Below are 40889 nucleotides of genomic sequence, written 5' to 3'. Positions count from 1 at the left end.
CCGTCCCTTCCTTGGGGAGGACTCTAGTCGCAGATGGAGGAAAAATCCCGTGGCAGGTCACGGTCGCTGCGCGTTCTTATTTGCGGTCAAAGGCTTAGGCGCGGGTTTGCTGGCCTGCCGTTATTCGTGGTTTTGGCGGAGCATGGGGCGTTCGTTGGCAGAAGTGCCCCAATCGCTGCCGCAAGTGCGGGTGGCGGGGTGGGCAATGCTGCGGCCGCGTGATCATGGCGGGGCTGCTTAGTCGGGTCGGATATCTTTCTGCAACGCAGCGGAACCGGGCGCGGTGGGGCGCGTTTGATGATCGCATTATTCACAAAGGACACCACCGCCATGCTGGATCAGCCGAAGCAGATTGCCGCGTTCGATATGTCTGCCGGGCGCAGTGACACGCTTGGCGCGGTTGCCGATGCGCAGGGCACAAATTTCGCGCTGTTTTCGGAACATGCGACGCGGGTAGAGCTTTGCCTTTACGATGCCTCAGGTCAGGTGGAGATCCAGCGGCTTGACCTTCCCAAGATGGAGGGCGGCATTTGGTATGGCTATCTGCCGGGCATCGGGCCGGGACAAGCTTATGGCTACCGTGTGCATGGCCCTTTCGCGCCAGAGCAGGGTCACCGCTTTAACCCCGCCAAATTGGTGCTGGACCCCTATGCAAATGAACTGACCGGCGATCTGGTTTGGGACGATGCGCTGTTCGGCTATCCGGTTGGCGGGTCAGATACCCAGTTGGACGATCGCGACTCGGCGCCTTTCATGCCAAAATGCGTGGTGGCAGACCCGAGCTTTGATTGGGATGCCGAAAAGGCACTGAACCATGCTTGGGAAGATACGGTGGTTTATGAGGCGCATGTCAAAGGTCTGACACAACTGCATCCCGAGGTGCCCGAGGCCGATCGTGGCACCTTTGCCGGGCTGGCCAGCGACGCGGTGATCGCGCATCTGCACCGGATTGGCGCTACAGCGATAGAATTGCTGCCGATCCACGGCTTTGTGCAGGACCGTCATCTGGTGGAGAAGGGCCTGTCAAACTATTGGGGTTACAACACGATTTCCTTCTTTGCCCCGAACCGGCCCTATCTGAAATCCGGTTATATCCGCGAGGTAAAGCAGGCGATCCGCCGCTTTCACGCCGCAGGCATCGAGGTTATTCTGGATGTGGTCTACAATCACACCGCCGAAGGCAACGAGCTTGGGCCGACACTGTCGTTCCGCGGCATTGACAACGCCAGCTATTATCTGCTGTCGCCGGAAAATCCACGCCACGGCTTTGACACCACGGGCACCGGGAACACGCTGAACATCGCGCATCCGATGGTGCTGCGCATGGTGCTCGACAGCCTGCGCTATTGGGTGGAGGCGATGCATGTCGATGGTTTCCGCTTTGATCTCGCCTCGACGCTTGGGCGCGAGCCGTCAGGCTTTGAACGCGAAGGCGCGTTCTTTAATGCGATCCGGCAAGACCCGGTGCTGTCAAAGGTGAAACTGATCGCCGAGCCGTGGGATATTGGCGAGGGTGGCTATCAGGTGGGCGGTTTTCCGTGGCCGTTCCGCGAATGGAACGACAAGGCGCGCGACGATATGCGGGCGTTCTGGCGGCGCGACAGCGGGATGGCACCGCAAATCTCGCAACGCTTGCTGGGGTCACCCACGCAGTTCAATCATTCGAACCGCCCTGCGACATCCTCGGTGAACTTTCTGGCGGCCCATGACGGTTTCACACTGGCGGACACTGTGGCCTATGACGACAAGCACAATGCGGCGAATGGCGAAAATGGCGCGGATGGCCATTCCAACAACCTGTCGCACAACCTGGGTGCAGAGGGGCCGACCGAGGATGCGGGCATCCTAGAGGCGCGTCGCCGCCGGGTGCGTGGGATGTTGGCCACTCTGGCGCTGTCGCAGGGCGTGCCGATGATCCTTGCGGGCGATGAATTTGGCCAGACGCAGGGCGGCAACAACAACGCCTATTGTCAGGATAACGAGACGACATGGCTTGGCTGGGAAAAGGCAGATCAGGATCTGATCACGGCGGTCAGCGACCTGCTGGCGTTCCGCAAAGAGATCGGACTGTCGCGGGCAGCCTTTGCACTGGGCGATGGTGCAGCGCAGGATGCGATGGTTGCAGAGTGGCTGCATCCGCGTGGTGGCGCGATGACCGAACAAGATTGGCAGGCGGAAGGCGCGTCCTGCGTCATGCTGCGGCTGGCGCGCCCCGAGCAACCTGATCTGCTGATCTGCCTTAACGCCGCCGACCGAATTATCATAACGCTGCCAGAAGGCGGATGGACCAAGCGGATCGACACCACGCAAACTCCGGTGGGTATGGATGAGGTCGTGGAAACCGCGGTAGAGGTGGATTGGCAGTCGGTGACGGTCTTTGAACGCAGTAACCGTCCCGCGTGATCGCCTGAAGGGCCTGCGTCTTGGCGCGGACATACTCGGACAATGCTGATCCTCAGCCGCTATTCCTTGGTGCTGCTGATCTATGCCTGAACGCGACCAGATGCGTGTTTCTCGCGAGACGGTGTGCTTTTCGCACTCATTGAAATCCGATCATAGCCACCGGACCGCAGCTCTTTCAGGCGTCACCCACAGTGCAAGACTGCGCAGGAGAACACACAGCAGTGCTGAGACCATGCCGCGCGATGCTGCTGCGGGAGCAATTCATATTTCCACACGAACATGGGATCTAAAACTGCCATAATTGGCTTTTTAGCTAAAAGAAATATTCGATTTTTGGACGGAAAATCAAAGATACTTTAATATATCATCGTTCCACGTATATTATGCTGATCTTTGATCCATAATAATTGCTCTTCTGAATAAAATATGACTGCCATGAGCTTGGGGCCACATTGGCGTGGCCCCAAGGATTTTTTTAACACCGATCCGATGTGCTTAGAAACCCATCGGTGGATCAAGTGGCCGGGTAGCGCGCAAACGGATCTGGCGTTCTTCCTCGGTTTCTTCCGAGCGCCAGCCTTCAGCCTCATACCCGATACGACGATCTTCAAGCGAGCGCGTCGGGGTGTTGTCCAGCGCCGTTACAACGGCGTTGCGATGCTCTTCCGGGAAGCGGACGCTGACGGCCACGCCACCCCGACGAATGGCCTCGGAAAACACCGGAGCATCTTCCTCGGACAGGCCCAGATCGACAATCGCACCAACAGCGCCACCCGCCAGCGCGCCACCGATGGCACCCACTGCGGTCGCAGCCAGCCAGCCCGCCGCAACCACCGGGCCCACGCCCGGAATGGCAAGCAAGCCCAGACCGGCAAGCAGACCGCCGCTGCCGCCAATCACGGCCCCAATGCCCGCACCGGTCGCGGTGCCCGAGGCATCGGCATCGGTGTTGACAGTTACGACACGACCAGTCACCGCATCACGCTGAATCAGGCCCTGATCGTAATCACGAAAGCCTTCGTCACCGATCAGCGACACGTCAACGCCCGGCAGGCCAAGCGCATTTACATTCGACATCGCAGCTTGTGCGGTGGCGTAGTCGTCATAGACTTTTGTTGTTACAGCCATAATTTTCTCCAATTCTGATGTTTATTGCGCGCGCTTAGGCTTTCGGCGTGGTGACGACGTTGCCTTTGTAGTCCACGGCAACTGAGACTTCGGCGCCGTCCACCTTGCCGATGCCGCGCCAGATGCCTTTGTCGTCCAGCGTCAAGGCCGAGACTTCGGTGACGTTCCAAGCCACCGCACGGTCACGCGCCTGCTCTTCGGTAAAGCTGTTGGCACCTTCAAAGGGTGCGCCTTCTTCCGGGGTGTTCTGCGCCCAGTTTTCCGAGCCGCACATCTCGAGGAAGGCGGCTTTGCTGATGCCGCTGGCTTCCGGGGTCATCGCGTCAACGCGCGCACGGGCGAATTCGCGCGGCGCTTCGGCATCGGTCAGGTAGCCGTTTGCATCAGCATCCAAAGCGGTGAATTGCGCATCGCAATCTGCCGTAGGCGCCGTGGCGGGTGCCACTGTTTCGGTCTGTGCAAATGCGGTGCCGCCCAGTGTGACGACAAAGGCCGCGCTCAGCATACTTGCTTGAAATCCACGCATGATGTTCCTCCTTGGAATGATTGGCGCAATGATGAATTGCGACTGCTCAGGTGATAGGAAAACACAGTGGCGGTGATTAAGTTCCGGGCGATTGCCTAGTTATACAACCGAAGATAATATATAGCGGATTATTGCCTATTACGATGCAAAGTTCAGGCAGATAAATTTCGTTTGTGCGTCAGTTTCAAGACCATAAATAAAATATGCCGGGGCATGCAGATCAACTGATCTGAACACCACCGGCACATATGCTTTATCGACCGGTTGCTTTATCAACCAATTATCGCGCCCTGCTCTAGACCGAAGCAGGGCGCGCAGGTTCAGGCCAGATCGCGGATCGTCGCCTCGCGCGCCCAGTAGCGGTGCTTGGCGGTTTCGGGCAGTTTGCTGTAATGGCCAACGCCCGCATCTGGTTCGATACCAGCCCGCGCCAGAATTACCTTCGATCCGTTGCAATGCCCGATCGCCTTCAGGTGGACGAAAGCCTCGTTGACAAAGCCCACGGCTGCAGAATCCTTGGCCAGCTTCTCAGCCACATCGGGTGCCAGGATCATCGCGATCGCATCAAACAGCATCGAAGGCGAGCCTGCCAGTTGGCCGTCGGCCTTCATCTCTCCGCCTTTCAGCTTCAGCATTCCCACTTTGGGTGCCACAGTGAAAACGCTGCCACCTTCGGCCTTGATCGCCGCGATCAGCTTGTCAATCTCGGCCTTGTCCGAGCCTTCGCCAAACAGCAGGCCGATCTTGCGGCCTTGCAGCGTCGGCTTCCAGTTCTTCTGGATCGAAAGCGCATCCGATGGTGCAAGTTCTACGGGTGCACGGAACGGTTTCGCTGCTGCGGGCAAATCCATCCCGATGCCATCCGCAACCCGCTGCGCAAGCCCCGGATCGACGTTTTGCAGATTGGCCAGAACGCGGCTGCGAATATGGTCCAACCCGACCTTCGACAACTCGAACACAAAAGCCGAAGCGATATGGGCTTGCTCGTTTTCGGTTTGCGAGTGCCAGAACATGCGCGGCTGGCTGTAGTGATCGCCAAAGGTTTCGGCGCGGATGCGCAGCTTTTCTCCGGCAACCTCTTGCGGTGCGGTCATAAAGCCCGAGGCACTGGCGCGTGGGCCGGGATCTTCAGCGGCAAGGTCCAGACTGTTCGGCTCGTAATTCGCGCGCCCCTTTGGCACGGCGGTCTGCATCAGACCATCGCGCATCATGTTGGCGTAGGGGCATTTCGGCGCGTTGATCGGGATCTGATGGAAATTGGTCGTCCCCAGCCGGGATTTCTGCGTGTCGAGATAGGAAAACAGCCGCCCTTGCAGCAGCGGATCATCGGAAAAGTCGATGCCCGGCACAATGTTAGAGGGCAGAAACGCAGCTTGCTCATTCTCGGCAAAGTGGTTGTCGGGGTTGCGATCCAGCACCATGCGACCAATCACCCGCAGCGGCACGATCTCTTCTGGGATGATCTTGGTGGGGTCGAGCACATCATAGGGCAGGCTGTCAGCCAGTGCCTGATCGAACACCTGCACCGCGAAATCCCATTCCGGGAAATCACCTGCAGCGATGGCCTCGTGCAGGTCGCGACGGTGGTAGTCGTTGTCGGCGCCTTGCAGCTTGGCGCTTTCATCCCAGACAAGGGATTGCGTGCCCAAACGCGGGCGCCAGTGGAATTTCACAAAGCTTGCAGCGCCTTTGGCATTCACCAGCTTGAACGTATGCACGCCAAAGCCTTCCATCATCCGCAGCGAGCGCGGGATGGCACGGTCAGACATCGCCCACATCACGGTGTGCATGGTTTCTGGCATCAGCGAGACAAAATCCCAGAACGTGTCATGCGCCGAACCGGCTTGCGGATAGCCTTTGTCGGCCTCCATCTTGACCGAGTGGATCAGGTCTGGGAATTTGATCGCGTCTTGGATGAAGAACACCGGGATGTTGTTGCCGACCAGATCCCAATTGCCTTCCTCGGTGTAGAATTTGACCGCAAAGCCACGCACGTCGCGGGGGGTGTCAACCGACCCTGCCCCGCCAGCCACGGTTGAAAACCGCGTGAACAGCGGTGTCTTCTTACCTTTTTCGGCAAACAGCGCAGCTCGACTCAGTTCTGGGATCGGATCAGTACATTCAAAATAGCCATGCGCTGCCGAGCCGCGGGCGTGCACGATACGCTCGGGGATGCGTTCGTGGTCAAAGTGGAAAATCTTTTCCCGCAGGATGAAATCTTCCAACAGGGTCGGGCCGCGGTGACCCGCACGCAGGCTGTTCTGGTTGTCAGAAATCGGCATGCCGCTGTTGGTCGTCAAAGCTTCCCCGCCCTTTTGCTGGGTTTCGCCTGCATTTCCGATTTCGGTATTGTACATAGGACGCGCCATTTTGCTGCCTTTCTGACTGGGTGCTGAGCCGCGACAAGCCGCAAGAATTGGCATTGAAGATGAGACGCGGGTAACGAGCAAGGTTGGATCACAATGCGGCTACGTCTGAAAACGATGTCAGAGGGAATTGGTTCCTGATCATCGAACTCGAGCAAATCGAGAATAGCGAGATTCGGCCAAAATCAGGAATATGGGGCCAAATAACGTGACAAAGGTGGTTGTCCTGCGCCATCAGCTTTTCAGAAGTGATAGTTAATAGAGCGGCAATGCATCGCCTGCCTTCTGCACGAACTTCACCGTCAGTCTTGCGCGGATCGGGGATTGACCTCTCGGCATCTGCCCTCGAAGCGCGCAGCCTGTCCGCCATTTCAGCCCGAAAGCGAGCCTGCGCCTCTTTGTGCCGCAGGGAGGCTTTATGATCAGCAGTTGGCAGGGCGGAAGGGCAGAAAGCCTATCGGTTTCGGCCAGCTTCGGCACTTGTTGCAAAACAAAGAAAAAGCCCATGTTTCCATGGGCTTTTCTGCGGTTCCCGAAGGTCGGACCCAAGGCATAGTCAGCCGATTTGCGCTAACTATGCCCCAATTTACAGACAGTTTCTTACAAACTCAGCTGCACCCGCTCGTGCCGCCGCAAGTGTTGCACTTCATGCAGGTGCCGTTTCGCACCAGCGTGTAGTTGCCACATTCGCCGCAGGGATCGCCCTCGTAGCCTTGCATTTTCGCTTTCACCCGCGCGTCCATTGTCACGGTGCCGCTGGCAAGGGCTGTCGCCCCAGCGCCGCTCAGGGAGCGTGCGGTTTCAGGGATCAGCATGTTCAGCGCCGACACCGGATCGGTGCCATTCGCCAAAGCCATCGCCCCCATGCCGCCTTGCAGCGCCACCAGTTCCGACGGCAGGCGCTTGCGCAGATAGCCGGTGGACGAGATTTGCTTCAGCACTTCCAGCCCGCGCGTGGCGGCTTGGTCCGAAAGCTCGGAGATGTTGCGCTTGCCCTCGTCTTCGCCGCGACCCAGATCGTCAAACGACGCCCCGGTGGGTTTGACATGGGCGAGATCGGTACGATCCAGATAGGAAATCGCCAGCTCGCGGAAGATGTAGTCCAGAATAGAGGTGGCGTTTTTCACAGAATCATTGCCCTGCACCATGCCCGCAGGCTCGAATTTGGTGAAGGTGAAGGCCTCGACAAACTCTTCCAGAGGCACGCCGTATTGCAGACCAACCGAGACCGCGATGGCGAAGTTGTTCATCATGGCGCGGAAGCCTGCGCCTTCCTTGTGCATGTCGATGAAAATCTCGCCCAAGGTGCCGTCGCTGTATTCGCCGGTGCGCAGATAGACCTTATGGCCGCCGACGATGGCTTTTTGGGTGTAGCCCTTGCGGCGCTCCGGCAGCTTGTCGCGGTTGGTGCGGATGATATCTTTGTAGATGATTTTCTCGACGATCTTCTCGGCCAGCACGGCAGCTTTTTCTTGCGCCGAACCGGTGGCGAGAATTTCTTCTGCCTCTTCATCATCTTCCACCAAAGCCGAAGCCAAGGGTTGCGACAGTTTCGAGCCATCGCGGTAAAGTGCGTTTGCTTTGATCCCCAGCGAATGGCTGAGTTCATAGGCTGCCAAAGTCTCGGCAATGGTGGCCGAATTCGGCATGTTGATGGTCTTGGAGATTGCGCCTGAGATGAACGACTGCGCGGCGGCCATCATGTGAATATGGCTTTCCACCGACAGATAGCGCTTGCCGGTTTTACCGCAAGGATTGGCGCAATCGAACACAGAATAATGCGCGGGCTTCAGGAACGGAGCGCCTTCCAGCGTCATCGTGCCGCAAACATGGTCGTTCGCGGCATCAATCTGCGCCTTGGTAAAGCCCAGATGGCGCAGCAGATCAAAGCTGGGGTCCACCAGTTTTTCCGCCGGGATGCCGAGGGTTTTCTTGCAGAAATCTTCGCCAATCGTCCACTGATTGAACACAAAGCGGATGTCGAAAGCCGAAGGCAACGCGGCTTCGATCTTTTCCAACTCGCGCGCGCCAAAGCCGTGGCCGACCAAAGCGGTGGTGTTGATGCCGGGGCAATTGCCGATCGAGCCATGACCGACCGCATAAGCCACGATTTCAGCGGCCTGAGAGGTGGAATAGCCCAGCTTTTCCAAAGCGGCTGGCACCGATTGGTTGATGATCTTGAAATAGCCGCCGCCCGCCAGTTTCTTGAACTTGACCAGTGCAAAGTCAGGCTCGATGCCGGTGGTGTCGCAATCCATCACCAGACCGATGGTGCCGGTGGGGGCAATCACGGTGGTCTGTGCGTTGCGGAACCCATGGGCTTGGCCCAAGGTCAGCGCCTCGTCCCACGCCGATTTCGCCAGTGTCACCAGCGTCTGATCCGGACAGTTGGCGGCATCCAAGGCCACAGGATTGACGTTTACCGCCTCGTAGCCCGATGTTTTGCCGTAAGCCGCCGCGCGGTGATTGCGGATCACCCGAAGCATATGCTGAGCGTTGCGGGCATAGCCGCTGAAGGCGCCCAGTTCGCCCGCCATTTCCGCCGAGGTTGCATAGGAAACCCCGGTCATCAGCGCGGTCAAAGCGCCACAGAAAGCGCGGCCCTCGGTGGAGTCATATCCCAGACCCATGTTCATCAAAAGCCCGCCGATATTGGCATAGCCCAGACCCAAGGTGCGGAAATCATAGGACAATTGCGCGATCTCTTTCGAGGGAAACTGCGCCATCGTGACCGAGATTTCCAGTGTCAGCGTCCAAAGGCGCGTCGCGTGGATATAGGCGTCGGCGTCGAATTTTCCATCCTTGAAGAAGGTCAGAAGGTTCATCGAGGCCAAGTTACAGGCGGTGTCGTCAAGAAACATGTATTCCGAGCACGGGTTCGAGCCGCGAATGGCACCGTCTTCCGGGCAGGTATGCCAAGCGTTCACAGTGTCATGGAACTGGATGCCCGGATCGGCGCAGGCCCAAGCGGCATGGCCAACCTGATCCCAAAGATCACGGGCTTTCAAGGTCTTGGCGGTTTTGCCGTCGGTGCGGCGGATCAGCGCCCAATCGGCATCGTCCTTCACAGCGGTCAGGAAAGCATCGGTGACGCGGACCGAGTTGTTCGAGTTTTGACCGGAGACGGTGATGTAAGCCTCGGAATCCCAATCCACGTCATAGGTGGGGAATTCGATGGATGTGAAACCTTGGCGCGCATATTGCAGGATGCGGTTGGTGTAAGTGTCAGGGATCATGGCCTTTTTGGCCGAACGGATCGCAGCTTTCAGGGCCGGATTCTTGACCGGATCAACCGAATCCTCGGCCGAGCCATCCCATTGGCGGATCGCGGTGAAAATCTCGTTCAGTTTCAGCTCATGCGCCTTGGAGCCTGCGACGAGGCTTGCAACCTTTTGTTCCTCAATGACTTTCCAGTTCACAAAGGCTTCGACATCGGGGTGATCCATGTCGCAGATCACCATTTTGGCCGCGCGCCGCGTGGTGCCGCCCGATTTGATCGCCCCTGCCGCACGGTCGCCGATCTTCAAAAAGCCCATCAGGCCCGAAGATTTACCACCACCCGACAACTTTTCGCCTTCACCGCGCAAGCTGGAAAAGTTGGTGCCAGTGCCAGAGCCATATTTGAACAGCCGCGCCTCACGCACCCACAGATCCATGATGCCGCCGTCGCCGACCAGATCATCCTTTACCGATTGGATGAAGCAAGCATGCGGCTGGGGATGCTCGTAAGCGCTACTAGATTTAGTAAGCTCGCCCGTGACGTGATCAACATAGTAGTGGCCTTGGCTTGGCCCATCAATGCCGTAAGCCCAGTGCAGCCCGGTGTTGAACCATTGCGGGCTGTTGGGCGCCGCCATCTGCCGCGCCAGCATAAAGCGCATCTCATCATAATAGGCCTTTGCATCGCCTTCGGTCGTGAAATAGCCGCCCTTCCAGCCCCAATAGACCCATGCACCAGCCAAGCGGTCGAACACTTGTTTGGCCGAGGTTTCGCCAACCAGACGCTGCTCGGGCGGCAGTTTGGCCAAAGCATCCTCGTCAGGAACCGAACGCCACAGGAATTTGGGAATATCACGTTCTCTCACACGCTTAAGCGCCGCCGGGATACCTGCTTTGCGGAAGTATTTCTGCGCCAGAACGTCCGATGCCACCTGGCTCCAGCCCTGAGGCACCTCTACGGCTTCGTTGCGAAACACCACGGTGCCATCCGGATTGCGGATTTCCGACACCGTCGTCGAGAACGCCATCGCGCCGTATGCACCGGTTGCTTCGGTGGTAAACTTCCGCTCGATTTTCATCTGCCTGTCCCATGTTTCGGCGCGGATTCTGCTGAGCCGCGTCCTTGTCAAAGTCTTTCGCCTTGGCTTTTTCCATCTCACCGCAGCCGAAGTTTGGCTGTGCATCCCTATATTTCGGGGCGCGACGGTGAGCTTTGGAAATACACTGGCACACTACATCTTGTGGCCAGTAACGGCGCGTCATCAACTTGTCGTAAATCCGAACAGGCATCAACGGATTTATTGCACCTACCCACAAGATTTTGTGCTTGACCTAAACCCAATGTCTAGCCGTGCCATCACGCCGATGTGAGAAGATGTGTCAGAGCGCATGCGCCTTGTGCTTCATGTGAAATCTTAACAGCCGCAAAAACCCAAGCCGTGCTGCACCTTTGCGCGGTTTGGTTCAGATCGTGTTGCAGCGGGATGATTCCTCCACAGGCTGCAAAGCCAGCGCAAGCCTAGCGTCGATTGATCAGAATGATTCCCGCAGCAACAAAACCGGCCGCCATCATGAGGCCAAAAGACAACGCTTCGTCAAAAATGAAGTAGCCCAAAATTATCGCAAACAGCGGTGTCAGAAACGAAAAGCTTGCGACGGTCGAGGTTGGATAAACCGACAACAGCCACAGCCAAGTGATGAATACACCCGCCACCACCACGCCCGCCTGCAGCACCAGCCAGACCCAATGCATCGCTTGCACATCGCGGATCAGCGGGCCGAAGAGCGGGCTGGCCGCCAACAAGATTGGCCCTGAAATCAACACCATCCAGAACAATTGCGCCTCTGGTCCGGCCTCGCGTAGCCGGGTTTTGCGCGCCAAAAACGCGGTGCCTGCCCAGCCCCAAGCGCCAACCAACGCCAAGATATCGCCTGCAACACTGGCATGGCCTGATGGACTTTTCGACAGAATCGCCCAAGCCGTGCCGATGAAGGCAAGGCCCAGCCCAAACCCACGCTTGGGGGTGATCCGCTCGTTCGGCAGCCAGAAATGTGCGGCAACCGCCAGCCAAAGCGGCATCGAGTAAAAGATAACCGAGGCACGGCCAACAGCTGTCAGATCCAAAGCCATGAAAAGGCAAAGAAACTCGGCCGCGAACACCGCACCGATCGCAAGGCCGGGTCCAAGATCTGCCCAGCGAACCCGATGCCACAAGCCACGGTATTGCAGCCATGCAAACACGAACGCCACCGCCAAAGCCGAGCGTGCGCCAGCGAAAAACACGGGTTGAAGGCCGCGATTGACCTCTTTCACCACGATCTGATTGACCGCCAGCAGCAAAGTCACCGCAATCAGGGCCGCAAGCCCTACCCTGTCCAGTCGCTCTTTGCGCATCTTGATCCTCGTTTTGGCGTCAACCTCTGGCGCACCCGCTGCGAAGTCAAGCCACGCAAAATCGCTGGCAGCACCGCGCGCTTTCCCTTACACGCGGGCCTATTCAGAGGGAGAGCTTTGCCATGACCGACCTGATCTCGCGCGGCGTCGCAAAAGGCTTGCGGATGACCGATCAGCGCCGCGTTGTTGCACGGGTGATTGCAGTGGCCGACGATCACCCGGATGTCGAAGAACTTTACGCGCGTGCCGTGCAGGTTGATCCGAAAATCTCGCTGGCGACGGTTTATCGCACCGTCAAGATATTCGAGGAAGCGGGCCTGCTGGAGCGGCTGGAATTCGGCGATGGCCGTGCGCGCTATGAAGATGCAGAGCGCGACCATCACGACCATCTGATTGATGTGAATACGGGCCAAGTCATTGAATTTGTGGATCCCGAGATTGAGGCTTTGCAAGAGCGGATCGCGGCGCGGCTGGGCTATCGGCTGATCGGGCATCGGCTGGAATTGCTTGGCGTACCGGTCAAGAAGGGATAGATTTTGGCCTCTGATAACCTGCGCGGCATCCTGTTCATGGTGGTGTCGATGGCCCTGTTCGGGCTTGAAGATATGTTTCTGAAAATGGCGGCTGAAAGCCTGCCGATTGGCGAGATCATCTTTATCTCGGGCGTGTTTGGCGTGGTGATCTTCGCGCTGATGGCCTGGCATGAAGGTCGGCCGGTGTTCAATCGTGCTGCGTTGCATCCGGCTGTTTTGGCGCGTGGCTTGGGTGAAATGGTCGGCACATTTGCCTATATCACAGCCCTTGCGACCGTGCCGTTGTCGACGGTGTCGGCTGTGCTGCAAGCCTTGCCTTTGGCGGTGACGATGGCTGCGGCGCTGTTCATGCAGGAAAAAGTCGGCTGGCGGCGCTGGGTGGCAATTGCGGTGGGATTTGCTGGGGTGATTTTGGTGATCAGGCCCGGCTTGGATGGCTTTCGCCCAGAGGCGCTTTGGGTGCTGATCACGGTGATTGGTCTGACCCTGCGCGATTTGATGGCACGCAAAATCCCCGCAGACACTTCAACCGCACAAATCTCGACCTGGGGGCTGATGTCGGTGGCCTTGCTTGGCGCGCTGATGATGGCAGGTTCGGGTGAGGTTGCTGTGCCAACGCTTTGGGAAAGCTATGCTTTGATCGGGGCGCTGGTGTTTGGCACTGCGGGCTATTGGGCGATCATCGGGGCGACCCGGATCGGCGAAGTCTCGGTCGTAGCCCCCTTCCGCTATGTGCGGCTGGTGTTTGCGGTGCTGATCGGGGCGCTGGTTTTCGCCGAATATCCCGATGTCATAACATTGTGCGGCTCGGCGCTTATCGTGGCCTCGGGGCTTTATTCCTTTGCACGCGAGCGCGCCCGCAAACGCGCGCTTTCCTTGAACGCACCCTTGGGCTAAGACGCCCAAGAGAGCACCATTTCCGCCCATTCGGAGGCCAGACATGAGCACGATCATTGATATCCACGCCCGCGAGATTCTCGACAGCCGCGGCAACCCCACTGTAGAAGTTGATGTGCTGCTGGAAAGCGGCGCGATGGGCCGCGCGGCGGTGCCATCGGGTGCCTCGACCGGCGCGCACGAGGCGAATGAGCGCCGCGATGGCGACAAATCGCGCTACATGGGCAAGGGTGTGCTGGAGGCTGTGGCCGCCGTCAACGGCGAGTTGGCCGAAGAAATTGTCGGCTTTGATGCAACCGAGCAAGTCGGCATCGACCGCACCATGATCGAATTGGACGGCACGCCGAACAAATCGCGTCTGGGCGCAAATGCCATTCTTGGCGTGTCTTTGGCTGTGGCCAAGGCAGCGGCAGAATTCACCGGCCAGCCGCTGTTCCGCTATGTCGGCGGCACCTCGGCGCGGATGCTGCCAGTGCCAATGATGAACATCATCAACGGCGGCGAACATGCTGATAACCCGATTGATATTCAAGAATTCATGATCATGCCGGTTGGGGCTGCGAACGTGAAAGAGGCCATTCGGATGGGCTCGGAAGTGTTCCACACCCTGAAGAAAGAGCTGTCTGCGGCGGGCCATAACACCAACGTGGGTGATGAGGGTGGCTTTGCGCCCGGTCTGAGCTCGGCGCGTGACGCTTTGGATTTCATCCTGAAGTCGATTGAGAAGGCCGGCTACAAACCCGGCGAGGATATGTTCCTTGCGCTGGATTGCGCGGCCACCGAATACTTCAAGGGTGGGCGTTATGAGATGAAGGGCGAAGGCAAATCGCTGTCCATCGAAGAAAACGTCGATTTTCTGGCTGGTCTGGCGGCGGATTATCCGATCATCTCGATCGAAGACGGCTGTTCCGAGGATGACTGGGCGGGCTGGAAGCTGCTGACCGACAAATTGGGCAGCAAGATCCAACTGGTGGGCGACGATCTGTTCGTGACCAACCCGCGCCGTCTGGCCGAGGGCATCAAGCAGGGTGTGGCCAACTCGATGCTGGTGAAGGTCAACCAGATCGGCACTTTGACCGAGACGCTGCAAGCCGTCGATATGGCGCACCGTGCGCGCTATACCAATGTGATGTCGCACCGCTCGGGCGAGACCGAAGACAACACCATCGCCGATCTGGCAGTGGCGACCAACTGCGGCCAGATCAAAACCGGGTCGCTGTCGCGCTCGGACCGGATGGCGAAGTATAACCAACTGATCCGGATTGAGGAAATGCTGGGCGAAACCGCTGAGTTTGCGGGACGTTCAATCCTGCGCGGCTAAGGTTTTTCGCTGATCTTTCAGGCCACGCAGGGCGATGCTTTGCGTGGCTTTTTCATGCGCTGCCACAGTCCCCAAGCCGCCCCGGACTTGATCCGGGGCCTCATGGTGTAAGGTGAGGCCCCGGATCAAGTCCGGGGCGGCGGGGAGAGCGCGCGGGCGGGCGCTAGATTGTGCGCAGCAAACGGTTGGGGCGGAAATCGCCAAGCAGGGGGTGATCGCCCTGCCCTGTGATCTCGGCGGCCAAAGCCTCACCCGCCAAGGCCGAAAGCGTCACACCCGAGTGCATCACGGCTAAACTCAGCCCCGGCAACACGGCCCCGATCAGTGGCAGGCCGTCGGCGGGCACCGGGCGGAAGCCAAGGGTGAAACGGTCCAATTCCAGATCGGGCGCGTTAAAGCGGGCGCGCAGGCGGTGCAGCGTGGCGTCTGCCATGGCCTGCGGGTTGGCGATGGATTCGGATGCATCGGCTTGGTGGTTGACGATGCCGGGGGCAAGGATGGCACCGCTGGCGTCTTGGCGGATTTCCTGATCCGGCGTCACCAGAATGTGGTTGATGCGCCATGTGACGGGTTTGGTGTAGACCATGATGCCGGGGCGGGTCAGCATCGGCAGATCAAGGCCAAGCGGCGCCAAGAGTGCGGGCGACGCCACGCCCGCGGCAAGAACGGTATGGTCAGCGGTGAACGGGCCAATTGCTGTGCGCGCGCCTTTGATCTGGCCTGCGGCCTCGATCAGCGATTTCGCGGCGATGCCACTCAGAACCTTTGCGCCAGACGCTGCGAGCAAGGCGCGGGTCAGCGCTGCGGGGTCAACCGAACCTTCGGCGGCGATGTGCAAGGCTTGCGCAGGGGGATTGGCGACACGAGGCTCTAACGTGGCGATTTCGGCTTGGGTCACGGCTTTGGCTGCATAGCCGAGCGCGGCAAGTTCGGCGGCTTTGGTCTCAAAATCCGCGCCTTGCTGCTCAAACCACAGGGTGCCTTGCCAGTTTGGCGCGGCATCGGGCAGCAGATGGGCAAGGCGGTGATGCGCGGCCATTGCGGCCACCCGCAAGTGATGATGCGCCGGGTTCTCGTAAAAACTCGCATTGATCCAGCCAAAGCTGCGGCCAGAGGCGGCGCTGGCGGGGGTTGCGGCGTCAAGCACCGTCACTTGCGCGCCGTGGCGGGCAAGGTGAAAGGCAAGGCTGGCACCGATGATGCCTGCGCCAATGATCAGGACGGATTGTGCCATCTGGCCCCCCTTTGGTGGCAAATTGGCACGGCGCTGGGGCGGGGGAAAGGGGCTTGCATGGGCAATGGCGCTGCGACAGATTGCAGGTATGAATCACAAGAGCTTTGTTTCTAATCTTGCGCCCGAGGTGAAGGCGCGTCTGCAGATGCGGTCAGATCGGGCGGGTTTGCGGCATTTGGCGGGGCATCTGGGCGCTATTCTGGGGGTTGGCGCGCTGATTTCTTCGGGTGTGCCGGGTTGGTGGCTTTTGCTTCCCGTTCAAGGCGTGTTGATCGTGTTTCTGTTCACGCTGGAGCATGAGGCGACGCATAAGACGCCGTTTGCGTCCGAGCGGTTGAATGAGGTCGTCGGGCATCTGTGCGGGTTTCTGCTGCTTTTGCCGTTTCAGTGGTTTCGCTATTTTCATCTGGCGCATCACCGCTGGACCAATCAACCGGGCAAAGACCCCGAACTTGCGGGCGAAAAGCCGAACCGGATTGCGGCTTGGCTCTGGCATGTCTCGGGTCTGCCCTACTGGAGTGCCGAGGTGCGGCTGCTGATTGATCTGGCGCGCGGGCGGGCCGGGGGCGCATATCTGCCCGCCAGCGCCCTGCCCCGGATTGTGGCCGAGGCGCGCTGGATGCTGGCGGGGTATGCGCTGGTTTTGGCGTCATTGCTGATAAGCCCGCTGCTGTTCTGGGTCTGGCTGTTGCCGGTGCTTTTGGGCCAACCTGCGCTGCGGCTGTATCTGCTGGCCGAGCATGGCGACTGCCCGCAGGTGACGAATATGTTCGAGAACACCCGTACCACCTTTACAACCGCCGCGATGCGGTTTCTGGCGTGGAACATGCCCTATCATACCGAGCATCACGTCTATCCGGCGGTGCCGTTCCACCAATTGCCCGCGTTGCACCAGATCATGCAGGATGAATTGCGGGTGACGAGCCAAGGCTATGCGGCGTTCACCAAGGCTTATCTGACGCGGCGAATGTAACCCACACAAGTTAGCCGTGGCGCGGGGCTTGGCGTGAAGGTAGCAAAGGCGCATGGAAAACGTGCCCCCCAAGAATGAAGACTCGCTGCGTGGCTTTGGCTTTGCGCTGACTGCTTATCTTTTGTGGGGGTTTTTGCCGATCTTCATGAAGGCGGTGGCGCATATCTCACCGGCTGAGGTGATCGCGCATCGGGTGATTTGGTCGATCCCGATTGCTGGTGCAGTTTTGTGGGCGACGGGGCGGACGGCGGATCTGTGGCGGGCGTTGCGCACGCCCAAAATGCTGCTGATGGGATTCGCGACTGCGGCGCTGATCTCGGTCAACTGGGGGATTTATGTCTGGTCGATTGGCGCAGGGCATGCGCTGGACGCGGCTTTGGGCTATTACATCAACCCGCTGTTTTCGGTGTTTCTGGGGGCAATGTTGTTGGGCGAACGCCTGAGTGCGGCGCAGAAATGGGCGATTGCGCTGGCGGCTTTGGCGGTGGTGGTGTTGACGATCGAGGCGGGCAGATTGCCGGTCGTGGCCTTGGGGCTCACGGTCACTTGGGGCATTTATGCTTACCTGAAGAAGTCGCTGCCGATTGGGCCGAATCAAGGGTTCTTTCTTGAGGTTCTGATTCTGCTGCCCTTCGCGATTGGCTATGTGATCTGGGCCGAGGTGACGGGAAGCAGCCATTTCATGGCGGGGGTAACCTCGGACACCGTGTTGCTGCTGGCCTGTGGATTGGTGACGGCGGTGCCGCTGATGATCTATGCCAATGGCGCGAAACTGCTGCGGCTGTCCACCATCGGCATCATGCAATACATTGCGCCCACGATGATCTTTCTGACGGCAGTGTTCGTGTTTGGCGAGCCATTTGGCCGTGGCAAGATGATCGCCTTTCCCATGATCTGGCTGGCTTTGGTGATCTATACGACCTCTTTGGTGCAGCAAGCGCGGGCGGCGGGCAAGTAAATCGCGGCTCTTTTGGCGGCTGATCGCGGCTGATTTTGTCCCAGCTGGGACAAATCTCTGTAGGTTGCGATTTTGAAAAGGAGACCCACTAAATATGGGGCAAGGTTACGGTCGGCTGATCTGACCACCACCGACGGCTGCGGGAACGCCCGTCGTGCTGGGGCAAGATGTTGGCAGGCCGTAGGCGACGCGGGCGGCAAGATAGGCGAAGGCTTGCGCCTCTAGCATATCGCCGTTCAGGCCTGCGGCCTCAATCGGCTCTACCCTGCACGGCATCCGTTGGGCCAGCTGCGCCATCATCGCGGCATTGTGGCGACCACCGCCCGCGACCAGCAAACGGGTGATCGGTTGCGGAAAATGCTCGGCGGCGCGGGCGACAGAGGCTGCGGCAATCCCGGTCATTGTGGCTGCGGCATCGGCGTTTGAGAGTTTATGGGTTTTCTTAAAGAAGGCGTGGAAGTCATTGCGATCCAAGGATTTTGGCGGGATCTTGTGAAAATAAGCCTGCGCGAGAAAGGCTTTCACCAAGGCCTCATCAACCCGCCCATGCGCAGCCAAGGCACCGCCCGCGTCCTGCGCCAGACCAAGGCGCACCTGCATCAGATCATTGATCGGCGCATTGGCGGGGCCGGTGTCAAACGCCAGCAACGCGCCGGGGGAGTCCGGGCTGGGCTGGCTGGGGTCGATCCAGGTGACATTGCCGACGCCGCCAAGGTTCAGGATCGCCAGCGGTTCGGTGGCCTGTATCCATTTGGCACAGGCAAAGTGAAAGAACGGCGCCAAAGGCGCGCCCTGCCCGCCCATCTGCACATCGTTCGAGCGGAAATCCCACACCACCGGCAGGTTCAGCGTTTGCGCCAGAAGTGCGCCGTTTCCAGCCTGATGCGTGCGGCCATGCGCCGGATCATGCGCCAGTGTCTGGCCATGAAAGCCGATCATCTCGGCACCTGTAAAACGGCTGAGCACCTCGGCATGGGCGGTTTCCACCACTTCGGCGGCGGCGGCCACGGCCAGATCCCCCGGCCATTGCCCCAAAGCTTTGCGGATCGTTGTTTGCTCGGCGGTTGAATAGGGGCGGTAGGCGTCGGGGCCGAACTCGACAATCACATGACCGTCGGTGCGCAGCATGGCGGCATCCACACCGTCCAGCGAAGTGCCCGACATTGTGCCAAGCACCCAGATCGCCCCGTGTTTCGCCATCTTCCCCTTGGCCCCCTCGCCCGCTATACCCTGCGAACCTTAAAGCATGAGTGTGCCATGACCTACCATCCGAAATCTGATTTCATGCGTGTGATGTTCGAGCGCGGCTTCGTTGCCGATTGCACGGATTATCAGTCGCTTGACGAGGCTTTGATCAAAGGCGTGGTGCCTGCTTATATCGGCTATGACGCGACGGCAGCCAGTCTGCATGTCGGGCATCTGATGAATATCATGGTGCTGCGCTGGCTGCAAAAGACCGGGCACAAGCCGATCACGCTGATGGGCGGCGGCACCACCAAGGTCGGTGATCCGTCTTTCCGCGCAGAAGAGCGCCCGTTGCTGACGCCCGCCAAGATCGACGAGAATATCGCCGGGCTGAAAAAGGTTTTTGCGAAATACCTGTCCTACGGCGACGGGGCCAGCGATGCGGTGATGCTGAACAATGCCGAATGGCTGGACCATCTGAATTACCTTGATTTCTTGCGCGACATCGGGCGGCATTTCAGCGTCAACCGCATGTTGTCGTTTGAATCGGTGAAATCCCGGCTGGACCGCGAGCAGTCGCTGTCTTTCCTTGAATTCAACTACATGATCTTGCAAGCCTATGATTTTCTTGAAATAAACCGCCGATATGGCTGCATCTTGCAGATGGGTGGATCGGATCAATGGGGCAATATCATCAACGGTATTGATCTGACCCGCCGCGTGCTGGACCATGAAATTTACGGGCTGACCACGCCGCTTTTGACGACGTCGGATGGGCGCAAGATGGGCAAATCGGCCAGTGGTGCTGTCTGGTTGAACGGCGATATGCTGTCGCCCTACGAGTTCTGGCAGTTCTGGCGCAACACCACCGATGCCGATGTCGGCAAATTCCTGAAGATCTTCACCGAGCTTCCGGTAGAGGAATGTGACCGTCTGGGCAGCCTGTCGGGGTCCGAGATCAACGAGGGCAAGATCATCCTCGCTAACCTTGCCACCACGCTTTTGCATGGTGCCGAGGCGGCAGCGGCCGCAGAAGCCACCGCGCGCGAAGTGTTTGAAAAGGGTGGCGTGGGCGATGATTTGCCAACATTGCGGGTCACGGCGTCCGAGTTGACCGAGGGGCTTGGCATCGTGCAGTTGTTCGTGCGCGCCGGACTGGCCGCCACCGGCAAAGACGCCAAGCGCCTTATTCAGGAAGGTGGCGCGCGGATGAATGACGAGGTCGTCACCGATGCCGGCCTGCGCGTGGGCGCCGGCATGTTGGCAGAGCCGCTGAAGCTGACGGCGGGCAAAAAGCGGCATGCCTTGGTCTTGCTTGACTAAACCACCCCTGCGGCCTTGACCTCGCGGGTCTTGGCCAAATCAGGGCTCTGCGGCTCCAGCTTTTTGGGGCTCCAGGTTTCTGGGGCGGCGATGATTTCACAATGGTAAAAATATTCCCGCCGGAGGCTCCTGTCGTTACCGCGGATGCCTCCGGCGGGAATATTTAGGCCAATGTGAAACTGCGCAGAGACAGGCTTGGCAGGTTTCAGACAAGAAAAAGGGGGCCGGACTGGCCCCCTTTTGCGTTTATCTGGCAATGATCACGCCGAGCTTATTCCTGCACGGTGACTTTGGTCATCACGTCCGGGGTCGATGGCGGTTCGCCGCGTTGGATCGCATCGACGACATCCATGCCTTTGATCACTTTGCCAACCACAGTGTATTGGCCGTTCAGGAAATCACCCGGCGCGAACATGATGAAGAACTGGCTGTTGGCAGAATCGGGGTCAGAGGACCGCGCCATGCCAACCGTGCCACGCGCAAACGGCACATCGGAAAATTCGGCCGGAATGTTGGCCATATCCGAACCACCCGTGCCCGCCATCGCCGTGTCGCCACCCGCTTTGCCAAATTGCACATCGCCGGTCTGCGCCATGAAGCCGTCGATCACGCGGTGAAACACCACGCCATCATATGCGCCTTTTTGCGCCAAAGCGACGATCTGAGCCACATGCTTCGGCGCGTCTTTGGTATCAAGATCAATCACGATCTCGCCCTTGGCCGCACCCGAAACCTCGATCACCAGATTCGGACCCGGGCCGTCGCCTTCGGCAAAAGCCGGGGCGGCGGTCAGCAGCAAAGCCGCAAGGATGTTACGCAACATCAGCAGCCACCCGCACGGTGATCATACGGTCGGGGTTTGCTGGCGGCTCGCCCTTGGTGATTTTGTCGACATGCTCCATGCCTTTGATCACGCGGCCATAAACCGTGTATTGGCGGTTCAGGAAGTGGTTGTCGGAAAAGTTGATGAAGAACTGGCTGTTGGCCGAATTCGGGCTGGACGAGCGTGCCGCACCGATGGTGCCACGGTCATGCGGGATGCCAGAAAATTCTGCCGGAAGATCAGGATGCTCTGACCCGCCGGTGCCTGCGCGGCGCAGGTTGAAATCGCTTTCCATATTGCCATTGGCGACATCGCCGGTCTGCGCCATGAAGCCGTCAATCACGCGGTGAAAGCAGACGTTGTCATAGGCTTTCGCACGGGCAAGGGTTTTCATCCGCTCGACATGTTTCGGCGCGATCTCGGGCAGCATTTCCAGCACGACCTCGCCATCTTTCAGGGTGATGATGATGGTGTTTTCCGGGTCTTTGATCTCGGCCATAGGGCGCATCCTTCTTTTGATCTGGGGCGGAAAGTAACCATCCATGGGCAGAAGGGGAAGGGCTTTAGGTTGACGAATGTGTCAGATCGGCGGAAACAGTTGCAAACAGTTATGGAGGCATCAATGGCCTGGAAGACTATCGACGATATGGCGCTGGCGGGAAAGGTCGTTTTGACCCGTGTGGATATCAACGTGCCGATGGAAAACGGTCAGGTCAGCGATGCGACGCGGATCGAGAAGATCGCTCCCACGGTCGAGGATTTGATCGCGCGCGGCGCGAAGGTGGTGCTGCTGGCGCATTTTGATCGGCCCAAGGGCAAGGTCGTGCCAGAGATGAGCCTGATCCATGTGAAACCCGCGTTGGAGGCGGCTTTGGGTCGTCGCGTGGTGTTTGCCAGCGATTGCATCGGCGATGCCGCGAAGGCCGCGATTGCCGAGGCGGCGCAGGGCGATGTGGTGTTGTTGGAGAACACCCGCTTTCACGGTGGTGAAGAAAAGAACGATTCAAAACTGGCGGCAGAGATGGCGGCTTTGGGCGATATGTTCGTCAATGATGCCTTCTCGGCGGCACACCGCGCGCATGCGTCGACCGCTGGGATTGCGGCCTTGCTGCCCTCGGCTGCGGGGCGGTTGATGGAGGCCGAGTTGAAGGCGCTTGAGGCCGCTTTGGGCGATCCGGTGCGGCCTGTTGTGGCTGTTGTTGGGGGGGCGAAGGTCTCTACCAAGCTGGAACTGCTGGGCAATCTGGTCGGCAAGGTTGATCATCTGGTGATCGGTGGCGGTATGGCCAATACGTTTTTGGTCGCCCAAGGCATTGAGGTCGGCAAATCCTTGGCCGAGCGGGATATGGCCGCGACGGCGCTTGAGATCATTGAGAAGGCCAAGGCTTCGGGCTGTGTGATCCATCTGCCCGTTGATGTGGTGGTGGCGCGGGAATTCAAGGCGGGGGCTGCAAATGAGACGGTTGGCGTCAAGGATTGCCCCAGTGATGCGATGATTTTGGATGCGGGGCCGAAGACTGTCGCGGCGCTTACTAAGGTTTTTGAGGGCTGCAAGACCCTGATCTGGAACGGGCCGCTTGGGGCGTTTGAGATTGAGCCGTTCAATATGGCCACCAATGCGGCGGCGATGGCTGCGGCACGGCTGACGCGCGAGGGGAAATTGGTTTCGGTCGCGGGCGGCGGTGATACGGTTGCTGCGTTAAATCAGGCCGGGGCTGCGGCGGATTTCACCTTTATCTCGACCGCCGGCGGCGCGTTTCTGGAGTGGATGGAGGGCAAGACTTTGCCGGGGGTTGCAGCGCTGGGCTAGCTGTCCACGCGCGGACACAGGCCGCGTTTATGACAAATCAACGGGTTAGCATGGGGTCATTCATATCCTGTTAACCCATTGATTGGCAGCCCTGCGCCCTGCCCTTGCGCGTGCGATGCCGCCTGGCCCTTGCGCGCACCATCTGCGGCACCCGCGGGGGGCCAGATGCCATTTGGCGCGCGGTTTCAGAGTGGGCGCTGAAAGTTCTGGCTTATCTGACCGCCGCTTTGCATGATCAGGCCAAGTTTGTGGGAGTGGTTTATGGCGATCTGGGCTTTGGTGACGGGGGCCTCGGAGGGCCTGGGGCGGGAGTTTGCGACGCTCGCGGCCAAGGATGGCTTTGATGTCATTCTGACCGCACGTTCGGTCGAAAAACTGGAAGCCCATGCCACCAGCCTGCGCCGCGCCTATAATGTTGCAGTTGAGGTCATCCCCGCCGATCTGACCGATCCTGTCGCGGTGGAACGGCTGTGGGATCAGGCGAGCGCGGGCCGCCAGATCGGGATTTTGGTGAACAATGCCGGACTGGGCCGCAATGGCGATCTGGCCGAGGCCGAGGGCTGGCCGCGCGAGGCCGATAGTATCGCGGTGAATATCATTGCCGCGACGATCCTTTTGAAACGGGCGGCGGCGCATATGAAGGCGCATAACTCGGGCGGGATATTGAATGTGGCCTCAACTGCCGGGTTCATGCCGGGGCCGCATATGGCGGTGTATCACGCCAGCAAAGCCTATCTTCTTAGCCTATCAGAAGCGGTGTCTGAAGAATTGCGCGGCACGGCTGTGACGGTGACAGCGCTGTGTCCCGGCCCGACCGCGACGCAGTTTTTCGCGTCCGACGGGGCAGAGAAGAAAACCCTGATCACTCGGTTGCCGATGCCCTCCGCCGCAAGTGTCGCACAGGCGGGCTGGGCTGCGATGGTCAAAGGTCGGCGGGTGAAAGTGGTGGGGATCAGCAACAAGATCTTTGCGTTTTTCCCGCGCCTTGCCCCCCGCCGTCTGGTGGCCTTTTCAGCGGGAGTTTTCCTGAAACGCCGCTGGTAAGCCTCTGTTAGCGCAACCAATATTGCGCCACGCCCCGAACCTTTCTACCACGAAGCTAACCTTTCCCGGATGGAGTATAAGATGCGCGCGACCAAAGCTGTTCAGAAGATCCTTGCCAATTACGAAGGCGAAACCCCCGGCGTGAAGGCCAATCTGTGCCGGATGCTGATGGAGGGTAAACTGGGCGGCACCGGCAAGATGATCATTCTGCCAGTCGATCAGGGCTTTGAGCATGGGCCTGCGCGCAATTTCGCGGTCAATCCGGCGGGTTATGATCCGCATTACCACTACCAGCTGGCGATTGACGCGGGCTTGAACGCTTTTGCCTCACCCTTGGGGATGCTGGAAGCGGGCGCGGACACCTTTGCCGGGCAAATCCCGACGATTTTGAAGGTGAACTCGGCCAACAGCCTGATGAGCGATACGGCGGGCAAGAATCAGGCGGTGACGGCAAGCGTCGATGATGCGTTGCGGTTGGGCTGTGCGGCGATTGGCTTTACGATCTATCCGGGGTCGGACATGCAGCTGGATATGTATGAAGAAATCGTCGCCATGCGCAAAGAGGCTGCGGCCAAGGGTGTGGCGACGGTGATTTGGTCGTATCCGCGCGGTGAGGCGATCACCAAAGACGGCGAAACCGCGATTGATGTGGCCGCTTATGCGGCGCAGATCGCGGCGCTGCTGGGCGCGCATATCATCAAGATCAAGCTTTCGACCGATCATCTGATGCTGCCAGAGGCGAAGAAGGTCTATGAAGCACAGAAGATCGACGTGGCAACCCAAGCCGCGCGGGTGAAGCATTGCATGGATGCAAGCTTTGCGGGCCGTCGGATTGTGGTGTTCTCGGGTGGCGCTGCCAAGGGTGAGGATGCGGTGTATGACGATGCCCGCGCGATCCGCGATGGCGGCGGCAATGGATCTATCATCGGGCGGAACAGCTTCCAGCGTAAGCGCGAGGATGCTTTGGCGATGCTGTCGAAGCTGGTCGATATCTACAAGGGCAAAGCCTGATGCGTTTGGCCCCTGCGCTTGCGGTTCTGCTGTGGGTTGCGGGGGCCGCTGCCGCCCAAGAGACCGAGGCCCTGCCACCGGGCTATCCGCCGAAATTGGGCGGTGCTGCGGGGCAACTCGGTGATACATCGGTCGCTTGGGAGTTTTTCGATTTCTCAATCGGGGCGTTTGATGCCTCGGCCTGGGTGGACCGCGATTACAACAGCGGCACGGTGCGGCTTCATTTGATGGGCTATGCGCCGGGCAAACCCGATGACACCCGCAACCGGCTGTTGGCGCAGGGCGATTTCGGCAAGGCGTTTCATACTGGTGCTGCAGAGATGCCGCTGGTCGAGGTGTTGCAGGGGTCTGACGTGGATGGGCCAAAGCTGACCTCGAAGGGGCAACGGGCCGAGATTGTGGTCGAAAGCATTGGTCCACTGCCCGAAAACAGCTATCTGCGGCATGTGACGGGACGGCTGACGGCGCGGGTCTGTCCGCAGGATTGGCCGCTCAAATCATGCCAGACGATTGCGCTGCAGTTTGAGACCGATGTGCAGATGGGCAGCGCTGTTGCGGTAACGCCTTAGGCTGTGCGCCGTTGCGTTTTTTCATTTCATCGCTGCAGGTTATGTGGCAAGATGGCCAAACGAATTGCCCCCGATCAGAGGGGCGAACGTTGAGGCGAGACAGATGATCCAGACCCAATCCCGGCCAGCCTTTGGCGGCATGTTGTTTTTGATGGCAACCTTCACCTTGGGCAGTTATTTCGCCTTCGCGGCGATCCAAGGCGATTACGGCGTGTTCCGCCGGGTGCAGATCAACGCGGAAGCGGCGGATTTGCGGGCCGAGCGGGATCAGTTGGCGGCAGAGCTGTCGCGCACCCGCAACCTGACCAAGCGGCTGTCGGACGATTATCTGGACGTTGACTTGTTGGACGAGCAGTTGCGCGATGTTTTGGGCTATTTGCGCGCCGATGAGGTTGTTATTCGGTAAGACATGGTGCGGGATATCACGCACCCTACGGCTGTTGGGCTGGTGAAGCCTCCGGCGGGGATATTTTAGCAGAGAGGATGACCTGAGCGCGCGCCTGTATGAGGCGGTGCGCTATTGTTTGCAGGGGTTCTCTGCGGCATTCGTTTTTCGTTTTGCGTTGTTTCTCCGATGCGGTATATATGGTTTAACACTAAACTATATTTGCAACGTTACGGGAGGACGCCGCTTTGGCAACGAAGAAAGCCCCTGAGAAATCAAACGTCTCGAAGGAGGAACTGCTGAAGTTCTACCGCGAGATGCTGCTGATCCGCCGATTCGAGGAAAAGGCCGGCCAGCTTTATGGCATGGGTCTGATCGGTGGTTTTTGCCATTTGTATATCGGCCAGGAAGCCGTGGTTGTGGGGCTAGAGGCCTGCACCAAGGAAGGTGACAAGCGGATCACCTCGTATCGCGATCACGGCCATATGCTGGCTTGCGGGATGGACGCCAATGGCGTGATGGCCGAATTGACCGGACGTGAGGGCGGCTATTCGCGCGGCAAGGGCGGCAGTATGCATATGTTCAGCCGCGAAAAGCATTTCTACGGCGGGCATGGCATTGTGGGCGCTCAGGTGCCTCTGGGCGCGGGGCTTGCGTTTGCCGATAAGTACAAGGGCAATGACAATGTGACCTTTACCTATTTCGGCGATGGTGCGGCGAACCAAGGTCAGGTTTATGAGACCTACAACATGGCAGAGCTTTGGGCGCTGCCGGTGATTTTTGTGATTGAAAACAACCACTACGCAATGGGGACTTCGCAGGCTCGGTCTACGAAATCCGAGACTTTGTTTGGCCGTGGTCTGGCTTACGGTATCCCCGGCGAGCAGGTTGACGGCATGGATGTGCTGGCGGTCAAGGAAGCGGGCGAGAAGGCCGTGGCGCATTGCCGGGCTGGCAAGGGGCCGTATATTCTTGAAATGATGACCTATCGCTATCGTGGCCATTCGATGTCGGATCCGGCGAAATATCGCACCCGCGAAGAGGTTGAAAAGATGAAATCCGAGAAGGATGCCATCGAACATGTGCGCGATCTGCTGTTGAACGCTGGGCTTTCGTCGGATGAAGAGCTGAAGGCGATTGATAAGTCGATCAAGGAAGTTGTGAATGCCTCGGCTGAATTCGCCAAGGCCAGCCCGGAGCCCGCGTTGAGCGAGCTTTGGACCGATATTTACGCCTGAGGGGAGAGAACCATGGCAGTAGACGTATTGATGCCGGCGCTTTCTCCGACGATGGAGGAAGGCACCTTGGCCAAGTGGTTGGTCAAGGAAGGCGATGTGGTGAAATCCGGGCAGATCATTGCCGAGATTGAAACCGACAAGGCGACGATGGAGTTTGAGGCGGTGGATGAGGGCATTGTGGGCCGGATTCTGATCGCGGAAGGCACTTCGGGCGTGAAGGTCAACACAGCAATCATGGTGTTGGTTGAGGCGGGCGAGTCGGCGGATGCGGCGCCTGCCCCTGCGGCGGCACCGGTCGTGGCGGCGGCACCTGTTGCTGCTGCGGCGGCGCCTGTTGCGGCTGCTGCAGCGGCGGCCCCGGTGGCTGTGGTGTCGAAAGCCAGCGCGGATTGGCCGGAAGGCACCCCGATGAAGACCATGACCGTGCGCGAGGCTTTGCGCGAGGCGATGGCAGAAGAAATGCGCGCCAATCCGGCTGTGATGCTGATGGGCGAGGAAGTTGGCGAGTATCAGGGCGCTTACAAGATTTCCCAAGGCTTGCTGGACGAATTCGGGCCTAAGCGCGTGGTGGATACGCCGATCACCGAGATGGGCTTTACCGGCATTGCAGTGGGCGCGGCTTGGGGCGGTTTGAACCCGATTGTGGAGTTCATGACGTTTAACTTTGCGCTGCAAGCCATTGATCATCTGCTCAATTCTGCCGCCAAGACCAATTATATGTCGGGTGGTCAGTTGGGTTGCCCGATCGTGTTCCGGGGTGCCAATGGTGCGGCGGCACGGGTTGGCGCGCAGCACAGTCAGGATTTCACCGCTTGGTATGCGGCAATTCCGGGCCTGAAAGTGGTGTCGCCCTATTCGGCGGCGGATGCCAAGGGCTTGTTGAAGCAGGCTATTCGGGATCGTAACCCGGTGATCTTCCTTGAAAATGAGATCATGTATGGTCAGTCTTTCGAAGTGCCCGATCTGCCGGATTTCACCATCCCATTCGGCAAGGCACGCATCTGGCGTGAGGGCACGGATGTGACCATCGTGTCGTTCAGCATTGGCATGAAGTATGCGCTGGAAGCCGCTGATTTGCTTGCGAAAGAAGGCATCTCGGCCGAGGTGATTGATCTGCGCACCCTGCGCCCGATTGATTACGATACCGTGCTGGCTTCGGTGCAGAAAACCAATCGCTGTGTGACGGTGGAAGAAGGCTTCCCGGTTGGGTCCATCGGCGACCATCTGGCCAGCACGATCATGCAGCGGGCGTTTGATTATCTGGATGCGCCGGTAATCACCTGCACGGGCAAGGATGTGCCGATGCCTTATGCGGCCAACCTTGAAAAGCTGGCTTTGGTGACGACTGCGGAAGTGGTCGCTGCCGTCAAATCTGTTTGCTACCGTTAAGGAGGGGATGATGGCGATTGAAATTCTGATGCCCGCGCTTTCTCCGACGATGGAGGAAGGCACCCTTGCCAAATGGTTGGTGAAGGAAGGCGATGTGGTGAAATCGGGTCAGATTCTGGCCGAGATTGAAACCGACAAGGCGACGATGGAGTTCGAGGCGGTGGATGAAGGCACGATTGGCCGGATTCTGGTGGCGGAGGGCACTGCGGGCGTCAAGGTGAACACGGCGATTGCGGTGTTGCTTGAGGATGGCGAGTCTGCGGATGCGACGCCTGCCCCGGCCAAGGCTGCGGCCCCGGCTGCTGCGGCGGCGGCTCCGGCAGCGGTGGCTGCGCCGAAAGCGGCGGGGGCTGCGCGCGTGTTTGCGTCACCTTTGGCGCGGCGTATTGCGGCGGAAAAAGGCTTGGATTTGGCCTCGGTTCAGGGATCTGGCCCGCACGGCCGGATCGTGCGCGCCGATGTTGAGGCGGCGAAGGCGGGTGCTGCGGCGCCGGTTGCGGCTGTCGCGGCCCCTGTGGCAGAGGCGAAGGCGGCTGTTGCCCCGGCGATGGCCTCTGGTCCGTCGACGGAAGTGGTGCTGAAAACCTATGCAGACCGCCCGTTTACCGAAGTGAAGCTGGACGGGATGCGCAAGACCATTGCCGCGCGTCTCACTGAGGCCAAGCAGACCGTGCCGCATTTCTACCTGCGCCGCGATATCGAGCTGGATGCGCTGATGGCGTTCCGGGCCGAGTTGAACGCCAAGCTGGAAGGCCGGGGTGTCAAGCTGTCGGTCAATGATTTCGTGATCAAGGCCTGTGCTTTGGCGTTGCAGCAGGTGCCCGCGGCCAATGCGGTTTGGGCTGGCGACCGGGTGTTGCAGTTCAAGAAGTCTGACGTGGCCGTGGCTGTGGCGATTGAGGGCGGCTTGTTCACCCCAGTGCTGCGCGATGCCGAGGCGAAATCCTTGTCGGCACTGTCCGCCGAGATGAAGGATCTGGCCAAGCGCGCGCGGGATCGGAAATTGGCCCCGGCAGAATATCAGGGCGGCAGTTTTGCGATCTCGAACCTTGGCATGTTCGGCATTGATAACTTTGATGCGATCATCAACCCGCCGCATGCCGCGATTTTGGCGGTAGGGGCCGGGGTTGCCAAGGCGATTGTCAAGAATGGCGCTGTGGTGGTTGGCACGGTGATGTCGGTGACATTGTCGGTGGATCACCGGGTGATTGACGGGGCTTTGGGGGCGACTTTGGTCAATGCGATCAAGGACAATCTGGAGAATCCGCTGGCAATGCTGGCGTGATCTGAGGCACAGAAAAGCCCGCCGAGCGTGATCTCGGCGGGCTTTTTCTATCAAGCGTTGTTTTGCGCGGGAATGCCGCGCGGGGGTTTCACACCCCCGAACCCCCGTGGGATATTTCCAAACAGATGAAATAAATTTTAGATAAGTTTTACGCGGTTTTAAGGCGTTAAATTTCGCCCGCGATCAACTGATCCATCGTAACCGAGGGCTGCGCGCAGCCGGCCTCGCCCACAACGCGGGCGGGCACGCCTGCGACCGTGGTGTTATGCGGCACATCATGCAGCACGACCGAGCCTGCCGCGATGCGCGAGCAGTGGCCGACGTGGATATTGCCAAGGACCTTGGCCCCTGCCCCAATCATCACGCCATCGCCGATCTTCGGGTGGCGGTCGCCATCTTCTTTGCCGGTGCCGCCAAGCGTGACAGAATGCAGCATCGACACGTTATCGCCGACCACAGCGGTTTCACCAATGACGATGGAATGGGCGTGGTCGATCATGATGCCGCGACCGATGCGGGCATTGGGGTGAATATCGACGCCAAACACCTCGGACACCCGCATTTGTACGAAATACGACATATCCTTGCGGCCATTTTGCCAAAGCCAATGGCCGATACGATAGGCTTGGATGGCCTGATAGCCTTTGAAGAACAGGATTGGCTGGATGAAGCGCAGGCAGGCCGGGTCACGATCAAACACCGCTGTCACATCGGCGCGGGCGGCTTGGCCAAGGTCCGGGTCCGAGGCATAAGCCTCATCCGCGATTTCGCGCAGGATCTGTTCAGACATCTCACCGCTGGCAAGTTTCAGCGAAAATCGATAGGCCAAAGCGCGTTCGAGGCTGGAATGGTGCAGCAGCGAAGAGTGGATCAGGCCACCCAGCAGCGGTTCTGCCCGCAGCATATCGAACGCCTCTTCGCGCACACGGCGCCAGACAGGATCAAGAGAGCTGATTTTTGCGCTGGTTTCGGCCATGTTAAATCTCCTGCTGCCAGAGATATTAGCATATGGCGCGCGTCTGCAACAGTGCCAAGGGGGGATTTTGCTATTTCGCGCAGGCAGCCTGTTTGCGTGCGGCAAGGCTGCTTGCGACCAGCGCCAAGGCCTGCAGGAAACCGGCGGAGCCTTGATTGCTGCAGCGCGGACCAGTCTCGGCAAGTGCGCGCGCCATAAGGCTGCCGTTGCCCCAGACGGGATGCGCGCGGCCAAAACGCTTGGCATAGCGGTGTGCGGCATCGGCTTGGCAGGTCAGGCGGGCGATAAGCCCGGTTCGCCTCGGTCGGCGCATGCGTCATCACGGTTGAGGGGTTGCGCAGAATGTCCTTCAACACGCCCACATTCTGCGGCGTCGTCGTCACCACCTGCCGCGGGTTCTCGCCCAGCCGCAACGCAAACTGCAACTGATCCCAAGCAGCTTCGGCTTTCGGCCATTTCGCCAGCTCGTCCACCCAAGCCGCATCAAACTGCGGCCCGCGCAAGGAATTCGGATCATGCGCGGAAAACACCTGCGCAATCGCGCCATTTGGCCAGACCAGCTGCTTTTTCGTCGCCTGCCAGTCCGGGCGCCGGTCAGGCGGTGTGCAGGCAAGGATGCCGCTTTGACCCTCGATCATCACCGCGATCACCTGATCCACAGTCTCGCCCACCAAGGCCACGCGGCGCGAGCGCCCAAGATCCAGCGGCCCCGCACCCTCAACCTCGGCCCGCACCCATTCCGAGCCGGCACGGGTTTTCCCCGCGCCGCGCCCTCCCATGATCACCCATGTTTTCCACGCCCCCGCGGGGGGCAACTGATGCGGCAATGCCCAAAACTCGAACAACCATGGCAGCGACAACAGCGCGTTCTCGCTCAGGTCATCCAGAAACGCATCAACTTCAGCTTGCGTCGCGCAAGCGAGCCAATCTGCCCCCGATCTCATCGCGTGCGGCGTGTAGGTCGAGGATGCCGGTTCCGACAGACCCGGCAAGTTGTTTGCGAAGTTTTTCAAGACGTCCCCTTTCAGTATGGATCAGATCCATCGCCAACCGCACATCGCGCACCGTTTGCGGCAGCGCTTTGGTGTTGTCGAACAGGCCCGCTTTCACCGCATTGACGGCGTTCAAAAGATCGCTCAGCGCGGTTTCATAATGTTGCTCTGCTGCCGCCAGCAGATCATCTGGCGGCTGATACTCTCCGATGGAGAAATTGACTGTCATGCTCGTTTTGCCCGCCTTCTCATGCCGCCCCCGCACAAGTGAAATGAAAGAACGACGCAAAGGGACACACCTTTGGCCGTTCGCCCACCTCATCCAGCATTAGACATCAATAGATCAAACTGCGTGAAAAGTCAATAAATCCGTTTAATATCAGATAGTTGCAGGCCTATCTGTTTACGATCCGTTAACTTTTGCGCGCAATCACGGCCGCTGTCGCGGTCACTTCCACCTCCGGCAGCGCGCGCCAAAGCCGGGACAAAACGGCTGAATTCATGCGGTGCGAAAAACTGCCCTTCAGCGTCAAACCACAACATATGGTGCATTGCTGTGGGTTTTCTGCGGCAAAACCACTCTGTCCCCGCGGGGACAACGCAGAACACGCGCAAATGTTGGGGCAAATGCGCCTGGTCTCATCGCCCAAAAGCCGATTCTACCTTACGGTTTTGTCCCCGCGGGGACAGCATCTGCCGCTGCAGGTCAGATGCGCAAATCTGATCGCGCCCCTATGGCTGCATCGGCAATTGTAGCGCGAAAACTTCGCTGCTGATGATGCGCTGATGTTCGATCAACCAGCTGAACGGCAGCGACCACACGATCTCATCCCCGGCTTTGATCTGGTTTGCGGCAACCGCCGGGTCCAGCGCGGCATAGCCCAGCGAAAACACAATGGATTGCACATTGGCCACCGCAGCCATGGGTGGCGCGCCCCCATAAGGCAAATCCTGATCCAGCCGCCCCGGCAACAGCACCTTGCCCTCTAGCACGCCCCCCGCCGCCAACGGGCGCGCATAGGCGACCTCGGGGCTTTCCACCTTCATGCCAGCTGGCACCTGCGGCACAAATTTCGCCACCCGAAACACCCCATCCGCCTCAAGCCAATGCCAGGCATAGTCGGGGTCAACCGTGCGAAACCCGGTCACCGAAGTCCGATACAGCCGATCAAACACATAGACCGCCGCCTTGCCGCCATTCTGCACCCGGTAAAGCCCGACCACCCCAGAAGGTGCAGCCTCCCACGTCACGCTGACACTGACATCGCTTCGCTCAGCCATCGTTTGCTCCTGTGCCTCGGCACTCATTGTCATCAATCCAAAGGCCAAAGCCAGCCCGCGCATCTAGTAAGCGGTGCGCGGCGGTTGGCCGAGTTCCGAGCGGATTTTGTTCTCGGTATGCGGGTTGTTCTGATAGGGCGGCAGACCCACAGCAGCCAGCTCGTCATTCTCGACCCCGCCGGTCTTGTTGCCGCTCCAGGTGCCGTTCTGCGCCTGCTCGCAATGCACCAATTCGTGCCCAAGCCCCACCGCCGGCGGTCGGGTCATATAGGGCTGAGATCCATCGCCGATCTGGGTTTTATCCGGGTTGTAGTTCAGCGTGCTGCCAGACCCCGGCCCCGCCGTCCCGTCAGGCCGCAAATTCGCGCCCGGCCCGGTGCCGTTGACGCTGTTCCCGTCCGCCGAGGCCACGATCTTCACCGGCCCCTTGCCCGGCGCGTTCAGGCTGCTGATCAGATCATGCCCGGTCGGGGTGGAGTCCAGCCGCTTGAGATCCAGCACCACTGCGTCGCGGTAAGCTTTGGTGCCGACGATCGTGATATTCGGGCCAACATGGGTGACGGTGGTGCCATCAGGCAGCACCTCCTCCCAGATATTCAGCGCCCCCGGTTCCCCCGGCGCCGGGGTGGCGACGATGCCGATCAGAACCGTCGGCAAGCCCAACATGATCGCCCCGCCCTTCACCGTCGGATCGAACTGGCGGGCGGCGGGAAGACCGCCGATCAACACCGTGGGCGAGCCAAAGATGATCGCGTCGACAGGCACCGGGATCGGGGCGATGCAGGCGCACAGATCGGTCATGCGCGCGGCAGGAAGAGAGCCCACCAGAACCGTCACCATCGCAGGCGGAATGATCGGCAACAGCGCCCCCATACACATCGGGCAGGTGTGCATATCCGTCACACGGGCTGCAGGAAATCCGACCATGACAAAGCCTTTGAGCATACAATGAGAGGAAGGCTAGGCTTGGGGGGGCCTTCTGTCAAGAAATCGCTGGGGCCAGGAGGGGTTCCGGGGCCGGTCCCAAGTCGGGACCTCTTTTATGTTTGTGATATCAAGGGGAGGGTGTGGTGGATCCAAGGGTGTGTTAAAGCTTGGCCCTGCCTGCGCCACGCAATTCGACAGGTGGCGGTCGCATCACCCGCCAGAGTGCGGGGCGGTGCGACGGGCAATCACAGCAAGCGCGTAAGCGACAAGATAATCATTCAGCGCAAGTGACGCTGCGCGCGCGGCATCCGCATTGCCCGCAGCTACGGCCAGCAACATCTGGCGGTGCAGCGCCCCACCGCGCCTGATCTCGTCCGCCTCATCGCGGATGTAGGTGATCCAGAACCGCCGCGACAGCGCCTGAAGCGGCAACATCGCCGCACTCAGATACGGATTTTGCGATGCGTCGATGATCATTGCGTGGGTTTTGCGCACGGTGTCGGTATATTCGCGCAGCGCAAAAGGGCCATCCAGCACGCCCGCCAAATCTTGCATGGCAGCCCGTTGAGACACAGTGGCGCGGGCAGACGCCAGTTCCACCGACAGCACCTCTATCGGGCGGCGCAGTTCCAGCGCGCTGAGTTGATCTTCCACCGATATGGCGGGGATCTCGAGCCCCTTGCTGGGATGCACCCGGATCATGCGGCTGGAGGCAAGCCGTTGAATCGCTTCACGGATCGGCGTGCGGCCCAGCCCCATGATCTCGACCAGTTGGCTTTCCGACACCATCGAGCCGGGTTTCAGATCGCCATGTTCGATCATGCGCTGCAACTGGTCGATGGCTTGATCGGTCTTGGTCATATCCCGCCCTGTCTGGCTTTTCGGTGCCAATCTTACAAACATTCCGCTTGACACACCACCGATATATTGGCCGTATATCTTATACCCCCCCCCGTGATAAGGCCCCACCAATGAAATACGCACCGCATCTTGAACCCTGTCCGCTGCCGTTCTCGCCGTTCAAAAGCTGCACCGTTCCGCGCCCGATTGGCTGGCTTTCCAGCGTCAGTGCGACTGGAGTTGAAAATATCGCGCCATACAGCCAGTGGCAGAACCTGACCTTCGATCCGCCAATGGTGATGTTCGCCGCCAACCGCTACCCGGATGGGCGGCGCAAGGATACGGTGCTGAACGCTGAAGAAACCGGCTGGTTTGTCTGGAACATGGCAACCTACGCGCTGCGCGAAGCAGTGAACCTAAGCGCGATGGCGCTGCCACCAGACGAAAGCGAATTTGATCATCTGCAAGTGACCCGCGAATACGCCGACAATTACCGCGTGCCGATGGTGGCAGAAAGCCCCTGCAAATTTGAGTGCCGCTATTTGAACACCCACACGCAGCGCGGAGCGTCGGCTGTAGGCACGGTGGATATTGTGTTCGCGCAGGTAGAGCTGATCCATATTAACGATCAGGTAATCCGTCCTGATGGCAGGTTGGACATAGCTCAGATCGCCCCCATCGCCCGCATGGGCTATTTCGACTATGCAGTCATCCGCGACACATTCGAGATGCGGGTTCCGGGGGCTGATACTGACGCGCAGGCCGGGCTGGAGGGGCGCAGTTGAGCTGAGCGGGTTTGAAATTGAGCGCGACGGCGCAGGGTTGTTGCCCGATATGTTCCAAACAAATCGGGGCGCGCCTGACTGCCCCCGGCAGGCGCGAATTGCGCCAGCCCAGTCAGGCGGGACCCGATTTCTGATGCGTTGGGTTGTGGCACGGCGCCCCTTGCGCGACGGCGTGCCGCCTTATGCGCAATGAACCGGAAAACTCTGCCCCGCAGAGTTTTCTTTCGGTTCTGGGAAAGATGGCAAAGGGTGGATCAGGGGCTCGCCCGTTTTCTTTCGGTTTGGAACTAAAAAAGCGTGGTTATTCTTGCACCCCAACCGCCGCTTCTTCACCCTTCGCCGCCTCAATCGCCCGCCATTTGACCACATTTTCATTGTGCTGTGCCAAAGTCTCGGCAAACGCATGTCCCCCTGACCCATCCGCGACGAAATACAGGAACGGCGTCGTATCCGGGTTGAGCGCCGCCTCAATACTCAGGCGGCCGGGGTTGGCGATGGGGGTCGGCGGCAGGCCGTTGATGACATAGGTGTTCCACGGGGTTTCGCGTTTTAGCTCAGACTGACGCAGGCCGCGGCCCAAGACGCCCTCGCCTTTGGTGACGCCGTAGATCACCGTCGGGTCGGTTTGCAGCTTCATGCCCTTGGCGAGACGGTTGATGAACACCGATGCGACCTGTTTACGCTCGGTCGGGATGCCGGTTTCCTTCTCGACAATCGAGGCCATCACGAGGGCTTCTTTCGGGGTCGCATAGGGCAGCCCCTCGGCGCGGGTGGCCCAAAGTTCGGCCAAGGTTTTGGCTTGGCGGGCTTCCATATCGGCGATCAGGGTCGGACGGTCAAAGCCCTTTTCGACCTCATAACTGTCCGGCGACAGCGTGCCTTCGGCGGGCAGCTTGTCGATGTTACCGGCCAGGAAATCAGCGCGTTTCAGCGAATCGACAACTTGCCACGAGGTCACACCTTCGGCCAAAGTGATGCGCCAGCGGATGTCGGACGCCTGTGCAGCATCAAGATAGGCGGTGGGGGCGGCGTCTTTGGCGGGGTCGAATTTCACCACCTCGACATAGCGGTTGGTGGCCGGGTCAAGCTCGCGCAGCACCACTTCGGCGGTGGCAACCGAGATGCGGAAGTTCACTTCGCGGCCACAGGTGGATTGGCCGCCCGCGGTCAGCGCCGCCAGCACATCGCCCATCGAGCTTTGCGGTTGGATCAGATAAGAGCCGAATTTCAAGCTGTTACCGACTTGGGAATAATCGGCACCGATGCGGAAGATGCGGGCATCGCTGACAGCACCCTCTGCCTCCAGCCCCCGGCTGACTTGCGACAGGCTGGCGCCCTTATCGACCTTGAAGCAGATCGCTTGCGTGAGCGGCCCCGGCCCGGTGAAGGCTTGCCGCCCCCAAGCGATCAGCCCAAAGGCGAGGATCAGCACCACGATGAACAAGGTCAGCGCGTTGGAGGCGATAGAGCGCCACATCAGTTGGCGACCTTGCCCAGCACCAAGCTGGCGTTGGTGCCGCCAAAGCCGAACGAGTTCGACAGCGCAATGTCAATCTTGCGTTTGACCGCTTTGTTTGGCGCAAGGTCAAGTTTCGGGGCGATGGCGGGGTTATCAAGGTTGATGGTCGGCGGTGCGATCTGGTCGCGGATCGCCAGCACACAGAAAATCGCCTCTACCGAGCCGGCTGCCCCCAAAAGATGGCCGATCGAGGATTTGGTCGACGACATCGTGGCATTGGCGGCGGCATCGCCCATCATGCGCTCCACCGCACCAAGTTCGATGGTGTCGGCCATGGTCGAGGTGCCGTGGGCGTTGATATAGTCGATGGACGCGGGTTCCAGATTGGCGCGTTTCAGGGCCATTTTCATCGAGCGATAGCCGCCGTCGCCATCTTCCGCCGGGGCGGTGATGTGGTGGGCGTCGCCGGTGAGGCCATAGCCGAGGACTTCGGCATAGATTTTCGCACCGCGGGCCTTGGCGTGTTCGTATTCCTCCAGCACCACCACGCCAGCACCTTCGCCCATCACAAAGCCATCGCGGTCGGCGTCATAGGGGCGGGAGGCTTTGGTGGGATCGTCGGCGCGTTTGGTAGACAGCGCCTTGCAGGCGTTAAAGCCCGCGATGCCGATTTCACTGATCGGCGCTTCGGCACCGCCTGCCAGCATCACATCGGCGTCGCCCCATTGGATCAGCCGAGCCGCGTCGCCGATGGCATGCGCGCCGGTGGAACAGGCGGTAACAACCGCATGGTTCGGCCCTTTGAAGCCAAAGCGAATCGAGACTTGGCCAGAAATCAGGTTGATCAATGATCCGGGAATAAAAAACGGCGACACCCGGCGCGCGCCTTTTTCTTTGATCAGCACGGCGGTTTCGGCGATAGAGGTAAGGCCTCCGATGCCAGAGCCGATCATCACACCTGTGCGCTCGCGGTCTTCTTCGGTGACGGGTTCCCAGCCAGAATCGCGCACCGCTTGCACGGCGGCGGTCATGCCATAGAGGATGAAATCATCGACCTTGCGGCGGTCTTTTGGCTCCATCCACGCATCCGGGTTGAAGGTGCCGTCGGTGCCATCGCCAAACGGGATTTCGCAGGCATATTGGGTGATCACGCCAGAAGCGTCAAAGCGGGTGATCGGCCCTGCCCCGGATTGGCCATCCAGCAGGCGGCTCCACGTTTCTTCGACGCCGCAAGCCAGCGGCGTGACCATTCCCAGACCCGTGATAACAACCCGACGCATCTATATCCCTCGCAGTGGTTTTCCGCGTGATACACGGCCCCAAGCCCATGCGCAACTTAAGCCGCTGCGGGGCGGCAAGGCAGCGCCAAGCGGCGGCAATGGTTGCGATGTGAAATATGTTGACCGTGCAGGCGCAGCGATGCTAATGAATGAACGTTCATTCCAAAGGTTTAGCACCCGTGCTGTCATCGTCTTCTGCCGCTGCCTCGGAAACCGCTGACGCCCGCACCGGCGAGATTTTGGCGGCAGCGCGGCAAGCCTTTGCCGAAAAAGGCTTTGATGGCGCGTCGATGCAGGATCTGGCGCGTGCGGCGGGAATGAGCGTTGGCAATTTCTACCGCTATTTCCCGTCAAAGGCTGCCATCGTGCAAGCTCTGATCGCGCTGGACATTGAGGACATGGCTCGTGATTTTGAGCCGGTTTTTGCGTCGGATGATCCGATTGAGGCGATGCGCCAGCAAGTGCGCGTCAGGCTGGTGCAGCACCAGTGCAACCACGACGGCGCGCTTTGGGCCGAGATTACTGCGACAGCCCTGCGCAAGCCCGAGATTGGCCTTGCCTGCGGGCTGATGGAAACCACCATTGCTGGCTATCTGATACAGGCGTTCGCGGCAGCCACAGGATTCAGTCTTGAGCAAGCCCGCACGCGCTTTGCCGCCCATGCTGCCCTGATGGTGATGCTGGTGAAATCCTCGGCGATGATGCCGCAAAAGGATGAACAGCTGCGCCATGATCTGAACGCAATGATTTTGCGTATTATTGACCAAACCTTGGACGAAATTGCCGCCAGCGGCGCGAAAGGCTGATCTATGTTTATGTCTAAAGTGATTGCGGTTTTTCTGGCGCTGCAAAGCGTGGCGGTCGGCGTGGCGTTTGCCGAAGGCGCTGAACCTGCCAAGGACGCGGCCGCAACCCAAGTGCTGCCAGCCATCACGGTGTCAAAAGTGGAAACCCGGCATTTGCGCGATGTGGTGCTGGCCTCGGGTCTGGTCGCCCCGCAAGAAACCATTCAGGTCGCCCCGCTGATCGAGGGCCAGCCGATTGAAGCCCTGCTTGCCGATATTGGCGACCGGGTGACCGCGGGCCAAGTGCTGGCACGGCTGTCAACCTCGACCCTGACCTTGCAAAAGGCACAGCTTGCGGCATCGCTTGCCGCCGCCAAAGCGCAGATTGCGCAGGCCGAAGCGCAAAACATCGAAGCGCAATCCTCGGCAGACGAAGCCAAGCGCACGTCAGACCGCACCACCAAGCTGAAAGCGCAAGGCTCTGCTAGCCAAGCGGCGGCGGACACAGCCCTTGCGGGTGCGGTGTCAGCGCAAGCGCGGGTGTTGGTCGCGGTGCAATCGCTAGAGGCCGCAAAGGCGCAACAGGCCTTGGTCGAAGCGCAGCTTGCCAATGTCGATCTGCAATTGTCGCGCACCGAAGTGACAGCCCCGTTCGCGGGTGAAATCACCGCGCGCAATGCCCAGCTTGGCGCGATTGCCTCGGCGGCGGGCCAGCCGATGTTCACCCTGATCCGCGATGGCGCGTTGGAATTGCGCGCCGATGTGGCCGAAGCCGATCTGACCCGATTGATGGCTGGCCAGACGGCAACGCTAAACCTTGTTGGCCTGAGCAAACCGCTGAGCGGCAAAATCTCATTGGTGGAGCCCAGCATTGATGCCGTGACCCGGCTTGGACGGGTGCGGATTGCGATTGATGATGCAAGCGCAGTGCGTCCGGGCATGTATGTCGAGGCCAGTATTCTGGTGCATGAAGGCGACAGCCCGGCTGTGCCGATCACAGCAGTGAAATCTTCGGGCGCGGAAAGCTCGGTGATGTTGGTGCAGGCAGGTGTGGTGTCGCAGCGGCTGATCACGACGGGCGTGCGCGATGGCGGCTGGATCGAGGTGTTGGACGGCTTGCAGTTGGGCGACGATCTCGTGACCAAAGCGGGCGCCTTTGTGCGCGAAGGCGATCACATCAACCCGGTTGCGGCAGTTGCCGCTGAAACCAACTAAGGGGCTTTGGGCATGAACATCTCTGCTTGGGCGATCCGCAATCCGCTGGGCCCGATCCTTGCGTTTTTCATCCTGATGGTGCTGGGCTGGCAATCGTTTAACGCGCTGCCGATCACAAGGTTTCCGAATATTGACGTGCCGGTGATCGCGGTTGCGGTGACGCAAGCTGGCACCGCCCCTGCCGAGATGGAAACCCAAGTCACTAAGATTGTCGAAGATGCGGTGGCGGGCATCACCGGGGTCAAGAACGTGACCTCGACCGTGGTGGATGGGCAATCGACCACGGCGGTTGAGTTTCGCATCGAAGTGCCGACCGACAAGGCATTGCAGGATG

General features: G+C 59.5%; 35 protein-coding genes and 1 pseudogene (1 of these 36 cut by a window edge). 19 read left to right on the top strand and 17 right to left on the bottom strand.

Features of this window, described 5'->3' with window-relative positions; genetic code table 11:
• Positions 1–330 precede the first annotated feature (330 nt).
• Positions 331–2403: a glycogen debranching protein GlgX gene (gene glgX / locus QQJ98_RS12055; protein ID WP_284325597.1), complete on the top strand. Its 2073-nt coding sequence runs from the start codon at positions 331–333 to the stop codon at positions 2401–2403.
• A gap of 495 nt (positions 2404–2898) precedes the next feature.
• Here the strand turns inward: glgX and QQJ98_RS12050 are convergent, their stop codons facing one another.
• The 5 genes from QQJ98_RS12050 to QQJ98_RS12030 form a co-directional block, all read right to left on the bottom strand.
• Positions 2899–3531, bottom strand: a complete 633-nt coding sequence (locus QQJ98_RS12050) for a hypothetical protein (protein WP_284325568.1) — start codon at positions 3529–3531, stop codon at positions 2899–2901.
• 34 nt (positions 3532–3565) lie between these two features.
• Positions 3566–4057, bottom strand: a complete 492-nt coding sequence (locus QQJ98_RS12045; RefSeq protein ID WP_284325567.1) for a hypothetical protein — start codon at positions 4055–4057, stop codon at positions 3566–3568.
• A 320-nt stretch (positions 4058–4377) separates the two neighbouring features.
• Complete coding sequence (locus QQJ98_RS12040) at positions 4378–6414, bottom strand: catalase (RefSeq protein ID WP_284325566.1); 2037 nt, start codon at positions 6412–6414, stop codon at positions 4378–4380.
• Positions 6415–7031: 617 nt separating this feature from the next.
• Complete coding sequence (locus tag QQJ98_RS12035; RefSeq protein WP_284325565.1) at positions 7032–10721, bottom strand: vitamin B12-dependent ribonucleotide reductase; 3690 nt, start codon at positions 10719–10721, stop codon at positions 7032–7034.
• A gap of 440 nt (positions 10722–11161) precedes the next feature.
• Entirely contained in the window at positions 11162–12037 is an 876-nt protein-coding gene (locus QQJ98_RS12030) for a DMT family transporter (RefSeq protein ID WP_284325564.1), read from the bottom strand.
• Between the two features lie 122 nt (positions 12038–12159).
• On the opposite strand from QQJ98_RS12030, the gene QQJ98_RS12025 reads away from it, so the two are divergent.
• From QQJ98_RS12025 to eno, 3 genes are read left to right on the top strand one after another with little or no spacing between them, the layout of a single operon-like run.
• The gene (locus QQJ98_RS12025) at positions 12160–12570 is read left to right on the top strand and encodes a Fur family transcriptional regulator (RefSeq protein WP_284325563.1); all 411 of its coding nucleotides are present in this window, start codon (positions 12160–12162) and stop codon (positions 12568–12570) included.
• Between the two features lie 3 nt (positions 12571–12573).
• The gene (locus tag QQJ98_RS12020) at positions 12574–13467 is read left to right on the top strand and encodes a DMT family transporter (RefSeq protein WP_284325562.1); all 894 of its coding nucleotides are present in this window, start codon (positions 12574–12576) and stop codon (positions 13465–13467) included.
• Between the two features lie 43 nt (positions 13468–13510).
• Complete coding sequence (eno, locus tag QQJ98_RS12015; protein WP_284325561.1) at positions 13511–14788, top strand: phosphopyruvate hydratase; 1278 nt, start codon at positions 13511–13513, stop codon at positions 14786–14788.
• 163 nt (positions 14789–14951) lie between these two features.
• Here the strand turns inward: eno and QQJ98_RS12010 are convergent, their stop codons facing one another.
• Positions 14952–16022: an NAD(P)/FAD-dependent oxidoreductase gene (locus tag QQJ98_RS12010; RefSeq protein WP_284325560.1), complete on the bottom strand. Its 1071-nt coding sequence runs from the start codon at positions 16020–16022 to the stop codon at positions 14952–14954.
• A gap of 88 nt (positions 16023–16110) precedes the next feature.
• On the opposite strand from QQJ98_RS12010, the gene QQJ98_RS12005 reads away from it, so the two are divergent.
• Both QQJ98_RS12005 and rarD read left to right on the top strand, forming a co-directional pair.
• Positions 16111–16995: a fatty acid desaturase gene (locus tag QQJ98_RS12005; protein ID WP_284325559.1), complete on the top strand. Its 885-nt coding sequence runs from the start codon at positions 16111–16113 to the stop codon at positions 16993–16995.
• Positions 16996–17047: 52 nt separating this feature from the next.
• The gene (rarD, locus tag QQJ98_RS12000; RefSeq protein ID WP_284325558.1) at positions 17048–17953 is read left to right on the top strand and encodes an EamA family transporter RarD; all 906 of its coding nucleotides are present in this window, start codon (positions 17048–17050) and stop codon (positions 17951–17953) included.
• 105 nt (positions 17954–18058) lie between these two features.
• Here the strand turns inward: rarD and QQJ98_RS11995 are convergent, their stop codons facing one another.
• Positions 18059–19153, bottom strand: coding sequence for an anhydro-N-acetylmuramic acid kinase (locus QQJ98_RS11995; RefSeq protein WP_284325557.1), 1095 nt, complete (start codon positions 19151–19153; stop codon positions 18059–18061).
• A gap of 57 nt (positions 19154–19210) precedes the next feature.
• Between QQJ98_RS11995 and tyrS the strand changes: the two genes are divergently transcribed.
• On the top strand, positions 19211–20461 hold the full coding sequence (gene tyrS / locus QQJ98_RS11990; RefSeq protein WP_284325556.1) for a tyrosine--tRNA ligase: 1251 nt from the start codon (positions 19211–19213) through the stop codon (positions 20459–20461).
• A gap of 271 nt (positions 20462–20732) precedes the next feature.
• Here tyrS and QQJ98_RS11985 read toward each other — a convergent pair whose 3' ends face one another.
• A complete protein-coding gene (locus QQJ98_RS11985) occupies positions 20733–21284 on the bottom strand; it encodes a peptidylprolyl isomerase (RefSeq protein ID WP_284325555.1) in 552 nt (183 codons plus the stop codon).
• Entirely contained in the window at positions 21274–21783 is a 510-nt protein-coding gene (locus tag QQJ98_RS11980) for a peptidylprolyl isomerase (RefSeq protein ID WP_054008635.1), read from the bottom strand. The genes QQJ98_RS11985 and QQJ98_RS11980 overlap by 11 nt, the downstream gene beginning before the upstream one ends.
• 123 nt (positions 21784–21906) lie before the next feature.
• Here QQJ98_RS11980 and QQJ98_RS11975 point away from each other — a divergent pair, with 123 nt between their 5' ends.
• The 8 genes from QQJ98_RS11975 to QQJ98_RS11940 all read left to right on the top strand — a co-directional run bounded on the left by QQJ98_RS11975 (position 21907) and on the right by QQJ98_RS11940 (position 30015).
• A complete protein-coding gene (locus QQJ98_RS11975) occupies positions 21907–23094 on the top strand; it encodes a phosphoglycerate kinase (RefSeq protein ID WP_284325554.1) in 1188 nt (395 codons plus the stop codon).
• 261 nt (positions 23095–23355) lie between these two features.
• Positions 23356–24138: an SDR family NAD(P)-dependent oxidoreductase gene (locus QQJ98_RS11970; protein WP_284325553.1), complete on the top strand. Its 783-nt coding sequence runs from the start codon at positions 23356–23358 to the stop codon at positions 24136–24138.
• Positions 24139–24219: 81 nt separating this feature from the next.
• A complete protein-coding gene (locus QQJ98_RS11965) occupies positions 24220–25149 on the top strand; it encodes a class I fructose-bisphosphate aldolase (protein WP_284325552.1) in 930 nt (309 codons plus the stop codon).
• Positions 25149–25718, top strand: coding sequence for a hypothetical protein (locus tag QQJ98_RS11960; protein WP_284325551.1), 570 nt, complete (start codon positions 25149–25151; stop codon positions 25716–25718). The genes QQJ98_RS11965 and QQJ98_RS11960 overlap by 1 nt, the downstream gene beginning before the upstream one ends.
• Before the next feature lie 103 nt (positions 25719–25821).
• Entirely contained in the window at positions 25822–26124 is a 303-nt protein-coding gene (locus tag QQJ98_RS11955; protein WP_284325550.1) for an FtsB family cell division protein, read from the top strand.
• Positions 26125–26351: 227 nt separating this feature from the next.
• Complete coding sequence (gene pdhA / locus QQJ98_RS11950; protein ID WP_284325549.1) at positions 26352–27341, top strand: pyruvate dehydrogenase (acetyl-transferring) E1 component subunit alpha; 990 nt, start codon at positions 26352–26354, stop codon at positions 27339–27341.
• A 12-nt stretch (positions 27342–27353) separates the two neighbouring features.
• Complete coding sequence (locus tag QQJ98_RS11945; RefSeq protein WP_284325548.1) at positions 27354–28730, top strand: pyruvate dehydrogenase complex E1 component subunit beta; 1377 nt, start codon at positions 27354–27356, stop codon at positions 28728–28730.
• Between the two features lie 10 nt (positions 28731–28740).
• Positions 28741–30015, top strand: a complete 1275-nt coding sequence (locus QQJ98_RS11940) for a 2-oxo acid dehydrogenase subunit E2 (RefSeq protein WP_284325547.1) — start codon at positions 28741–28743, stop codon at positions 30013–30015.
• Positions 30016–30181: 166 nt separating this feature from the next.
• On the opposite strand, the gene cysE is transcribed toward QQJ98_RS11940, so the two are convergent.
• The 6 genes and pseudogenes from cysE to QQJ98_RS11905 all read right to left on the bottom strand — a co-directional run bounded on the left by cysE (position 30182) and on the right by QQJ98_RS11905 (position 35052).
• Positions 30182–30991 carry a serine O-acetyltransferase gene (cysE, locus tag QQJ98_RS11935; RefSeq protein WP_284325546.1) on the bottom strand — a complete coding sequence of 270 codons (810 nt, stop codon included), beginning with the start codon at positions 30989–30991 and terminating at the stop codon, positions 30182–30184.
• A gap of 284 nt (positions 30992–31275) precedes the next feature.
• Positions 31276–31935, bottom strand: a pseudogene (locus QQJ98_RS11930) (terminase large subunit domain-containing protein); the annotation flags it as partial.
• A complete protein-coding gene (locus QQJ98_RS11925; protein ID WP_284325545.1) occupies positions 31892–32212 on the bottom strand; it encodes a hypothetical protein in 321 nt (106 codons plus the stop codon). The gene QQJ98_RS11925 and the pseudogene QQJ98_RS11930, both read right to left, overlap by 44 nt.
• A 503-nt stretch (positions 32213–32715) precedes the next feature.
• A complete protein-coding gene (locus tag QQJ98_RS11920; protein WP_284325544.1) occupies positions 32716–33264 on the bottom strand; it encodes a hypothetical protein in 549 nt (182 codons plus the stop codon).
• 63 nt (positions 33265–33327) lie between these two features.
• The gene (locus QQJ98_RS19810; protein ID WP_348523133.1) at positions 33328–34191 is read right to left on the bottom strand and encodes a M91 family zinc metallopeptidase; all 864 of its coding nucleotides are present in this window, start codon (positions 34189–34191) and stop codon (positions 33328–33330) included.
• 210 nt (positions 34192–34401) lie between these two features.
• Positions 34402–35052 carry a GntR family transcriptional regulator gene (locus QQJ98_RS11905; protein WP_284325543.1) on the bottom strand — a complete coding sequence of 217 codons (651 nt, stop codon included), beginning with the start codon at positions 35050–35052 and terminating at the stop codon, positions 34402–34404.
• Positions 35053–35162: 110 nt separating this feature from the next.
• Between QQJ98_RS11905 and QQJ98_RS11900 the strand changes: the two genes are divergently transcribed.
• On the top strand, positions 35163–35816 hold the full coding sequence (locus tag QQJ98_RS11900; RefSeq protein WP_284325542.1) for a flavin reductase family protein: 654 nt from the start codon (positions 35163–35165) through the stop codon (positions 35814–35816).
• Between the two features lie 301 nt (positions 35817–36117).
• Here QQJ98_RS11900 and mltG read toward each other — a convergent pair whose 3' ends face one another.
• Together mltG and fabF are read right to left on the bottom strand one after the other, a co-directional pair.
• Positions 36118–37293 (bottom strand): endolytic transglycosylase MltG, encoded by a 1176-nt coding sequence (gene mltG, locus QQJ98_RS11895; protein ID WP_284325541.1) that lies wholly within the window; start codon positions 37291–37293, stop codon positions 36118–36120.
• Positions 37293–38555, bottom strand: a complete 1263-nt coding sequence (gene fabF, locus QQJ98_RS11890) for a beta-ketoacyl-ACP synthase II (protein WP_284325540.1) — start codon at positions 38553–38555, stop codon at positions 37293–37295. The genes mltG and fabF overlap by 1 nt, the downstream gene beginning before the upstream one ends.
• Before the next feature lie 149 nt (positions 38556–38704).
• On the opposite strand from fabF, the gene QQJ98_RS11885 reads away from it, so the two are divergent.
• The 3 genes in view from QQJ98_RS11885 to QQJ98_RS11875 are tightly spaced (at most 12 nt apart) and all read left to right on the top strand, a layout consistent with a single transcriptional unit that may run on beyond the window.
• Entirely contained in the window at positions 38705–39361 is a 657-nt protein-coding gene (locus tag QQJ98_RS11885; RefSeq protein WP_284325539.1) for a TetR/AcrR family transcriptional regulator, read from the top strand.
• A gap of 3 nt (positions 39362–39364) precedes the next feature.
• Complete coding sequence (locus tag QQJ98_RS11880; protein ID WP_284325538.1) at positions 39365–40555, top strand: efflux RND transporter periplasmic adaptor subunit; 1191 nt, start codon at positions 39365–39367, stop codon at positions 40553–40555.
• A gap of 12 nt (positions 40556–40567) precedes the next feature.
• Positions 40568–40889, top strand: partial view of an efflux RND transporter permease subunit gene (locus tag QQJ98_RS11875; protein WP_284325537.1) — the start only. The gene runs 2993 nt beyond the window's last position; only the first 322 of its 3315 coding nucleotides appear in the window; it begins with the start codon at positions 40568–40570; the stop codon falls past the right edge of the window.

The organism is Cypionkella aquatica (genome assembly GCF_030161095.1).
GTDB lineage: Bacteria > Pseudomonadota > Alphaproteobacteria > Rhodobacterales > Rhodobacteraceae > Cypionkella > Cypionkella aquatica.
Note: the sequence above shows the minus strand (reverse complement) of the source record. Positions and strands in the feature narration are given on the sequence as shown.

What these genes read in the sequence shown, in the direction of transcription:
- glgX (WP_284325597.1), top strand. Translation starts at nt 331, where the DNA reads ATGCTGGATCAGCCGAAGCAGATTGCCGCGTTCGATATGTCTGCCGGG.
- QQJ98_RS12050 (WP_284325568.1), bottom strand. Translation starts at nt 3,531, where the DNA reads ATGGCTGTAACAACAAAAGTCTATGACGACTACGCCACCGCACAAGCT.
- QQJ98_RS12045 (WP_284325567.1), bottom strand. Translation starts at nt 4,057, where the DNA reads ATGCGTGGATTTCAAGCAAGTATGCTGAGCGCGGCCTTTGTCGTCACA.
- QQJ98_RS12040 (WP_284325566.1), bottom strand. Translation starts at nt 6,414, where the DNA reads ATGTACAATACCGAAATCGGAAATGCAGGCGAAACCCAGCAAAAGGGC.
- QQJ98_RS12035 (WP_284325565.1), bottom strand. Translation starts at nt 10,721, where the DNA reads ATGAAAATCGAGCGGAAGTTTACCACCGAAGCAACCGGTGCATACGGC.
- QQJ98_RS12030 (WP_284325564.1), bottom strand. Translation starts at nt 12,037, where the DNA reads ATGCGCAAAGAGCGACTGGACAGGGTAGGGCTTGCGGCCCTGATTGCG.
- QQJ98_RS12025 (WP_284325563.1), top strand. Translation starts at nt 12,160, where the DNA reads ATGACCGACCTGATCTCGCGCGGCGTCGCAAAAGGCTTGCGGATGACC.
- eno (WP_284325561.1), top strand. Translation starts at nt 13,511, where the DNA reads ATGAGCACGATCATTGATATCCACGCCCGCGAGATTCTCGACAGCCGC.
- QQJ98_RS12010 (WP_284325560.1), bottom strand. Translation starts at nt 16,022, where the DNA reads ATGGCACAATCCGTCCTGATCATTGGCGCAGGCATCATCGGTGCCAGC.
- QQJ98_RS12005 (WP_284325559.1), top strand. Translation starts at nt 16,111, where the DNA reads ATGAATCACAAGAGCTTTGTTTCTAATCTTGCGCCCGAGGTGAAGGCG.
- rarD (WP_284325558.1), top strand. Translation starts at nt 17,048, where the DNA reads ATGGAAAACGTGCCCCCCAAGAATGAAGACTCGCTGCGTGGCTTTGGC.
- QQJ98_RS11995 (WP_284325557.1), bottom strand. Translation starts at nt 19,153, where the DNA reads ATGGCGAAACACGGGGCGATCTGGGTGCTTGGCACAATGTCGGGCACT.
- tyrS (WP_284325556.1), top strand. Translation starts at nt 19,211, where the DNA reads ATGACCTACCATCCGAAATCTGATTTCATGCGTGTGATGTTCGAGCGC.
- QQJ98_RS11985 (WP_284325555.1), bottom strand. Translation starts at nt 21,284, where the DNA reads ATGTTGCGTAACATCCTTGCGGCTTTGCTGCTGACCGCCGCCCCGGCT.
- QQJ98_RS11980 (WP_054008635.1), bottom strand. Translation starts at nt 21,783, where the DNA reads ATGGCCGAGATCAAAGACCCGGAAAACACCATCATCATCACCCTGAAA.
- QQJ98_RS11975 (WP_284325554.1), top strand. Translation starts at nt 21,907, where the DNA reads ATGGCCTGGAAGACTATCGACGATATGGCGCTGGCGGGAAAGGTCGTT.
- QQJ98_RS11970 (WP_284325553.1), top strand. Translation starts at nt 23,356, where the DNA reads ATGGCGATCTGGGCTTTGGTGACGGGGGCCTCGGAGGGCCTGGGGCGG.
- QQJ98_RS11965 (WP_284325552.1), top strand. Translation starts at nt 24,220, where the DNA reads ATGCGCGCGACCAAAGCTGTTCAGAAGATCCTTGCCAATTACGAAGGC.
- QQJ98_RS11960 (WP_284325551.1), top strand. Translation starts at nt 25,149, where the DNA reads ATGCGTTTGGCCCCTGCGCTTGCGGTTCTGCTGTGGGTTGCGGGGGCC.
- QQJ98_RS11955 (WP_284325550.1), top strand. Translation starts at nt 25,822, where the DNA reads ATGATCCAGACCCAATCCCGGCCAGCCTTTGGCGGCATGTTGTTTTTG.
- QQJ98_RS11945 (WP_284325548.1), top strand. Translation starts at nt 27,354, where the DNA reads ATGGCAGTAGACGTATTGATGCCGGCGCTTTCTCCGACGATGGAGGAA.
- QQJ98_RS11940 (WP_284325547.1), top strand. Translation starts at nt 28,741, where the DNA reads ATGGCGATTGAAATTCTGATGCCCGCGCTTTCTCCGACGATGGAGGAA.
- cysE (WP_284325546.1), bottom strand. Translation starts at nt 30,991, where the DNA reads ATGGCCGAAACCAGCGCAAAAATCAGCTCTCTTGATCCTGTCTGGCGC.
- QQJ98_RS11925 (WP_284325545.1), bottom strand. Translation starts at nt 32,212, where the DNA reads ATGACAGTCAATTTCTCCATCGGAGAGTATCAGCCGCCAGATGATCTG.
- QQJ98_RS11920 (WP_284325544.1), bottom strand. Translation starts at nt 33,264, where the DNA reads ATGGCTGAGCGAAGCGATGTCAGTGTCAGCGTGACGTGGGAGGCTGCA.
- QQJ98_RS19810 (WP_348523133.1), bottom strand. Translation starts at nt 34,191, where the DNA reads ATGGTCGGATTTCCTGCAGCCCGTGTGACGGATATGCACACCTGCCCG.
- QQJ98_RS11905 (WP_284325543.1), bottom strand. Translation starts at nt 35,052, where the DNA reads ATGACCAAGACCGATCAAGCCATCGACCAGTTGCAGCGCATGATCGAA.
- QQJ98_RS11900 (WP_284325542.1), top strand. Translation starts at nt 35,163, where the DNA reads ATGAAATACGCACCGCATCTTGAACCCTGTCCGCTGCCGTTCTCGCCG.
- mltG (WP_284325541.1), bottom strand. Translation starts at nt 37,293, where the DNA reads ATGTGGCGCTCTATCGCCTCCAACGCGCTGACCTTGTTCATCGTGGTG.
- fabF (WP_284325540.1), bottom strand. Translation starts at nt 38,555, where the DNA reads ATGCGTCGGGTTGTTATCACGGGTCTGGGAATGGTCACGCCGCTGGCT.
- QQJ98_RS11885 (WP_284325539.1), top strand. Translation starts at nt 38,705, where the DNA reads ATGAACGTTCATTCCAAAGGTTTAGCACCCGTGCTGTCATCGTCTTCT.
- QQJ98_RS11880 (WP_284325538.1), top strand. Translation starts at nt 39,365, where the DNA reads ATGTTTATGTCTAAAGTGATTGCGGTTTTTCTGGCGCTGCAAAGCGTG.